The organism is Sporolactobacillus inulinus (assembly GCF_006539285.1).
Lineage (GTDB): Bacteria > Bacillota > Bacilli > Bacillales > Sporolactobacillaceae > Sporolactobacillus > Sporolactobacillus inulinus.
This window is the reverse complement of the sequence record NZ_BJMS01000030.1, coordinates 1-44,130: the sequence shown is the minus strand read 5'-3', so window position 1 is coordinate 44,130 and position 44,130 is coordinate 1. Positions and strand designations below refer to the sequence as shown.

Annotated in this window: 45 protein-coding genes, 1 riboswitch and 1 other annotated feature; of the genes, 30 read left to right on the top strand and 15 right to left on the bottom strand. The window is 44.7% G+C overall.

Annotated features, from left to right (window positions below):
• Positions 1–84 precede the first annotated feature (84 nt).
• On the bottom strand, positions 85–2,646 hold the full coding sequence (locus SIN01_RS06035) for an EAL domain-containing protein (protein ID WP_010023276.1): 2,562 nt from the start codon (positions 2,644–2,646) through the stop codon (positions 85–87).
• Positions 2,647–2,967: 321 nt separating this feature from the next.
• Here SIN01_RS06035 and SIN01_RS06030 point away from each other — a divergent pair, with 321 nt between their 5' ends.
• Positions 2,968–3,378 (top strand): CBS domain-containing protein, encoded by a 411-nt coding sequence (locus tag SIN01_RS06030; RefSeq protein ID WP_010023277.1) that lies wholly within the window; start codon positions 2,968–2,970, stop codon positions 3,376–3,378.
• A 96-nt stretch (positions 3,379–3,474) separates the two neighbouring features.
• Here the strand turns inward: SIN01_RS06030 and SIN01_RS06025 are convergent, their stop codons facing one another.
• From SIN01_RS06025 to SIN01_RS06005, 4 genes are all read right to left on the bottom strand, one after another.
• A complete protein-coding gene (locus SIN01_RS06025; protein ID WP_010023278.1) occupies positions 3,475–4,392 on the bottom strand; it encodes a lysylphosphatidylglycerol synthase domain-containing protein in 918 nt (305 codons plus the stop codon).
• Positions 4,393–4,432: 40 nt separating this feature from the next.
• Positions 4,433–5,569: an MGDG synthase family glycosyltransferase gene (locus tag SIN01_RS06020; protein WP_010023279.1), complete on the bottom strand. Its 1,137-nt coding sequence runs from the start codon at positions 5,567–5,569 to the stop codon at positions 4,433–4,435.
• Positions 5,570–5,583: 14 nt separating this feature from the next.
• Positions 5,584–6,102: a glycosyl-4,4'-diaponeurosporenoate acyltransferase CrtO family protein gene (locus SIN01_RS06015; RefSeq protein ID WP_047035081.1), complete on the bottom strand. Its 519-nt coding sequence runs from the start codon at positions 6,100–6,102 to the stop codon at positions 5,584–5,586.
• Between the two features lie 631 nt (positions 6,103–6,733).
• Positions 6,734–7,672, bottom strand: a complete 939-nt coding sequence (locus tag SIN01_RS06005) for an aldo/keto reductase (protein ID WP_010024935.1) — start codon at positions 7,670–7,672, stop codon at positions 6,734–6,736.
• 223 nt (positions 7,673–7,895) lie between these two features.
• Between SIN01_RS06005 and SIN01_RS06000 the strand changes: the two genes are divergently transcribed.
• The 17 genes from SIN01_RS06000 (at position 7,896) to SIN01_RS05930 (ending at position 21,127) form a co-directional block, all read left to right on the top strand.
• Entirely contained in the window at positions 7,896–8,360 is a 465-nt protein-coding gene (locus SIN01_RS06000; RefSeq protein WP_010024934.1) for an ASCH domain-containing protein, read from the top strand.
• Between the two features lie 55 nt (positions 8,361–8,415).
• Complete coding sequence (locus tag SIN01_RS05995; protein ID WP_010024933.1) at positions 8,416–8,928, top strand: GNAT family N-acetyltransferase; 513 nt, start codon at positions 8,416–8,418, stop codon at positions 8,926–8,928.
• 315 nt (positions 8,929–9,243) lie between these two features.
• The gene (locus tag SIN01_RS05990) at positions 9,244–9,696 is read left to right on the top strand and encodes an HIT family protein (protein WP_010024932.1); all 453 of its coding nucleotides are present in this window, start codon (positions 9,244–9,246) and stop codon (positions 9,694–9,696) included.
• 569 nt (positions 9,697–10,265) lie between these two features.
• Positions 10,266–10,742 (top strand): PTS sugar transporter subunit IIB, encoded by a 477-nt coding sequence (locus tag SIN01_RS05985; protein WP_010024931.1) that lies wholly within the window; start codon positions 10,266–10,268, stop codon positions 10,740–10,742.
• A gap of 69 nt (positions 10,743–10,811) precedes the next feature.
• Positions 10,812–11,615 carry a PTS mannose/fructose/sorbose/N-acetylgalactosamine transporter subunit IIC gene (locus SIN01_RS05980; RefSeq protein ID WP_010024930.1) on the top strand — a complete coding sequence of 268 codons (804 nt, stop codon included), beginning with the start codon at positions 10,812–10,814 and terminating at the stop codon, positions 11,613–11,615.
• Positions 11,608–12,423 (top strand): PTS system mannose/fructose/sorbose family transporter subunit IID, encoded by an 816-nt coding sequence (locus SIN01_RS05975; protein ID WP_010024929.1) that lies wholly within the window; start codon positions 11,608–11,610, stop codon positions 12,421–12,423. Before SIN01_RS05980 ends, SIN01_RS05975 begins: the two co-directional genes overlap by 8 nt.
• 48 nt (positions 12,424–12,471) lie before the next feature.
• Positions 12,472–12,645 (top strand): PTS sugar transporter subunit IIA domain-containing protein, encoded by a 174-nt coding sequence (locus tag SIN01_RS15385; RefSeq protein WP_010024928.1) that lies wholly within the window; start codon positions 12,472–12,474, stop codon positions 12,643–12,645.
• On the top strand, positions 12,632–12,892 hold the full coding sequence (locus SIN01_RS15550; protein ID WP_272947202.1) for a PTS sugar transporter subunit IIA: 261 nt from the start codon (positions 12,632–12,634) through the stop codon (positions 12,890–12,892). Before SIN01_RS15385 ends, SIN01_RS15550 begins: the two co-directional genes overlap by 14 nt.
• Positions 12,885–14,582: a glycoside hydrolase family 13 protein gene (locus SIN01_RS05965; protein WP_047035083.1), complete on the top strand. Its 1,698-nt coding sequence runs from the start codon at positions 12,885–12,887 to the stop codon at positions 14,580–14,582. Before SIN01_RS15550 ends, SIN01_RS05965 begins: the two co-directional genes overlap by 8 nt.
• A 134-nt stretch (positions 14,583–14,716) precedes the next feature.
• On the top strand, positions 14,717–15,325 hold the full coding sequence (locus SIN01_RS05960; RefSeq protein WP_010025451.1) for a MurR/RpiR family transcriptional regulator: 609 nt from the start codon (positions 14,717–14,719) through the stop codon (positions 15,323–15,325).
• Positions 15,322–15,474 carry a hypothetical protein gene (locus SIN01_RS15000; protein WP_156994758.1) on the top strand — a complete coding sequence of 51 codons (153 nt, stop codon included), beginning with the start codon at positions 15,322–15,324 and terminating at the stop codon, positions 15,472–15,474. The genes SIN01_RS05960 and SIN01_RS15000 overlap by 4 nt, the downstream gene beginning before the upstream one ends.
• Before the next feature lie 25 nt (positions 15,475–15,499).
• On the top strand, positions 15,500–15,952 hold the full coding sequence (locus SIN01_RS05955) for a GNAT family N-acetyltransferase (RefSeq protein ID WP_010025452.1): 453 nt from the start codon (positions 15,500–15,502) through the stop codon (positions 15,950–15,952).
• A gap of 33 nt (positions 15,953–15,985) precedes the next feature.
• Positions 15,986–16,249, top strand: a complete 264-nt coding sequence (locus SIN01_RS05950; protein ID WP_010025453.1) for a hypothetical protein — start codon at positions 15,986–15,988, stop codon at positions 16,247–16,249.
• 61 nt (positions 16,250–16,310) lie between these two features.
• Positions 16,311–16,551 (top strand) — a binding site (T-box leader).
• 55 nt (positions 16,552–16,606) lie between these two features.
• Positions 16,607–18,781 carry an anthranilate synthase component I gene (locus tag SIN01_RS05945; RefSeq protein ID WP_373864398.1) on the top strand — a complete coding sequence of 725 codons (2,175 nt, stop codon included), beginning with the start codon at positions 16,607–16,609 and terminating at the stop codon, positions 18,779–18,781.
• 189 nt (positions 18,782–18,970) lie between these two features.
• Positions 18,971–19,906, top strand: a complete 936-nt coding sequence (locus SIN01_RS05940; RefSeq protein WP_010025461.1) for an L-lactate dehydrogenase — start codon at positions 18,971–18,973, stop codon at positions 19,904–19,906.
• Positions 19,907–20,073: 167 nt separating this feature from the next.
• Positions 20,074–20,634: a maltose acetyltransferase domain-containing protein gene (locus tag SIN01_RS05935; RefSeq protein WP_010025462.1), complete on the top strand. Its 561-nt coding sequence runs from the start codon at positions 20,074–20,076 to the stop codon at positions 20,632–20,634.
• 244 nt (positions 20,635–20,878) lie between these two features.
• Positions 20,879–21,127 carry a hypothetical protein gene (locus tag SIN01_RS05930; protein WP_010025463.1) on the top strand — a complete coding sequence of 83 codons (249 nt, stop codon included), beginning with the start codon at positions 20,879–20,881 and terminating at the stop codon, positions 21,125–21,127.
• A gap of 120 nt (positions 21,128–21,247) precedes the next feature.
• Here the strand turns inward: SIN01_RS05930 and SIN01_RS05925 are convergent, their stop codons facing one another.
• The 4 genes from SIN01_RS05925 to SIN01_RS05910 are packed head-to-tail and all read right to left on the bottom strand — an operon-like array spanning position 21,248 to position 25,162.
• The gene (locus tag SIN01_RS05925) at positions 21,248–22,303 is read right to left on the bottom strand and encodes a sulfate/molybdate ABC transporter ATP-binding protein (protein WP_010025464.1); all 1,056 of its coding nucleotides are present in this window, start codon (positions 22,301–22,303) and stop codon (positions 21,248–21,250) included.
• Positions 22,304–22,348: 45 nt separating this feature from the next.
• Positions 22,349–23,215: a sulfate ABC transporter permease subunit CysW gene (cysW, locus tag SIN01_RS05920; RefSeq protein ID WP_010025465.1), complete on the bottom strand. Its 867-nt coding sequence runs from the start codon at positions 23,213–23,215 to the stop codon at positions 22,349–22,351.
• 23 nt (positions 23,216–23,238) lie between these two features.
• A complete protein-coding gene (gene cysT / locus SIN01_RS05915; protein WP_010025466.1) occupies positions 23,239–24,072 on the bottom strand; it encodes a sulfate ABC transporter permease subunit CysT in 834 nt (277 codons plus the stop codon).
• 49 nt (positions 24,073–24,121) lie between these two features.
• Complete coding sequence (locus SIN01_RS05910) at positions 24,122–25,162, bottom strand: sulfate ABC transporter substrate-binding protein (RefSeq protein ID WP_010025467.1); 1,041 nt, start codon at positions 25,160–25,162, stop codon at positions 24,122–24,124.
• A 605-nt stretch (positions 25,163–25,767) separates the two neighbouring features.
• Positions 25,768–25,884: riboswitch (SAM riboswitch) on the top strand.
• A 228-nt stretch (positions 25,885–26,112) separates the two neighbouring features.
• Here SIN01_RS05910 and SIN01_RS05905 point away from each other — a divergent pair.
• The 8 genes from SIN01_RS05905 (at position 26,113) to SIN01_RS05870 (ending at position 32,744) form a co-directional block, all read left to right on the top strand.
• Positions 26,113–26,850, top strand: coding sequence for a phosphoadenylyl-sulfate reductase (locus SIN01_RS05905; RefSeq protein WP_010025471.1), 738 nt, complete (start codon positions 26,113–26,115; stop codon positions 26,848–26,850).
• A gap of 89 nt (positions 26,851–26,939) precedes the next feature.
• Positions 26,940–28,094: a sulfate adenylyltransferase gene (gene sat / locus SIN01_RS05900; RefSeq protein WP_174842578.1), complete on the top strand. Its 1,155-nt coding sequence runs from the start codon at positions 26,940–26,942 to the stop codon at positions 28,092–28,094.
• Between the two features lie 16 nt (positions 28,095–28,110).
• Entirely contained in the window at positions 28,111–28,719 is a 609-nt protein-coding gene (gene cysC / locus SIN01_RS05895; protein WP_047035086.1) for an adenylyl-sulfate kinase, read from the top strand.
• Between the two features lie 25 nt (positions 28,720–28,744).
• Positions 28,745–30,373: a nitrite/sulfite reductase gene (locus tag SIN01_RS05890; protein WP_010023398.1), complete on the top strand. Its 1,629-nt coding sequence runs from the start codon at positions 28,745–28,747 to the stop codon at positions 30,371–30,373.
• 6 nt (positions 30,374–30,379) lie between these two features.
• On the top strand, positions 30,380–30,598 hold the full coding sequence (locus tag SIN01_RS05885) for a DUF3906 family protein (protein WP_010023396.1): 219 nt from the start codon (positions 30,380–30,382) through the stop codon (positions 30,596–30,598).
• A 14-nt stretch (positions 30,599–30,612) separates the two neighbouring features.
• Positions 30,613–31,389, top strand: a complete 777-nt coding sequence (gene cobA, locus SIN01_RS05880) for a uroporphyrinogen-III C-methyltransferase (protein WP_010023394.1) — start codon at positions 30,613–30,615, stop codon at positions 31,387–31,389.
• A 1-nt stretch (position 31,390) separates the two neighbouring features.
• Positions 31,391–32,140 (top strand): sirohydrochlorin chelatase, encoded by a 750-nt coding sequence (locus SIN01_RS05875; protein ID WP_010023392.1) that lies wholly within the window; start codon positions 31,391–31,393, stop codon positions 32,138–32,140.
• The gene (locus SIN01_RS05870) at positions 32,118–32,744 is read left to right on the top strand and encodes a precorrin-2 dehydrogenase/sirohydrochlorin ferrochelatase family protein (RefSeq protein WP_010023391.1); all 627 of its coding nucleotides are present in this window, start codon (positions 32,118–32,120) and stop codon (positions 32,742–32,744) included. The genes SIN01_RS05875 and SIN01_RS05870 overlap by 23 nt, the downstream gene beginning before the upstream one ends.
• A gap of 219 nt (positions 32,745–32,963) precedes the next feature.
• Here SIN01_RS05870 and SIN01_RS05865 read toward each other — a convergent pair whose 3' ends face one another.
• Positions 32,964–34,475, bottom strand: a complete 1,512-nt coding sequence (locus tag SIN01_RS05865) for an AMP-binding protein (protein ID WP_010023390.1) — start codon at positions 34,473–34,475, stop codon at positions 32,964–32,966.
• Between the two features lie 316 nt (positions 34,476–34,791).
• Here SIN01_RS05865 and SIN01_RS05860 point away from each other — a divergent pair, with 316 nt between their 5' ends.
• The 3 genes from SIN01_RS05860 (at position 34,792) to SIN01_RS05850 (ending at position 37,004) form a co-directional block, all read left to right on the top strand.
• Positions 34,792–36,060: a hypothetical protein gene (locus tag SIN01_RS05860; RefSeq protein WP_010023389.1), complete on the top strand. Its 1,269-nt coding sequence runs from the start codon at positions 34,792–34,794 to the stop codon at positions 36,058–36,060.
• 59 nt (positions 36,061–36,119) lie between these two features.
• Positions 36,120–36,311 (top strand): hypothetical protein, encoded by a 192-nt coding sequence (locus SIN01_RS05855; protein WP_010023387.1) that lies wholly within the window; start codon positions 36,120–36,122, stop codon positions 36,309–36,311.
• A 99-nt stretch (positions 36,312–36,410) separates the two neighbouring features.
• Positions 36,411–37,004 (top strand): C39 family peptidase, encoded by a 594-nt coding sequence (locus SIN01_RS05850; protein WP_010023385.1) that lies wholly within the window; start codon positions 36,411–36,413, stop codon positions 37,002–37,004.
• Positions 37,005–37,216: 212 nt separating this feature from the next.
• On the opposite strand, the gene SIN01_RS05845 is transcribed toward SIN01_RS05850, so the two are convergent.
• The 5 genes from SIN01_RS05845 to SIN01_RS05825 form a co-directional block, all read right to left on the bottom strand.
• Complete coding sequence (locus SIN01_RS05845) at positions 37,217–38,071, bottom strand: Cof-type HAD-IIB family hydrolase (protein WP_010023384.1); 855 nt, start codon at positions 38,069–38,071, stop codon at positions 37,217–37,219.
• A gap of 42 nt (positions 38,072–38,113) precedes the next feature.
• The gene (locus SIN01_RS05840) at positions 38,114–38,617 is read right to left on the bottom strand and encodes a PTS sugar transporter subunit IIA (RefSeq protein WP_010023382.1); all 504 of its coding nucleotides are present in this window, start codon (positions 38,615–38,617) and stop codon (positions 38,114–38,116) included.
• 417 nt (positions 38,618–39,034) lie between these two features.
• On the bottom strand, positions 39,035–39,532 hold the full coding sequence (locus SIN01_RS05835; RefSeq protein WP_010025523.1) for a hypothetical protein: 498 nt from the start codon (positions 39,530–39,532) through the stop codon (positions 39,035–39,037).
• Positions 39,529–40,314, bottom strand: coding sequence for a MurR/RpiR family transcriptional regulator (locus SIN01_RS05830; RefSeq protein ID WP_010025521.1), 786 nt, complete (start codon positions 40,312–40,314; stop codon positions 39,529–39,531). The genes SIN01_RS05835 and SIN01_RS05830 overlap by 4 nt, the downstream gene beginning before the upstream one ends.
• Positions 40,315–40,505: 191 nt before the next feature.
• Positions 40,506–41,867 (bottom strand): 6-phospho-alpha-glucosidase, encoded by a 1,362-nt coding sequence (locus SIN01_RS05825; protein WP_218027776.1) that lies wholly within the window; start codon positions 41,865–41,867, stop codon positions 40,506–40,508.
• Positions 41,868–42,363: 496 nt separating this feature from the next.
• Between SIN01_RS05825 and SIN01_RS05820 the strand changes: the two genes are divergently transcribed.
• The gene (locus SIN01_RS05820) at positions 42,364–43,956 is read left to right on the top strand and encodes an alpha-glucoside-specific PTS transporter subunit IIBC (RefSeq protein WP_010025519.1); all 1,593 of its coding nucleotides are present in this window, start codon (positions 42,364–42,366) and stop codon (positions 43,954–43,956) included.
• Positions 43,957–44,130 lie beyond the last annotated feature (174 nt).

The following is a 44,130-nucleotide window of genomic DNA, read 5'->3' as shown; positions in this document are numbered from 1 at the left end:
AAGCGGCGATTCAGCACCGAAAAGACACGAGTCGATCACACATGGTTGGAGATTAACGACCGGGCGTTTTTTGCCCGCTTTTTCCTATCGGGAATCCTTTGACTTTGAGAAAAAGTCGAACTTGTCCGTCGTCACGAAATCAGAAGTGGGCGTGAGCGAAGCGGTTTTGAGCATATGTGCCAAACGATTGAGCTGCTGCGAGAGGAGTGTCCGCTCCTTCTCACTCATGATAAATTCAAATCCGTACTGGAAAATTTCCGCTTTGAGTTCCTTCGCCCAAACGACTGAACCATAGAACGTAGCTGCCTTCCCGAGAATCGTTGTTTCTATTTTTAAGATCATTGAGCAATCAATCCCGAACCGCAAGTCCGATAAGAAGCGCAATCCGCCCAGCCCGATATTTTCAATCAAAATGCGCGATTGCCCTAGACGAACCTTTTGACCATGGAACTGATCTAATGTGACGGACGCATTTAACGGCCATTTAAGCGCGACTCTAAAGAACTTACGCCTATTTTTACGAGGCTTTTGTCGAGTCTGTTCGCTTATGTCAGATGAATGGCCATGCTGCTTGCGCACAAAGTTAGCAAACTGGTCGGCCGGTACTGGCCTAGAAAATAAATAACCTTGCACAACATCACATTTGATTTCTTTCAGCAACTGCAGCTGTTCTTGCGTTTCGACCCCTTCTGCGACCACGCGCATGTTCAAATGGTGAGCAAGGTCGATGATTGATTGCGTAATAAACCGAGAACTGTTATCGCCAGATGTATTCAAATCATCAATAAACGATTTATCAATTTTCAGTGTATCGACCTTGCCTTTGAATCGTTTCAGGTAAGAGAGCGATGAGTAGCCGGTGCCAAAGTCATCAAGATTAATACCAATTCCGTTTTTTTTGAGACCATCTAAAATTGAAAGAACCGTTGCTTCATTTTCAAGAAGCGAGGTTTCTACAATCTCTACTTCCAAATTGTGCGGATCTAGTTTAATTTGATTTAAGATTTCTAGAATACGCGTAACGAGATCGTTTTCTAGAAAACGATTCGCGGTTAAATTGACGGAGATCGGGAGTTCAGGCAGTCCCGCGTCCTGCCAAAGCTTATTTTGGCGACATGCCGTCTCCTCGATCCAATGGTCGATTTGACGCATGACGCCGATTTCTTCTGCCAGCGGGATGAATTCGGTTGGCGAAATAAGCCCCCATTCTGGGTGATTCCAGCGGATCAATGCTTCAGCGCCGACAATTTGATTGGTAAGGAGATCGACCTTGGGCTGATAATATAAGTCGAACTGATGCAAATCAAGCGAATTTCTCAAGTCTGACTCTAAGGTGAACCGCTTGTAGCTAGTGATATCCATCGTGGATGTGAAGATCCGGTAACGGTTATGTTTGTCTTTCTGTGCCCAATGAAGCGCAGAGTCGGCGTGTTTCAGTAAAGTTGTTCCATCATCGCCGTCCTCAGGAAAGATACTGATCCCAAGATTGAGTGAAACCGGGATCCGGTAATCGTTAATGAGAAACGGTTCGTCAAATGCACTGACCATGGTTTCTGCGAGGTTGATGACCGTTGGATAGAAGATATTTGGACAGAGAATGAGAAACTCATCGGCACTGATTCGGGCGATAAAATAACGCACATCAAGTAAAGCTCTCAGCTTCTTCGCAAACTGTTTCAGTAATTCATCACCGGTCGGGTGGCCTAATGTATCATTTATGTATTTGAAACGCTCCAGATCTAAATACATTACAGCTAGGTTCTGGTGCAGCGACTTGCTGACAATCAATTCCTGGTCCAGTTTTCTGCGGAAAAATCTGCTGTTAGGAAGATCGGTTAATTCGTCATGATGGATTAGATATTTGGTTAACGCTTCTGCTTTTTTGCGGTTGGTTACTTCTAGAATGCTGCCGATAAACGTTGTTTTGTCGCGATAGATAATTTTCTTAATCGAGCAATCAAAGTGATGCATCTCACCATCTCTGACCGTTCGAAATGAAAAATCAATGCCCTTCTCTCCAGTGACTAATTGTGCGATAATGGATCGGACGTTCGGTTGATCATCCGGATGCAGCATATCAAGAATGCATCCATCTCCTGCAAGCTCCGGTCCAAGAAACGCATAGAGTTGCGGATTCCCATAAATGAGTTTTTTTCCTTGAAAAATAAAGATCGCAAAAGAAGCACTGTCTGTGATGCTTTTGAAGAGTATTTCCGATTCGATAAGCGATTGCTTCAAGCGATTGGTTTGCGTCACATCGGTTGCAACCGCAAACATGCCAATGTCTCTATGCTCAGATGTAGTCGGCAGCATCGTTAAATGTACATCGAATCGACTGCCGTTCTTGTGCACGAAAACGGAATTTAGGTACTGTTTCTCGCCAAGCAGCACCCTCTGATAAGCAGTGTTGAATGGGGGAATTTGTTCCTCTGCCAGAAACTGATCCATTTTCTTTAAGATGATCTCGTTGACCGGATAGCCAAGAAACTTAGAAAAGCGTTTGTTCGGTAAAGCAATGACTCCGTTCCGATCCATATAGAAAATGAGATCAGGACTGTTGTAAAATAATGAACGATAAAATAAATCAGGGTACTGGGCGGTATCCCCATTCTGATGATCTGCACACTGCTTCTGATCGTGATGCATGGTCACTATCCTCCATAATTCGAACCTTTTTATCTAAATCTGTCATAGTAATACATATAATAGCATTACAAAAATAATAGTACAAACGGATTATTTTGACTATACCAAAAAAATCTGATATAGAAATTTTTTATCGGTAGAATCAGAGCCGTGATGAACAAGAACGTCCTTTTCTATAAAAGAAAGACGTGAGAATGATCCATTTGATACGGGCGAATACGGAACATTTGTGTTCACCTTCCATGCTATAGTCATAATGTATACGGTTTCGTCGAAGGGTTAGGTGTACGTTGAAACAGAGGGATGGAGAGTGAGTCGAGTATGAACGCTGCATTTCTGATTACTCCGAAAAACGAAGTGAAATTTGTTTATGAGGATTGGACCATTAGGCAAGCACTTGAAAAAATGGAGCATTATCGTTATACCGCAATTCCAGTATTAAATCGAAGTGGGAAGTATGTGGGGACGTTAACGGAAGGCGACATCCTCTGGAACTTGAAGCACCATGCATCGCTCGATTTTAAAGATACAGAACATATGCCGTTAAGTGATGTGCCGCGTCATCGGGATAGTTCGGCGATATCCATTAATGTCGCCATTGAAGGTATGATCGAAAAGTCGCTGACACAAAATTTTGTTCCGATCGTGGACGACAGCGGTGTCTTCATCGGCATTATTCGACGACAGGAGATTATCAGCTATTTATTAAAGCAAACGAAAGTCAGATCCTGACCGGAAAGGGCGTATCGAAGGCAATGAAAGCCGTATATTAACCATTGATCGATGGTTTTTGATCTTAAACGAAGATGCGCACATTTTTCGCAACGGTTATAGCTTCTGTTGCAGTGTCCTTTTGACTGCTTTTCCATACTTTCCGCGTAGGGCCAGAATAAAAAGGACAAAGCCTAATGGGAGCAATGCCGCATATTGAATGACGTGGAGCAAGAGTCCGGCCGACAATGCGGCGTTCTGCTGAATGCCCAGTCCGACGAGAGCAACGATGACACCATATTCGAAAAGACCGACGGCACCGGGTGAGGCGGGAATAAAACCGACGAAATTCGTCGTAGCAAAAACCGCCAGCGATAAGCGAAGCGATTGGTGCCAGCTATAACCGAATGCGGCAAGTCCCGCCCATGTCGCCACAAGAAGGAGAATATAGGAGAAAAGCACCCATAGCATCATGTTCAACAGGTTGATGGTCAGATAACGATGCATGAAGCGGCGCAGCCGTGGCACAAAACAGAGGCCGGCAAGAAGCAGTACGATCAGTGCGATACAGGCAAAGAAAAGTATCCAGAGTATATGGACGATCGCCGGGTCCGTAAATCCGGAAAAAGGAACGGCGAGCAGCGAGATCAGGATAATCGCAATCGAATCCGCAACCGCCGGGATCATGACCAGTTTCGTTCGCTGCAGTGCGCTGTAGTCGTCCGGGAAGAACGCAAAACGCAAACCATCACCAATATGGAGCGGAAGGATCATGTTTGCCGCATGACCGATGCCGACGATCTGCAAGGCGGTCAGTCGATCAATCGTCGAATCGATGCCCAGTGTATAGCCCAGTCCGCGAACGTAGTTTGAATAGATGGTGAGCGCAACGGAAACGAAGACCAGAAATCCATTAATGTTCGCATGGAACAGAGGACTCAGGTCTAAACCACCAAGTGTTTTGAATGAATAATAGATCACAAGAATTGTAATGATGATCCCGACTATAAGTTTAAGTTTTGTTTTTTTGCTCATACACCTGCACCCTGGAATCGGTTTTGAACGGCGCAATCGATTAGGCGATCGGCCGATCTTGAGACGAGTTTTTCACTTTGGTGATCTGAATGATCCGCTCAGTGATCACGCGAGCAGACTCGGGCTTCCGGAAATGATACTGGTTCTCGGCGATTTGTCGCAGCTTTTCACCGCCATGCGCTGACAATTCTGCGATCATCTTCGGCAGATCCTTTACATCTCTGCAATAAAGTCCTAATTGATGAGTGACGACAAACCGAGGATTCTTCGCCTCTTGCCCACGAAGCGCACCGGTCACGATGACGGGTTTGCAAAGGTTGACTGCTTCCATTAAAACATTGGGACTGGCCCGAATGATCAGAAGATCTGCCTCCATCATCCGCGCTTTCACTTCCGAAGTAAACCCGTAAATCGTGACTTGACTGCCAATGTAGGGAGCTAGGGTTTGTTCAAGTGTTTTCTTTAAACCTGTATTGTGTCCGGCAATAATGGTTAGGCGAATCATTTTATTGTGAACCAATGTTCGAGCAATTTTCAACACCTGAGCCGATCCCTGACTCCCGCTTATTAATAAAATTGAAATGAAATGCTTGTTTGCAAGGCCAAGTTCGGGACGTTGTAAGGTGCAGAACGCGCTGCGTACCGGGAAACCGGTCCGCACTAATTGCTCCGGTGCCATGCCGGCCTTCAGCATCTGCTGACGCGTCTCTTCAGACGGACAGATCACATTGGATGCCCGCTTGTCCGCCCACAAGTTTGTGACATTATCTAAATCCGCAATCAATGAAACGACCGGAATGTCCAGATGCGCTTGGTTTAGGACGCTGATCACCGAACCGACAAAAAGGTTATGCACGGACACGATGACGTCCGGACGAAAGGCGCGCACCTTTTCTAACAGCGGTTTCCGAATGCTACGCGCAATAAATGCGTTGACTAAAGCCTTAAACGGATTACTCAACTGATAGAAGAGTCCCCATAATAAGGGATATTTTAGCGCAAACGCGTCATAATTGCGGCTTGATGAACGAAGAAGCCGATTGCCGAGTTCAAACCCGTCAATCACCATGTAATGACTATCTGGTGAAAGAAGCGTTAGCTGTTCGCTCAAGGCTTCGGTAATGCTTTTATGCCCGCAGCCTGTATGTTCCGAAGAAAGAAACAGGATTCTAGCCACAGAATAATTCCCCTTTAGATGTCTTTATGAAGTAGTTCTAGCTCTTTGATACTATTTTCGCTCAGACCGTTCCGTTTATTAACCAAAATGTTTAAAATTCTGGGACGGTTATAGCGTTGGATGATGATGTAGGGAAGATTGCACAGAACAGCAATGAAAAACATCAGTGCGGACATGCCTGTATGCGCCCATTGCATATAGAGCAGCATACTGATCATGATGCACCAATGGACAAGTTCGGCACGACACGTCTCTTGTGCAAAGCGATATAAATAACCAGAACCGGAATGCTCCATTTGCTTTTTGGAAAAAAGAAAGGAAAGAAAATCACTGAGCTCCGGCAAGAGGCTCTTCCATCTTCTCACGCCAAACCAATGCTGATAGAAAGCGCCGTCTTTTTCCCAACGTCTTGTTCGGAACAGCCAACCATCGATATGAAAGATGGATAGCGGAAGTTTGATCGAAATCAGCGTATTCATTACCGAGAGGATCATGAAAATAAATAAATTATTGATCAATAGAAGCAATCTCATAATTATCCATCTCTTTTCTAGCCGAGGATACCTCCATACATAATCTATGCAAAAATGACCGCTTGATGAAAATCAGCGGATAAATAATCGAAGGACATTCATTAATAACTATAGATTAAACGATTGATAGAATCAATATAAACGGTTTGAGACAAGGGACAGGTAGAAAAGCATCGTCACCATTGCTCGGGAAATTAAACTTTTGAAAGTGACTGATAAAAACGCAAAAGTGGTCGATAAACTTTTGAAAGTGACTGATAAAAACGCAAAAGTGGTTGATAAACTTTTGAAAGTGACTGATAAAAACGCAAAAGTGGTCGATAGCCATAGCTGTCTTGTGTTTTTCTGTCTACGCGAAAAAAAACTATTGAGGTGGTAAAACCACTGACATCTTCAGTACTTGGGACAACTTGGGCTATTCAGCATTCATTCTGGCCCGCAGCATGATAAAATGTTTGCCAATGGCGATCAAGGTCCTCTCGTTTTGATTGGATGATATACCTAATCATTTGTTTGCCGAGCATCAAATGTGATCAATACGCCTTTATCAAAACGCTCGAGTCCGAGTATTGACTAAGTGGCAGGTCAGCAAAACAAAAAAGCGCTTCACAGCGCTTCTTTTTGATCGTGTTCATCGGTTTGTGAAGGTTCGGTCGATGAGATCATACTCTTCTTTTGAGAGCTTTACATCAAGCGCGTGGACAATGCCTGGAATTTGACCGGCATTACGCGCACCTGGAATCACTGCAGTCAAATCAGGATTTGCCAAGTACCATGCCAGCACAACCTGAAGGACGTCAACATGGTGTTTCTGCGCAATTGGACGAATAGTGTCTATGTTCTTGATTGTTTTTTGGAACGCTTCGCCATTGAACTTCGCATCTTTACTGCGCGGATCGCTTTCTGCAAAGGTCGTATCCTTGTTAAACTTGCCTGTGAGCAATCCGGATTCAAGTGGGAAGTACGGAACAAAAGAAATACCCGCATCACGCAAGTAAGGAAATAGTTTCTCTTCCTCATCACGGTGAATCAAACTGTAGTAATTTTCAATCACATCAACATAGCCATCCTGATTGGCTTCCTGTGTCTGTTCAAATGAAAAGTTGGAGATCCCGATGGCACGAATTTTACCCGCTTCTCGTAATTCTTGAAGTGCGCCGACCGCTTCACTTTTTGGCGTCTCTTTGTCAGGGAAGTGTATATAAAAAATATCGATATAATCGGTCTTCAGTCGTTTCAGTGCGTCATCCACCGATTGTTTCAGAAACTGGGGATTATTATTCAGCACCATCTCACCGCTTGAGAAGTCATGGGCGGCTTTATCGGCAATGATCACTTGCTCTCTTGGAAAATTAGCAATGACTTCACCAATCAGTTCTTCAGAGCGTCCTTTTCCATAGATAAAAGCTGTATCAAGCAATTGAATCCCCGATTTAAGCGCAGCATGAACGGTTTCCAGTCCATCCGATTCTGATAAATTGGAAAACAAGTTATGACCTCCGACCTTGTTTGTACCCAGACCAAGAGGAACCGTTTCAACCTGACTTTTTCCAATTTTCACTTTGCTCATCAAGATACCTCCTTTTATTATAGGAAAGCTAACGTTGTCACTAATGTATCATAACGCTTGATCAAAATCCGTTTTCATGCTCAATGATCGATACGTTAACCGCCCCCAACATCTATTGGTCGCGCTCCTCCTTGGATTTTTATTTGCCGTCATTGTACAATCAATTTAATAGGTGGCAGCGGATATTAAATTCAGAAATCAACTCGATAAAAGGAGTACGTCAATGGCAAACGATGAAGCGATTATAAAGTTCTGGAACGAGTATAAAACAAAGCAAGGCCTAACGCATGACAACTACCAGGCTTGGGCGTTCGGCAATACCCCTGAAATGGCTGATGATTTGGCAGAGTTGGTTGTTCGGGGAATCAAAACGGCGACAACCTCCGCCTATGAACTCTATGAAAAAGAGGAACCGCTTCCGCAAGTCGGAGAGTACAACATCATTCTTAATGGTAATGGTGAGCCGGAAGCGATTACCAAGACCGTTGTCACGGAAATTGTTCCCTATAACTTGGTCACATGGGAACACGCTTATCACGAAGGCGAAGGAGACCGTTCCCTTACTTATTGGCGACGCGTCCACGAGGCCTTTTTTAAGCAGGAATATGCAGAAGCAGGGCGGTCATTTCACAACGAGATTCCGTGCTTTTGCGAAGTTTTTGAGGTGGTTTATCGAAAGCAAGTTTGAGCGATTTGCGGCTAACCGCAGATTCTGCATCAAAGTCTACCATTGAGGTGATCGTATGGTTCAATTAGTAGAGCCGACTCCGGAACTAGAAGATGCGTTTAACGACTATTTGTCGGAATGGGTAGCTTCCGGGGAAGAAATCATTCCGAGTGCTTCCGCGAAAGGAGCGATCAGCTACCAACAATTTTTAGCGGAGCTTGAGGAAGGAAAAACCGCTGCGGTGCGCAAGCGTGGCTGGGTTCCGGCAACCTTGTATTTTTTAGCGGACGCGAACGGACGTCTGTACGGGGCGGTGCATTTGCGCCATGAATTGAACGAAGCTTTACTCGATCTTGGCGGTCACATTGGGTATGGTGTTCGGCCTTCGGAACGTTGCAAGGGCTTTGCGACTAAGATGCTGGCGCTTGCACTCGATAAGGCGCGGGCGCTTCATCTGAAACGCGTGCTCCTCACATGTGACAAGAACAATAGAGGTTCCGCAAAAACAATCATTCATAATGGCGGTATTCTTGAAAATGAGCTGCGGCATGGGGACCGAATCACGCAGCGGTATTGGATTGAGCTATAGAGCACACTCCTTCCCATTTTTTGGAAAACGAAAAAGACAGGTTCCCCTGTCACTGATCCTTTTTATCTAGCTTTTGGGCAATCACTTTGAGCACATCGTTTCATTCTTTATGTATTTTTAAAAATTGAAGCATGTACCAGATGATGAAGACAGGAATTGCGATGTAAATCAAAATAAAAATGGGTAAGACAGCTGTTGCGGTTTGCATCATGTGAATTCTCTTTTTTCCTCATTATAGCAAAAGGGATACGTTATTCGATCCTTTTTGACCGGAATATCGTGGTGCAACAAGAAAAAAAGGAGGTGTTACGCATCATGAACTGGAAGGAAAACAGAATCGAATCAGCGAAAAACGGAACCAATCCGATGGTTCTTGCAGAATTGAAAAGCGGCTACGCGGTAATTGGTGATACACAATTTTTGCCGGGCTATTGCGTTCTGCTTCCGAAAAGAGAAGTGTTTAGCCTTAATGATTTAGCCGTTCCGGAACGTTCACAGTTTTTAACTGATATGAGTTTAATTGGTGACGCAATCCTCAAGGTTTGTCACCCGCTCCGCGTTAATTACGACCTATTGGGCAATGCTGATGCGTTCTTACACGCACACATTTTTCCCCGCTACGAGTGGGAAAGCGAAGAACGACGAAAAAAGCCGGTGTGGCTCTATGATTCGTCGAACTGGTTTGATGATGACAAGCAATTCAGTGAAGAAAAGCATGGAAAAATGAAAAAAGAACTCGCTAGTTATCTGTCTGATTGTACGTTTTAACAGGGATAAACAACGATAAACATTAATGCTAAGCACTAATGATGCGGCATTCCATACCTTGATATTATTTTTGTTAAATTTCGTAACCTTGGTATAAATCGTTTGCATTTCAGGCCGATACCCAGGTAATCAAAACTCGATTTATACAGCATGGCGATGATATAAATAGGAAAGCCGATATAGTGCCTTTCTGCTAAATTAGCGAAAAGCAACTCTATGCACGAACATAGAAATAAATTTTTATAAAATTTTAGCTACAATAATTACGAAAGATGCCTCAGAAAAACGGATCTTCTCACTCTCCATCGTTTTAGTGATTTTTCGTTCTCCTCCTCTATTCGTTTCATCTCTATCTGAAGCTTTTGAATGATTCCTCATTATTGGCTGATCGTTAATCATTATAGAGTTGAATCAATGAAATCTCGGGAAATTTCCCTATGATTGGACACCTTTTCTCGATGTTCCTATCCATTTCCCGACATGTTTGGAATCTATTGTTTGCGCTTTCACGTAATGCTATGCTCTATTCGTAGTTAAAAAGAAAACGCATTCAATAGGGGGTCTGTACGATGGGACTAGTACTTGCACGAATTGATCAACGTTTAATTCACGGAATTGTAGTGACCCAATGGGCAGCGCATACAAAAGCAAAGCGATTGATGGTCGTCGATGATGAAGTAAGTAAAGATGAGACTCAAAAAGCAGCGATGCGCATGAGTAAGCCTTCAGGAACAGGGATGTCAATCATTGATACGGAAACGGCAATTGCCAACTTTAATAAGGGAAAGTATGACAGCCATAATGTTTTCTTAGTTGTTCGTGAGCCGGAAACATTATTAAAACTTGCTGATGGCGGCGTTCACATTCCGAAGGTAAACGTAGGAATCATTTTTGACGGTGAGGGAAAAAAGACGGTTAAGAAAATGGTTTCTGTCGATGAAAAGGAAGTTGCTGATTTAAAAGCGCTAAAAGAAAAAGGAATTCCAGTTACATTCCACTTTGTACCGGGAGAAGTAGAAGAGCCACTAGAAACTTATATTAAATAAATAATCGATAGAAAGTGGAGTTTACACATGATGTCCGCAATGACTCATGACTAGGAAGAGGAGAAAAAAATGGAGATTATTCAAGGAATACTCATCATTGCCTTGGCATTCTGGATGGTTCTTGACCAACAGGGATTTGTCATTACCACATGGTACCCGGCGATTATTGGAATGATTGCAGGTATTATTATGGGCGATGTGACTACAGCAATGATTATAGCCGGAACCTTTCAATTGATGGCTTTGGGAGTAGCCAACATTGGCGGATCATCGGTACCAAACTATGGTCTTGCAACACTTGTCGGCGTTTATGTTGCGCTTCGAACAACCCATGATATTGAAAATGCGAAAGCGATTGCCTTGGCAGTCGGTGTTCCTGTCGGAATGTTGGGCATTCAATTAGATGTTCTCGGTAAATTGTTGAATTCGTATGTTTCTCATGCCGCTCAAAAAGCGTTAAATCAAGGAAAGTTTAAGAAAATGGAACGCATTTTTTGGATAGGTCCGCTCATCTTTGGTATGACTACAGCACTTCCTACAGCACTTTGTGTGTTATTTGGCGATCGGCTTGTGCGTTTGATCCTAGATTTTGTGCCAAAGTGGTTTACAGACGGACTATCCATTGCAGGGTCAATGCTTCCAGTGGTCGGAATTGCACTATTACTACAATTTATGCCCGTCAAAAAATACTTAACGATGCTTATAATTGGCTTTGTTATTTCTGCATATCTTAAATTACCAATTCTGGGTATTGCACTCTTAGGATTTGCCTTTGCTTATTATTACTTCACGCAAAATATGAAAAAGACACCGGCGGTAGCCGGAGTTGGCGATACGGGTGATGCCGGTGAAGGAGATGATTTTGATGAATAGCGTGGAGAAGAACGATGTGGTAACGAAAAAAGACATTCGAAAAGCATCCATTCGTTATATGTTTATGGCGTGTAATACATTTAACTATGAAAATCAGCAAGCACCTGCCGTTGTGTATGGGCTAAGTAAAGTGTTACGGAAAATCCATAAAAAGGATGAAGATTATAAAGCCTCGTTAAATAATCATTTTAATTATTTCAATACAACAACATGGATGGCGAACTTGCTATTAGGTGCTTCTATAGCAATGGAAGAAAAAGATGGGATTAAGTCAAAAAATGCCGTTCAAGCATTCAAAACGGGGATGATGGGACCATTAGCTGGTGTTGGTGATACACTCGTTTGGGTACTTTATCCGACGATTATGGGATCGATTTCTGGCTATATGGCACTGCAAGGCAATCCAACGGGTGCCATCATTTGGTTGTTGTTAAATGTTATTTTCTTCTTTTTTCGTATGAAATTATTCGACATGGGACATAGCTCTGGATTGAAATTGATTACTGCCCTCGGCGATCGGTTGAACATTTTTACCGAGTCCGCTTCCATCATGGGACTAACCGTAGTCGGCGCATTAATTCCCTCAGTCGTGAAAATGAACATTCCGATTGAATTTAAAACCGGAAAAGTGACCTTGCCCATTCAAACAGAAATCTTAGATAAAATTATGCCGGCGTTACTCCCGGCAGTGTTAACTTATGTCGTCTACAAATTAATCGCTTCAAAGAAACTGAGTATCACACAAATTATTTTTCTAGTGATCGGATTGGCGTTGGTTTGTTCATTCTTTGGAATATTAGGCGTTTAAAGCGAGGCAAGTTGTCGTTTTTCATTTAAAGAAAGGAAAAGAAATACAATGCGAAAAATTATCATTGCGAGTCATCACAAAATGGCAACAGGAATAAAAGACACGTTGAACTACATTACGGGTGAACGCAACAACGTTTCTGCACTCTCTGCATATTTGACGAATACACCGATTCAGGAAGAAATTGACGCCTTGTTAAAAGGGGTGGATCAAGAAAGATGAAGTTGTCGTCTTCACAGACTTATTAGGAGGATCGGTCAATCAATCCTTTGCCAAATATACAGCACGTCCGCATTTCCATGTGATTACCGGAATCAATCTACCCATTGTCTTGACCATAGCATTGAAGCCAGATGACACGTATCTAACAGCGGAACAAATTCGCTCGTCGCTAGATGAGGCGAAGGAACAATTGATTTATGTGAATGACTTTATAACAAATAGGCCTGAAGATGAAGACGATGAGTAAGGAGAAAATGATGGAAAAAGACTGGTGGAAAAAAAGCGTCGTTTATCAAGTCTATCCACAAAGCTTCAAAGATACAACGGGGAGCGGAGTAGGCGACTTAAATGGAATTCATGAAAAACTGCCTTATTTGGCTGAATTAGGCATTGATGTGATTTGGTTGAATCCGATTTATCAATCGCCGATGGTCGATAATGGCTATGACATTTCCGATTACTTCAAAATTAATCCTAAATATGGAACCATGGACGATTTCAAACGCCTTTTAAATAAAGCACATTCTTTCGGTATCAAAATTATCATGGACTTGGTCGTGAATCATACAAGCGATCAGCATGAATGGTTTCGAAAATCATGCGAATCGCGTGATAACGCGTATTCTGATTTCTATATTTGGAAAGATCCGAAAGCTGATGGAAGTCCGCCAACGAATTGGGGCTCCACTTTTGGTGGTCCGGCTTGGGAGTATGTGGAAAGTCGCGGGCAATACTATCTCCATTTATTTGCGAAAGAACAGCCGGATTTAAACTGGGAAAATCCAAGCGTTCGTAAAAAAATTTATGCCATGATGAATTTTTGGTTTGAACTTGGAATTGATGGATTCCGAATGGATGTCATTAGTTTAATAAGCAAACGTCAGGATTGGCCGGATGCTCCGGATGATGCCGTTTATAGTAAATCCTATTATATTGGCGCATCGAATGGTCCGCGTGTCCATGAATTTCTTCATGAGATGAATCAAGAAGTATTAAGTAAACACAAGATTATGACTGTTGGCGAAACAGCAAATACGACGAGTGACCAGGCGATTTTATACACGGATCCTGAGCGTAACGAATTAAATATGGTCTTTCATTTTGACCACATGCACTTAGACTACGGACCCTATGGGAAATTTTCAGATGTGCGTTTTAAGATGAGTGATTTGCGAGATGTTATGACCGAATGGCAGCGCAAGCTGGAAGGTCATGGGTGGAATTCACTTTATTGGAGTAACCATGACCAGCCACGCGCGGTGACTCGTTTTGGGAATGATAGGGACTATCGGGTGGAGTCTGCGAAAATGCTTGGAACCCTTCTCCATATGATGAAAGGGACGCCCTATATTTATCAAGGAGAAGAGTTGGGCATGCGCAATGTTCGCTTTGCTTCGCTAGATCACTATAAGGATATTGAAACCATAGGAGTGAAGAAGGACTTTGAAGCGCGGGGGCTTTCGCAAGCGTATATCAAAAAATCCATTTTTTTGAAATCTCGGGATAACGCGCGTACACCGATGCCCTGGAACGGAAAAGAAAAGTTTGGATTTACTACTGGGACACCATGGATTGATTTTAGTCCGGATAATGCACGCATTAATGTGGCGCATTGTCTGAAAGATAAAGACTCGGTCTATTATCATTATAAGGAGCTCATTCGCCTCCGCAAAACGTTGCCGGTTGTGATTGACGGGACCTATGAATTGATTAATCCAACCGATTCCGACGTCTATGGCTACATGCGTGTTCTTCAAAAGCAAAAGTTAGTGGTCATCTGTTCCTTCTCGGATAATAAGGTAAACTATCATTTGCCTGAAGAATTAAAGCATGCTTCTGGAAAATTGTTACTCTCAAATTACCATGATAGCAAAGAAGTATTGGCGGATTTAGAACTCCGTCCCTATGAAGCGGTTATCTATCTTATTGAAGAATAAACGATACATGTGGCGAGTAAGAGACGGTCTCGGCTCTTACTCGCCTTTTTTGCGGTATACTGAAAAGGAGCAGAGCAAAACGTGTCGTGTCGATAATAGACCTTGAAACGATCGATTTTATAAGGTGGAAGCGTATGGATTTTGAATTAAGTATAAAGATGAATTATGATCGACTGACCGATTCAGAAAAAGAAATGGCAAAGTTCATGATGAGGCGACCGCAGGATGTGGTTAATATGAGTATTGTTGAATTGGGAGCAGCAATGCTCAGTTCAAAAAGCTCCGTACTTCGCTTTGCAAAAAAATTGGGGTATCGCGGATTTTCAGAATTAAAATATGTCATTCGTGAGTCCATGAAGGTCCCCGCGTTAGAACCCTCTGACTTGACTCAGTTATTAAAACAGGATTTGGATTGGATCATGCGCTATGTGGAACAAACCAATTTCCAGCCTTTTTTGCAGAAATTGAAAGATGCACGCATGGTTTTCTTATATGCTACCGGCTTTTCGCAGAATAACTTCACCAAAGAATTCTCTAAGGACCTGATGCTCGCAAAACGTGCCAATATGCTGATCTCCGGAGAGTCCAATTTGTTAATGAGCAGTTCGATTATAAGGAAAGATGACTTGATTATTTTTACTTCATTGAGTGGAGAGACGCCCGGTATAAAAGACGCAGTGCGAATGTTGAAAATGAGGAATATACCGATTGCCACGTTTACTAAGTTTGGTAGTAATTTTTGAGTGAAAATGCTAATTATTCCTTTTTCTTTGAAGCGACGCCGCTACCGGATCATCAGTACAAGCAACAAATTCATTCACTGATTGGTTTAGAATTGATCCTTGATGTGGTTTCTCGAAAATACCGCGAGTTTATTCTCTTTGATGAGTGACAAAGGAAATGGAGAGGTATAAATCGTGATTGTGAAATTAGAACGAAATGACCAAGTTCCGATGGATCTCTTGTTGCTTGCTGATCCTTCCCAGAAAATGATTGAACGTTACCTGGATCGATCGACATGCTTGGCGATGGTTAAAGAAAACGAAATAGTCGGCGTTTGCGTGTTGATTGAGACGCGTCCGCTTACAATGGAGATTGTCAATATCGCCGTGCGTGAGAAAGAACAGGGCAAAGGAAATGGCAAAAAGCTGATTGAGCATGCAACAGACTACGCAAAAACAAAAGGCTTTCGCAGATTGGAAGTCTGCACTGGAAATTCAAGCATTTTACAGCTTGGTTTCTACCAAAAATGCGGCTTTTCGATGACCGGCATTGATAAAGGTTATTTTATTGATCATTATGCCGAGCCTATTTTTGAAAATGGCATCCAGTGCCGCGATAGGATTCGTTTTGCTAAACGCTTGTCGTGAGAGGCGAAAACATGGGGAAATGAGGGATACCCAATGGATGAGTACTTTTTTTATACCCAATTACAAGGTTGGGAATGGGAAGATGAGGATAAAGGGCTTGTTAACTTAACCTTCAGAACAGACTTGACTGAAACGCATTCAGAAACCTTTAATCTCCGATTGGATCTGAATAACCATCGATTGACTTGTCCGGATAAAGAAATTCGTGAGAAAAAGTATGTTGCACTCTTGCTTCAGCATGATGATGACTATATAAGAAATCTAGTCGACAAAATCAACAGGAAACGGAGCAAATGATCATTTTTTCAGTTGACTTTCCTGCGTATTCGCAATAGAATGAAAAGCAATCAAATTGATGATTTATGCGATGATGAAGAGGAGTAGCCAGAGCGAACGCTTCAGAGAGCTGATGGTAGGTGTGAATCAGTGCGGACGTTCTGGTGAATGGGCTTTTGAGCATCCGGGCTGAACGCATAGTAGGCATCGGCGGAAACTCTTACCGATAAAAGAGAGAATGTATCGAGCGGTGATCCGCTTTCCGTACATGAGCGCGTTTTTTAACGAACAAAGGTGGCACCACGGGGTCTCTCGTCCTTATTAGGATGAGCGGCCCCTTTTATTTTTTAGAAGAGTGCAGATGAGAACAGTAGAGGAGTGACGAGATTGAGTATTTTATCTCATTTTGAAGCTAAGACAGGTGCCATGACGTATACGACGAAAGCAGGCGTGAAAATTACCCGCCATGCGCGAGCGCTTGATGAAGCACGTACAATGGATGATTTGCTTCGGCAACTTGACCATCAAAAAGGTGCTGTCTTCTCAAGCAGCTATGAATATCCGGGCAGATATACACGCTGGGATATTGGCTTTGTGAATCCGGGAATCGAAATTCGCTCCTATCCCAATGAATTTGTTGTCTCTGCCCTGAACCAAAGAGGCAGACTGCTGCTTGCGGCTATTGATGAGCAGTTAACTAAGAACAGCCAAATTGTAGTGATTGAGCGGTCCGCCAAATCAATCATCGGTACGATCGAATCGGACCATGAACTGTTCCGTGAAGAAGAGCGAACGCGGCAACCTTCGATTTTTACGGTGTTGCGGTCCATTCAGGAACTGTTTGCATCATCTGAAGATCATTTTCTCGGTCTGTATGGCGCCTTTGGTTACGATCTTGTTTTTCGATTGGAACCGATGCCGCTGCATCAGGAACGTGAGGAACGGAAACCGGACTTGGTGCTCTCTATTCCCGATGAGATCAGTATTGTCGATCATCAGCGTGAATGTGCGTATTGCCTGTCCTACGATTTTGAGATTGCAGGGCAGTCGACCGCGGGACTGCCAAGAGATGGCGCGTTCTATGAGTACCCAAAACGTGAAGACATTCCTGAGGATAAGAAGTACAAAAAAGGCAGATATGCGCAACTGGTTGAGAAAGCCTTAACAGCGTTCAAACGGGGCGATTTATTTGAAGTGGTTCCTTCGCATACCTTTTATGAACCATGCACGGGCAGTCCGTCGGAAATCTTTCAAAACTTGCGTACGATTAATCCAAGTCCCTATGGATTTATGATCAACTTAGGAACGGAACACCTTGTTGGCTGTTCACCGGAAATGTATGTCCGAGTTGACGGCAAGCGGGTTGAAACATGTCCCATCTCTGGAACGATCAGGCGCGGAAAAAATGCGATTGAAGATGCAGATCGTATTCGGCAACTGCTGAACTCGGAAAAGGACGAAGCGGAATTGACGATGTGCACGGATGTGGACCGTAACGACAAGTCAAGAATTTGCCTGCCGGGCACGGTTAAAGTGATTGGCCGCCGCCAGCTGGAAACGTATTCGCATCTGATTCACACGGTTGATCATGTGGTGGGCAGCCTCAAGCCCGAACGTGATGCTCTTGATGCGTTCATCACGCATATGTGGGCGGTCACGATTACCGGTGCGCCGAAACGCAATGCAATTAAATGGATTGAACAGCACGAAGCGTCGCCGCGCGGCTGGTACGGCGGTGCCGTCGGTTATCTGACCTTTGACGGCAATCTGAATACCGGGCTGACCTTGCGTACAATGAAAATTAAAGCAGGCATCGCTGAAATCCGTGCTGGTGCCACGCTGCTGATTGACTCCGTACCGCAGGATGAAGAGGATGAGACGTTAACAAAAGCAGCAGCTTTGAGGCAAGCGGTCGAAGGCACAAAAGCAGTATCGCGCAATCCGCATCATAAAAAGGACGCGGTCGGTCGCGGGAAGAAGATTTTGATTGTCGATCACGAAGATTCATTCGTCCACACACTGGGCAACTATTTTAAACAAACCGGCGCCTGCGTCGTGACTGCCAGAACAGCATTAGCAAAACAACTGCTCAATGATTCAGCGGATTTTGATCTCGTTGTCCTGTCGCCAGGACCCGGGACGCCGAACGACTTTGCCATCCACGAGACGATTGACCGTTGCATCGAAAAAGAACTGCCGCTTTTCGGCGTTTGCCTCGGCCTGCAGGGCATCGTCGAATACTTTGGCGGGAAATTAGGTTACGCAAAAGAGCCAATGCATGGCAAAGCATCCACGATCACCGTTACAGAGCACGGCAAGCTCTTCAATGAAATCACGGATTGCTTTACCGCCAGTCGCTATCATTCCCTCTATGCGGAGCAAGTGCCCAACTGTTTGACCGTTACTGCCCGATCTGAGGATGGCATGGTCATGGCCTTGGAACATAAAAAATTACCGATTGTCGCGGTACAATTTCACCCGGAATCGATTCTGACCGCACGGCATAATATCGGACTGAAGATCATTGAAAATGTAATAGAGAGCATCAGCTGAACTAAGACCTTTCACAGCGAATCGATACATTACCGAGCCTATTTTTCTTATTAAACTTAAATTGAGGCAGCTTCTTTTTCGAGTTTTCTAGAATGACTAAAAAAACAGCAAATCTTCGGGTTCAGAAAACTCAATCTATGTTATGATAATGATAGGATGTTAAATTTTACTATAAAGAAGGCTAGAGAAATGAGAAAGTATGCGATTATTGGTCTTGGACATGTCGGCGCAGCAGTTGCATTCCAGCTTGTATCGAGGGGGATTGCCGATGAGCTGATCCTCATTGATACGAACGAAGGACTGGCGCGCGCGGAACAACTTGATTTGCAGGATATGCAGGGGCGGATCGACACGCGAACGATCATTAAAATCAATGATTACAGCGAACTTGCCGATACGGACATTTTGTTCATTACTGCCGGTAATATTCTTGCATACAAAGAGAAGCAAGCACAAGGAAACCGCTGGGCAGAATTCGAGTATACGAAGGACATCGTGCAAGATATTGCGCCAAAAGTTAAGGCGTCCGGTTTCCATGGTGTAGCCATCGATACGATGAACCCTTGCGATGCGATTACGCAGTATTTCCAGGAAAATACCGGACTCAGCCGTCAGCAGGTTTTTGCAACCGGAACGTTCCTTGACACGGCGCGGATGCAAAAAGTGGTTTCCGATCAATTCGATTGTGATCCGAAAAACGTTTCCGGCTATGTATATGGCGAACATGGCGAATCGCAATTCACCGCGTGGTCAACGGTTCGCGTGAATGGATTGGACATTACGGAACTTGCGAAAGAACGGAACCTAAACCTGGATGATTTGGAAGAAGCAGCACGTCGCGGCGGTTGGGAAGTCTATAAAGGCAAGGGCTATACAAGCTGGGCAATTTCGACCTGCGCCGTTAAACTTAGTCAGGCCGTGCTTTCCGATGCTCATGCTGCCTGCATTTGCTCCTGCTACAGTGAGAAGTACGGCACTTATGTTGGTCAGCCGGCAATCATCGGCAAAAATGGGATTGAAGAAGTCCTCACACTGCCGCTGACTACTGAAGAAGAAGCGAAATTTAAACACTCTGCAGATACAATTAAAGAGAAATTCCAAACGTTTGAAAAACAAACCAACTGATCAGCGAAAAAGCGAACGATCATTTACTCGACGATTTGAGTTCGGTACACCCGGACTCGAATCGCCGAATTTTTTTATCTTCTAAACGGTACGGCATGCCATTTATGCGTTGTTCCTATAGAATAGAAGCGGACGGCCAAGAAAAAACATTTAGAAGGAGCAAAACCATGACATCTGAAAAACAAAAAATGATTGCCGGAGCGCTTTACAACGCGATGGATCAGGAATTAAAAACGGATCGCTTAAATGCTAGAAAGTTAACACGTCTATTTAATCACACGACCGAAACCGATCAAAAAAAGAGAACGTCATTATTAAAACGGCTCTTCGGTTCGACTGGAGAAAAACTATACATCGAACCGACCTTTCGCTGCGATTATGGGTACAACATTCATGTTGGTGAACATTTTTACGCCAATTTTGATTGTTTGTTCTTAGACATTTGTCCGATTCATATCGGCGACCACTGCATGTTCGGCCCTGGCGTGCATATTTATACGGCAGCCCATCCGCTTAATGCGGCGCTGCGTATTTCTGGTGTGGAATTTGGAAAGCCGGTGACGATTGGCAATAACGTGTGGATTGGCGGACGAGCAGTGATTAATCCTGGTGTCACGATTGGCAATAATGTGGTGATTGGTTCAGGTTCGGTTGTCACCAAAGATGTGCCGGACAATGTCGCTATCGGCGGCAATCCGGCAAGAATCATCAAGACGATTGAGGAATAGGGAGGCAGTTCCATGCATCTTCCGTTTATTCGGCACATGGAACCCGACGATGATCCGGTGATCCCGCGCCGGTTTATCGTTGGATAGGGAAGATCGCGGCGGACGGTTGGAGAGGGGGATACACCAAGCGAAAGCTGCCACAAATCAGCCCAGCTGATCCTCTCATCCCCTAATTGCTAGTCTCAGAAGTGGAGGCTGGTGTTATGCGCGCATTCGGTGGCATATAGTTATATACCGAAGTGAGATGAGCCGTCAATCAAATATTTGTAAGCGATTTCCTTGTATCGGCTATCATAAATTCAATAGTAAACTTTATGTATCAATTAAGAAGAAGCAGGGCGGCTATCCGAATGGCTATGACTCGTTTAAACTCATTTTGAATAACATCAAGGCAGTATCGGTGACCGGAAGCGGGAAAAAGCTGCTGCTTGAGATCAATGATGAGCAAACGGTTCTGCTCACAGGCGAAGGCGAACTGGAGATCGAGTTATAATCGACCATTAGAGAGCAGTCGTTTCGTGTTCGTGCTTTGATCAGAGACTGGGCATATTATCAATCATTTCAGAAAAAAGACCTGGACGGCTTTCCTTCCAGGTTTTTCTATCTTTGAAATTCACACAGCAAATATTTGCACTTTTTTTGGCTTGATATGGATGGTTTGATCTTTTTTCAAGTTTAACAGGGAAAACTCTTCCCAGTTAATCTCGATATTAAGCACGTTATGGCTGTCTGAGCGTTCGACTTCGAGATGAACAGTTGGTCCAACGGCATGAATATGTTTGATCTGCACAGGAATGGAATATTTTCCGGAACGATCTTTTTCAATGACGAAATGGTAAGGCCGGACAAATCCAAGACCGGCGGATTCGATGTTGGAATCAATTGGCGCTTCGGTTTCAAAGGAGCCATCGATAAAGGTACCGTTAATGATCTTTCCCTCGAACTTATTGGCACTACCGATAAAGTCATAGACAAAGGGATTCGCAGGGTGATTGTAAACTTGTTCTGGTGTTCCAACCTGCTCGATTTTTCCGTTCTGAATGATGACAACACGATCGGCAACTTCAAAGGCTTCTTCCTGGTCGTGGGTTACGAAAATACTTGTTACTTTGACGGATTCATGAAGTTCCCTGAGCCAGTACCGCAGTTCTTTTCTCACTTTGGCGTCCAGTGCGCCGAACGGTTCATCAAGCAACAAAATTTTTGGCTCGATAGCCAAAGCACGGGCAAGCGCAACCCGCTGCCGTTGCCCACCGGACAACTGAGACGGATAGCGTTTGCCAAAGGGTTCGAGGCGGACTAAGCGGAGTAATTTATCAACCTTTGCCTTGATTTCTGCTCGGGAAGGTCTGATTTTCCTCGGCCGCACTCTCAGACCATAGGCAATGTTGTTAAACACCGTCATGTTCTGAAAAAGCGCATAATGCTGGAAAACAAATCCGACTTGGCGCTCTTTAATATGAGCATTGGTCAGATCCTGTCCGTGAAAAACGATTTGACCATTGTCCGGCTGTTCCAGTCCGGCCACAATGCGAAGCAATGAAGTTTTTCCTGATCCTGATGGACCCAGTAAAGCCACGAGTTCACCGGTCGGTATCGTTAAGTTGATATCGTTAAGAATTTGAAAGGAGTCAAATGCTTTGGATACGTGATTAATTTCAATACTCAAAATGAATACCTCCTTAAAAAAAGTAGACCATTGCGGCGCAAAATTTCAGCGGGTCTGCTTTTTAATGAAATTTTCAAGAACCACTTTAATGACCATGGTCAGAATAGCCAGGAGCGACATGATCGATGCAATGGCGAAGGCGGCGACAAATTGGTATTCATTATACAGGTTTTCAATTTGCAGAGGCATTGTATTCGTCATTCCACGTATGTGGCCGGAAACAACAGAGACGGCACCAAATTCGCCGATTGCCCGAGCATTGCATAAAATAATTCCGTAGAAAAGTGCCCATTTGATATTCGGCAAAGTCACATGAATAAACGTTTGCCACGCGCTGGCGCCGAGCAAGATCGACGCTTCCTCTGAAACGGTTCCTTGGCTCTGCATTAATGGGATCAGTTCCCTGGAGATAAAGGGAAAGGTCACGAACAGGGTGGCCAGAACGATCCCAGGGACGTTAAAAACAATGTTGATATTATGGCTGATCAGCCACCGGCCAAGTGAACTGTGCTGTCCAAATAAAAGAATGAAAATCAAACCGCCAATCACAGGTGAAACAGAAAAAGGAAGATCGATCAGCGTAATAAGAAGATTTTTTCCTCTAAAAGAATATTTTGTGATTACCCAAGCAAAAAGAATCCCGAAAACCGCATTGATTGGGACGACGATCAGTGTGACGAAGAGTGTCAGCCGGATTGCAGATAAAGCATCCGCTTCAACAATTGACGACAAATAGACACTGACCCCTTGCTTGAATGCTTCAAAAAAAATCGAAACAAGCGGGATGATCAGAAAACCGAAGAAAAAGAGCAGGACAACGGTAATGAGCGACCAGCGGACAACGTTCTCTTTCAGTGAATGACGGGCAGCAAACGCTTGACGAGGTAGATTCGGTTGAACCGTGCTTTCCATAAAACAGCAACTCCTCTTCCGAGTTAATGGCTCGCATAACGTATGCGCGACCACCACTGGATTAAATTAATCAGCAGGATCAGCGCGAACGAGATGACAAGCATCACAACGGCAATAGCTGTCGCAGCCGGGTAGTCGAACTGTTCCAGTTTTGTCATAATCATCAGCGGTGCGATTTCCGTTTTAAACGGCATATTTCCGGCAATGAAGACGACGGAACCGTATTCGCCAAGCGAACGTGCAAATGCAAGCGAAAACCCGGACAGTGCAGCAGGCAGCAATTGTGGGAAAATAACTCTTCTAAATGTCTGAAACGAAGTCGCGCCGAGAGAGGCCGAGGCTTCTTCGACTTCGTGTTCAAAATTCTGCAGAACCGGCTGAACCATTCGCACGACAAACGGCAGCCCGACAAAGATAAGTGCGAGCGTAATGCCAATTGGCGTAAACGAAACATCAAACGGCAGCCATTTGCCGATCCATCCCTTCTCAGAATAGAGCGTTGTGAGGGTAATGCCGGCTACCGCAGTTGGAAGAGCGAACGGCAAATCAACAAGCCCATCGACGATCCGCTTCAATGGGAAGGTATATCGGCTGAGCACCCAAGCAAACAGGAGCCCGAATACCAGATTCACGAGGGCAGCTGAGAACGCGGTTAGAAAACTCAACTTGTACGAAGCGATCACTCTTGGATCGGTAACGTCATTCCAAAAAGCGGTCCAGCCGAGCCGAGCTGAATAAATAAAGACCAGTGATAGCGGGATCAGCACGAGCAGAGACAGGTAGAGCGTCGACAAGCCCATTGTCAATCCAAAGCCGGGAATGGATTGTTTCTTTTTTGAATGTTGAATGCGTGTCAAATTTCTCAACTCCATTGCGCACGGATTAATAGAAGCGAATGTACAGTGATTATTTCGAATAAATTTGGTCGAATGTACCGCCGTCGGCAAAGTGTGTTTTCTGAGCTTTCGTCCAGCCGCCGAAGTGATCTTCAACCGTTACAAGGTTAAGTTTTGGGAATTGATCACTATATTTAGCCAAAATTTTCTGGTTCCTTGGTCGATAATAATTCTTCGCAATAATATTCTGAGCTTCATCGCTGTACAGATATTTCAAGTATTCAGTAGCAACCTTTGTTGTTCCATTGCTTTTCGCATTCTTGTCAACAACTGCTACCGGCGGTTCTGCAAGAATACTTAAGGACGGTGTAACTCTATCAAACTTGTCCTTGCCAAGTTCATTGATGCTCAAAAACGCTTCGTTTTCCCAGGCGATCAGCACATCACCGACACCGCGTTCCGTGAATGTTGTGGTTGCGCCGCGTGCCCCGGAGTCAAGCACTTTTACGTTGGAATAGAGTTTTTTAACGAATGCTTTGCTTTTCGCTTGGTCATTATTATATTTCTTGTCCGCATAAGCCCAAGCGGCCAAGTAGTTCCAGCGGGCGCCACCGGAGGTTTTAGGATTCGGGGTTACAATAGAGACTCCTTTTCGTGTCAGATCATCCCAATCTTTGATGTGTTTCGGATTGCCTTTGCGCACAAGGAAGACAATGGTTGATGTATAGGGTGTGGAGTTATCCGGCAGTCGTTTTTGCCAGTTTTTATTCAGGTTGTCCGTGCTATCGGCGATTGCATCGATGTCACCAGAAAGGGCCAGTGTGACGACATCTGCTTTTAAACCGTCAATAACCGAGCGGGCCTGTTTGCCTGAACCGCCATGGGATTGCTGAATGGTCACGTTCTGATTTGTTTTCTTCTTCCAGTATTTAGCGAATGCAGTGTTATAGTGTTGGTAAAGTTCGCGAGTCGGATCATAAGAAACGTTAAGCAATTTTACCGACTTTTTCGTATCGTTGCCGGATCCTTGTGAAGCGTTGCTTGATCCGCAGGCACTGAGCACACTGATAATCATCAATGCAGCAAGAAACAACAAGCTGTTTTTTTTCATTTTAACTTCCCCCTTAATGGCATTGCATTTTTCTTTTTAAGTGATGGTGTCAAGAAAGCAAATGATCAGAAGCAAAGGAAACAGGGTTGAAAAAAAGCTGCAATTAAGGACGCTTATCAACGATCAGGCGGAAGAATCGATAGGGTCTGCGGCAGCCATTGGGCAGTCGATAAGGGTTCACCTCAATTCTTTCTCCATAATTTTCACGAAAAATCCCCATTCTCTGAAAACAATAAAGCGGACTACGTCTACGTACCAAGAATCCGGAGATCCCATGTCTATAAGCGAGAACCTGTTCGATTGAGCGTCTTTACTTTTGCTTATAAAAAATGGTTTCCGGATATCTATGGAATATCCGCCGTTCACGATAAGCGTCACTTAAATTGGATTAATCCTATCACTATAGTTGGTATTAGACAAGGGATAAATTTACTAAAAACAGAATTATATTTTGAAATTCGATTAACAAGAGCTTGCTTTTCTATCATTCAGCAACACTAGGATTAACCGATTAATCTATAAAGAATTTTAATTAATTTGTAAACTATAAATAAAGGATCATTGACATCCCTTGCGATTCATTCTAAAATCAAACACAACTAAATGATCTATCCAGAGTGATGGAGGGACTGGCCCGATGACATCCGGCAACCTGCACAGATTCGTTTTCTCTGTAAGGTGCTAATTCCAGCAAAATGGTCAACCATTTTGAAAGATAGGAAAAACGACGCAACCTTTTTTCCTACAAAATGGAAGAAGGGTTATTTTTTTAGGAGGAGGTTAAAACGAGTGGCATTTGTCATTACATCGGCTGGTATTGGTGAAAAAGTAGGGAAATACCCAGACGCCTGCCCTGTGAAAACAATGCTGGAGGATGCGATGCCGGATGGCGAGTGCAAATGGTGACTATTTAATCGGTATTTTTTTCCTAAACGTAGGCTGCGAAATTGATGAAAGAGGTGAGTGCAACGTCGAATACAGTAACTTACAGTCAATGGGGCAATGCGAAACTCCCTGAATTCAGTGATCGAATAGCGTTGCTTGAGTCCAGAAAAGTACTCGGGTGGGCCTTCCAGGAGTATGGGGATAAAGTCGTTTATTCCTGCAGTTTCGGTGTTGAAGGAATGGTGCTGATTGATCTGATTTACTCAATGAACAAAACGGCTTCGGTTATTTTTCTCGACACTGATTTTCACTTCAAGGAAACCTATGAGCTGATCGATCGCGTGGAAAAGCGTTATCCGCAACTGAAGATCATCAAAGAAAAACCTGCGCTTACTCCTGAACAACAAGCTGAAGAATATGGCGCGGAGCTTTGGAAGCGGCGACCCGATCTCTGTTGCCGGATCCGCAAAATCGATCCGCTTGCGGGGCGATTAAAACACTATAACGCATGGATTTCCGGGCTAAGGCATGAGCAGTCGCCACTAAGACGATCCGTTTCATTTGTAAACAAAGATGAACGCTTTCAATCGGTGAAAATTTGTCCGCTTATCCATTGGAAATGGACGGAAATATGGGATTATGTGCGCAAACATGATTTACCGTATAATCCGCTGCATGATCAAAACTATCCTAGTATCGGCTGCGCCTATTGTACGCGACCGGTGAAAGCCGGCGAAGATCAGCGCGCTGGCAGGTGGAGCGCGTTTGATAAAACGGAATGCGGGCTTCATTTAAAAGACTAAAATTCCGAGTATAATCAGATGAATAATACGATTAATGCCATTTGAAAACTTGAAAGAGATGCAATTTTAGAAACGGAAATGAGGGGAAAATCATGACAAGCATACCGCATGGCGGCACACTGGTGAATCGGCAAAACTTTGGGGGAGCCGTTGATGAACTGGATAAAGAACTTCAGATTGACCAAGTCGCATTGAGTGATCTGGAATTGATTGCAAGTGGCATTTACAGCCCGCTCACCGGTTTTCTTAATGAGGAGAACTATCGTTCAGTTGTCGAAACGATGCGGCTGACAACTGGGCTTGCTTGGACAATTCCGGTGACATTGCCGGTAACCGAGGACGCAGCTGAACGGGTAAGCATTGGCGAAAAAGTTAAACTGACCTACCAAGGTGAGGTATACGGTACGATTGAGATCACCGAAAAATATCATCCGGATAAGGAAAATGAAGCAAGAAAGGTGTACTTAACAAATGATACCGCACATCCGGGTGTGAAACGGTTGTATGAACGCGGCGACGTGTATCTGTCTGGTCCGATTGAACTGATTAAGCGCTCGAAACGACCTGCTGAGTTTGCGAACGATTTCTTGGATCCTGCAGAAACGCGGCGTTTGTTTGATCGAAAAGGCTGGAAGACCATTGTTGGCTTTCAGACGCGTAATCCGATCCATCGCGCTCACGAGCATATTCAAAAGACAGCGCTTGAGACGGTTGATGGGCTGTTTATCAATCCCTTGGTCGGCGAAACAAAAAAAGATGATATTCCTGCGGATATTCGTTTGCGAAGCTACCATGCCTTGATCGACAACTATTACGTGAAGGAGCGAACGGCACTAGCCGTATTCCCGGCTGCGATGCGCTATGCAGGGCCGCGTGAAGCTGTTTTCCATGCGATTTGCCGGAAAAATTTCGGGTGTACGCATTTTATTGTCGGCAGAGATCATGCCGGGGTTAAGGATTATTATGGACCCTATGACGCGCAGAAGATTTTTTCTAACTTTTCGCGTGATGAACTGGATATTCAAACCCTTTTCTTTGAAAACAGCTATTTCTGCAAAAAATGCGGAAGCATGGCGTCAAACAAAACCTGCCCGCACGATCCATCTAACCATGTATCCCTTTCCGGAACGAAAGTAAGAGCTTTGCTTAGGGATGGCATCCGGCCACCTGAAACGTTCAGCAGACCGGAAGTTGCTCAGATTTTGATTGACGGATTAAGAGAAAAGGCAGATCTTGCGAAGTAAGGGGGATGTAGGGCGCATGGCGGATGCAGAGCATATCATTTGGCACCAAACAACCGTAACGAAAACGGACAGAGAAAGAAGAAGCGAGCACGGAGGCGCCGTTGTTTGGTTTACCGGCTTGTCCGGCTCAGGAAAATCGACGCTTGCCAATCGTGTTGAACATGAACTTTTTAAGCGCGGAATCCATACCTATCTCCTTGACGGAGACAATATCCGAACCGGGCTGAATAGTGATCTGGGCTTCTCCGCAGCGGATCGAAAAGAAAATATTCGCAGAATCAGTGAAGTAGCCGGCTTGTTTGTCGACAGCAATGCGATTGTGCTGACTGCCTTTATCTCGCCTTTTCAGGCAGATCGCGAAGCGGCACGACAGCGCGTCGCGGATGATGAATTTTTTGAGATCTATGTAAAGTGCCCACTTGAGGTATGCGAAAAGCGTGATCCGAAAGGTTTGTACAAGAAAGCGCTCGCCGGTCAAATTACAGCATTTACCGGTATCACATCGCCCTATGAAGAACCTCCGGCGCCTGATCTGATCATTGACACATCAGAACAGAGCCTGGAGGAGGGCACGCAGAACGTCATTGATCTATTAGAAAAAAACCGGGTGATCGGCAACAAATGATCCGGTAATGAGGAGGAAGGCGCCGATGGCTTATGAAAAGGTTTGGGCGAATAATGAGAAACTCAACAAAAATGAAATCAATAAGTTAAAGAAAGACGGCTTGTCCATCTTTGATGATATTCCGAAGTATGCGAAAGAAGGATTCGCGTCCATTCCGAAAGATCAGTACATGTATTTTAAATATGCTGGGTTGACGGTACAGAAACCACAGGATAAAGGATTGTTCATGCTTCGTGTGAAAGTACCAACGGGAATTATGAACAATGATCAGGCAGTTGTTCTATCTGAAATCGGCAACGCATTCGGACGCGGTTTTTTGGATCTCACCACGCGTCAGGCAATCCAATATCATTGGGTCCCTCTTGAGAAGCTCCCGGAAGTTTTTGACCGTCTGCATGCAGTCGGTCTGACAACAAGTGAAGCAGAAGGCGATGCACCGCGCAACATTGTCGGTAATCCGCTTGCCGGTATCGATTCGGATGAATTGTTTGACACACGTCCGGTCGTAAAAGACCTCTTTGACTTTTTCCAGGATAATCCGGATTATTCCAATCTGCCACGTAAGTACAAAATATCAGTGAACACAAATATTTATAACGCGGGACATGCTCAAATCAATGATCTTGCTTTTATTCCGGCGACCAAAGTGATCGATGGACAATCGGTTAAAGGTTTTCATGTGCTGGTTGGCGGGGGCCTTGCGGCGAAGCCTTATCTTGCCCGGCAGCTGAATGTGTTTGTTCGTCCTCAAGAAGTGGTGAAGATCGCTGCAGCGGTTACTAATCTGTATCGCGACTATGGTTATCGAAAAAGTCGCGCACGCGCACGGCTTAAATATTTGATTGCCGACTGGGGCATTGAGACGTTCGAGAAGAAAGTTTTGGAGCAGACCGGACCACTTGAAACGACTGGTCATGATGAATTTAAAGGATGGAATGCAGGTTTCTTCTACGGCGTGCATCCGCAGAAGCAAAAAGGATTCAGCTATGTCGGTGTCAGTGTACCGGTTGGACGTATCGCAGCGAATGATTTTTATGCGTTTGCTCAGCTTGCAAAAACCTATGGCAGCGGCGAATTGAGAACCGCTAATTCTCAGAATCTGATTATCCCCAATATTCCGGATGACCAAGTTGAAAGCTTGCTCGCAAACGCTATTTTCAAACGTTTTCCGATTCGACCGTCACATTTTATCGGATACGCAGTTGCCTGCACCGGCAATGAATTTTGCAATCTGGCCCTGACGAACACGAAAGATCGCATGAGAGAAATCGCAGAATTTCTTGATCGGGAGATTGATATTGATGTTCCGGTTCGTATTCATATGGTTGGCTGTACGAATTCTTGCGCGCAGCGTCAAATCGCCGAAATCGGTTTGCAAGGACTGAAGCTGCGCACGAAGGATAAAAAGCTGATTGATGCCTATGAACTGTTTGTCGGTGGGACACTTGAAGGTGAGGGCAAATTTAACGAACGGTTAAAAGGGAGGATTCCTAACGATCTATTACCGGATGTTCTGAAAGACTTCCTGATTTATTTCCGAGACAACAAGGAGCTTGGTGAGAGCTTCTATGCATTCAGCAACCGTGTCGGTATACCGTTTCTGCAAGAATTACTTGATAAAATTCTAAAATCGCGCACACAGGAAGTCGGGTGAAGGGCCATGGAGTTGTTTCGCTTTATTGTGACGGCCGGTACATCGGAGATTCCAGTCGTCGCTGTAGCAGAAAATGAAGAAGCAGCCTTCCGAGTTGTCGACCGGGAATTGGATCATACCCTTTTAAAATTACCGCAGATCGATCATATTGCTCTGATGCAAAAAAAGAGTATTTCAAAAAAAGGGTCAGGCTTTGCAATTCTGCCAAGGGAACGATTTGAGTAAGGGAGGAAGAACGGATGGGAAAAGTATATTTAGTCGGTGCCGGTCCGGGTGATCCGGATTTGATCACTGTCAAAGGTCTTCGGCTTATTCAAACTGCTGATGTGATTGTCTATGACCGACTGGTGAATGACGTTTTGGTCAATGAAGCAAAACCGACTGCCAAACGCATTTATTGCGGAAAAATGCCGCATTCGCATCCACTAAAACAAGGAGCAATCAACCATATCTTAGTCAACCAGGCTAAGAAAAATAAGCGCGTTGTTCGATTGAAAGGCGGCGATCCGTTTGTTTTCGGACGAGGCGGTGAAGAAGCGGTATTTCTTGCAAAAGAAGGGATTGCTTTTGAAGTGGTGCCGGGTATTACCGCAGGAATTGCTGCACCGGCCTATGCAGGCATTCCAGCAACCCATCGCGACTACTCCAGTTCACTGGCCTTTGTAACCGGGCATGCGAAAGCGGGTGGACAGGAAAAAATCGACTGGGCAAAGCTGGCTACCGGCGTCGATACGTTGGCAATCTACATGGGTGTCGGCAATATCGCCCATATTACGAATGAACTAATTATAAACGGACGGCATCCGTCAACACCGGTCGCATTGATTGAATGGGGAACAACAGAACACCAGCGTACCGTCACGAGTACATTGAGCCATGCCGCTGATGAAGCAGCGAAACAAAAAATACAGAGCCCGTCAATGATCCTTGTTGGCGAAGTGGTCAGGCTCAGGGATCAATTAAAAGGGTTCGAAGCGATGGAGCCGTCCGCAGATCCCGTCAAGGAGGCTTTATAAGATGCTTGCTGTGCTGTACGTTAGCCATGGAACACGCATTCATGAAGGCGTAAAGCAGGCGAATCAGTTTCTTTCGTCATGCATGAAACAAGTCGATGCACCGATTCAACGGGTCTGCTATCTCGAGATTGTTCAGCCCGGGATTTTGGACGGCATCCGCCAATGCATCGCAGCCGGCGCAGAAGTGGTCCTGGTTCAGCCGCTCTTGTTATTGACGGCAGGTCACGCTAAGCGAGATATTCCCAGAGTCATCAAACAAGCAGAGCACCTTTATCCCGATGTGCGATTTATCTATGGCCGGCCATTCGGTGTCGATGAAAGGATCGTGTCGCTCTTAATTGAACGGCTGCATGAGCAGCAAGACCCTCTGCCTCAGGGTTCGGCAATTCTGCTTGTCGGCAGGGGCTCCAGTGATCCCGATACAAAACGCAATTTTGCCCAGATTCGTCATCTGCTGCATCAGAAAGGCATGGAGTCGGTGACTCTCTGTTATATGGCCGCTGCCAAACCAACCTTTGACGAAGGACTCGACCAAGTCATTCGTGAGCAGTGGCGGCATGTCTATGTCATTCCTTATCTGCTTTTCAGCGGTGTTTTAATGAAAACGATCTATCGGTCAATTGATGTAAAAAACAAGGCTGGTGCATCGATCACTCTGTGTCGGCCGCTCGGTTATCACCCGAATCTGATTCAATTAATGAAAAAAAGGGTTGAGGAGTCGCTTCACCATGTATTATCCGATTATGCTTGACATTAGGGGAAGAAAAGCAGTTGTGGCGGGAGGCGGTCAGGTCGCCTGCCGAAAAATTAAAGCCTTGATCGATGCGGGCGCTACGGTTACGGTCATCAGTGTTCACGGATCTGAGCAGTTGAAAAAGTGGTCGGAAACAGGACAAATTCACTGGTTGAGGCGCGCATGGAAACGAAATGATGCCGAAGCAGCCTTTATAGTCTTTGCGGCAACCGATGATCGTGAAGTGAACAAGCAAATTGCTGAACAGACCAGATCAAGTCAACTTGTCAACAACATTGATCGGTATGAAGAAGGAAATTTTGTACTTCCGGCGGTATTTCACAGAGGAAGATTGACACTTGCCGTATCAACAGGCGGAGCGAGTCCGCTGCTCGCTCGACGAATTCGGGATGAAGCGGCTGGGCGGCTGAATGATCAAACCGAAGACTATCTCGAGTTTCTGTTTCAGATGCGTCAGGAAATTAAACGAAAGGTTACCCGTCCGGCTGATAAGACCCTCTGTCTGCGCAACCTGCTTGACCGCAAATATAGAGAGAAGCAAATCCGGGAACAAACCTTGCATCATATCGATACATTTATCAAGGAAAGCCTATTCCAATAAAAAGTGTTGTAAAGCAATACGAAAACATATCCTATACCCGCATTATCCATGCAGAGACTCGGCGACGATGCTCTGTTTTTTATAGAAAAAAAGTATAGGAGTTTGGCTGACTTCAAACGTTAACTTGCCTAAAATGAAAACCAATGTCTTGAAACCAAAAAAAGAGCCCTGACTTGCAAGAGTGATTGTCTTGTAAGTGAGGACCGCTCTGTCGATCGTTTAATTGTTTTGTTTTGCCCAATTTTCCATCTTCCAGTAGTTGGCTTTTCCACTGCCGAGGAGCGGGATTTCATCAACGGTTTCAATGCTCGAAGGCATGTAGAGCATCGACATCTTCTTGCTTTTGATGAACTTTTTGAACTCGCGTGTGGAGACCTTGGCCTTGGTGGTGAATAGAATGATTTGTTCGCCTTTTCGTTTATCCGGGATACTGACGGCGTAAAAGTCGGAACTCCCGTAGCATCCCATTGCCAGTTCCTCCACCTTATTAAGTGAAATCATCTCGCCGGCAATTTTTGCAAAGCGCTTCAGACGGGCAATGATGTGGATAAATCCATCGTCATCAATATGCGCGATATCGCCGGTATTGTACCATTCGCCGCATGGCACGAAACCTTTGCCGTGAATCAGATACCCTTTCATCACGTTCGGCCCTTTCAGCATCAGGTTGCCGCCTTCCTCGACGCCTTCCACTTTGGCAATCTTTGCTTCCATGAGCGGAACCAGTGTGCCAACCGTGCCTTCTTTGACATGTTCCGGTGTGTTGAGCGAGATAATCGGCGATGTTTCGGTTGCTCCATAACCTTCCAGAATCGTGATACCAAACTTTTTCTTATATGTTTCGCGGACATCTTCTTTCAACATTTCCGCACCGGCGACAACAATACGCAGCGTTTTAAACTGTTTCTTGGTGGCGAATTTGGCGTAATTGGCGAAGAATGTGTTGGTCGCAACAAATAAGGTGCTCTTATCTTTGTAGATCGCCTTCGGAATGTCGCGAAAATTCAGTGGTGACGGATAGAGGAACGCTTTCATATTAAGAATAAACGGTAGAACCGCGCCGACGGTCATGCCGAACGAGTGAAACAGCGGCAGCGGGTTGAAAATCCGATCATCCTCACTGAGTTCAATATGTTCCTTGACTTGCATAATGTTTGCATAAATATTGCGATGGGTCAGGACGACGCCCTTTGGTTTTGATTCGGTGCCTGAGGTAAACAAGATGACCTCCGACATCTCTCGTTTCTTCAGTCCGGCAACGCGTGCCTCGACCAAACCGGAGATTTTATGCATTGTCGAAATCCCAGCCTTCAAATCCTCAAGATAGATAATCTTAACTTCTTTTTCCATCTCTTCAAGAACATAACCGAGATCAGCCTTTTTGATGAATTCGCGTGAAGTCATCACGGTTTTCAAGGAAGCCGTTTGAATGCAGTCAATGATGTTCCGCGCGCCCATTGTAAAATTCAACAGGCACGGCTGCTGCTCATTTTTGAAGAGCGCGAACAGAACAATCGCCTGAGGCACAACATTTGGAAGGAAAAGACCGATGCGTTTCTCATCATCAACGACTTCACGAATCTTCTTGCTCATAATGTTGGCGGCAATCAGAAACTTCTTATAGGTAAATTTATTTTGCGTATCCTCAATGATCACTTTCTTCGGATGCAGCTTCGCTTGCTTTACCATCTCATCAAACAGGTTCACATTATCAGGTATTTGCAACGTCAAAAACAGTCACTCCCAGATCAATAACAATTTAGTCTTCATTCATCTATTCCCTTTTTCAGAAATATGAAGCAGGAACGCGCCGTCTTTCATGCGTCTTAGAAACGATGAATAACACAAAATGAATAAACTATGGCTCATTCTTTTTTATAGCGTGATTCCAATCAAAAAGCAAGAACGAGAACCGCTACCATTTTACTACGTCTAGTGTTTACAAATAGTTTCAAAGATAAACAATCACCCGTTACCTGAGGACCATCCCAGCATGCCTTGTGTATGGTATCATGAATAAAAAGTGTTTCGCTGAAGGGGTGAGGGGATGGATACACGAACCAGGGCGCTCATTGATTTTGTGCAAGAAAAGTTCGGACTGGATCAGTATGTGTTAAAAACGCATCAATTTTACCGGCAAGTTACTCTTTTTAATGAGACGGTCTACAGTCTGTCAATGGAGTGGCTGCCCAATCATGCAGCGGGTTCTGATGAGGACTTAAACCCTGCCGGAACAGCGGTTGCCGAGATAGACGTCACGACAAGAAAAATCAAGAGCATCATCTTTGTCGAGGATCACTCTTTCGCAAATGGAATCGGCTTTGACAGCCGAGATCATAAAGCGATCATTAACTGGGTTGAAAAAGAAACTGGGCTTACTTACGGACGTCACTTTCAATTGGAAAAGGAAGAGAAAGGGCATCTCTATTTCTATGAATGCATCGATGGCATCAAGCTGTTTCCACCAGGTGATCTAGAAATTCAATGGGATGCGGCGGGACGTTTACTCACATTCACGAACAATACGAGGCACCCGGATAAGACTCAAATAAAGAAGGAGGTCTATGCGCTTAATCTTGAAAAACTGGGGAATCTAGCAAAAAAACAGCTATCCTTCTTCAACGCACCAATGGTCGAGCATGAAAAAATGGTGCCGCTTTATGCAGTTGAAGAAACGTTTGTTTCCAATACGGAGCAGGAGATTATTCCTTATCAGAGCGTGCTGCTCGAGAAACCATACATTGCACGCAATCAAGTGATGTTCTGGGAAGCACCGTATGCAGGAAAGGCGTTCGAAGAAAAAGAAATTCAGCTCACCGAAACGATTACAAGCGAGCAAGCATTCTCCGGGGAACCGAGTCCGGATGCGCAGCGAATGACATTGTCCGAACAAGAACGTTGCGTCACATCCGTACAGGCGTTTTTAAGTCAGAAGTATCCCGATGATTCTGGGAAATGGACGCTAAAACAGATCTATCGGGATAAAGGATACATTCACGCAGTGCTCAGACGCACGCAGCAATCCGGTTTCATCCTTCAAAGAAAACTAGTCATCTTTTTAGACCGATTGAGCCTTTCTGTCTGCAATTTTATCGACAATAAGCTCATGATTGATTCAATTATGGGATTTCAACCATCTGCAGGGAGGACGCTTACAAAAGAGCAAGCCTATGAGAAGCTTGCACCGCTGCTGGAGCTTGAGCCCTATTACGTCTGCGATCGGAACGCACATCAATTTATGCTTTGCGGAAAATTAGACTGCCGGTGTGGTGTGGATGCATCAAACGGCAAAGTCTTCACACTAGATGCGCTTTAAATTGAATCACGTCATCTTTTAATTGAATTTTGAAAAACAAACACGAGGGGACAAGACTTTTGGACACAATAAAAACGGCACTGAAAGCACTTATTTTTTATTTGATACTGCTTACAATCGGCGATCTTCTGTTTGGTTTTCGAACGCATATTGCCTATTACAATCTATTTAGGCCGGTAAACTGGCTTTTGTTCGCCGCGCTGCTCTATTTCTTTTTGTTTCCAGTAAAAGGGAAAGATTCTACAGAATAATTTAGCGTTGCACGAAGCGTTTCGATCGAGACGCGATGAATCGATCATTTCAATGAAATTCTCAAAGAATCGATAGGTACAGATAAGGAAGTGACCATTATGAATCAATTGGATGTACCCTTAATCAAACAAAGACCGGAACTACCGACCGGTTGCGAGGCGGTTGCCTTAACCATGGCACTGCACTACTACGGCATTAACGTGGATAAAGAAAAAATTGTGGCACAAATGCCGCGGGATGCGACCCCATTAACGCGAGATGAGAAGGGAACGATCAAGACTTGGGGCGATCCGGAAGCTGGTTTTGTCGGCGATCCGTACGGTGATGGCATAACCATCAATCCGAATCCTTTGAAGCAGGTGCTCGACCAATACCGGAGCGGTGGGGTGGCACTCTATGGGGCAGACTTCAGCGTAATCGAAGACTATGTGAACCGCGGTAAGCCGGTGCTTGTCTGGTTTACGATTTCACACGAAATGCCGATTCTCAGATATTGGTACACACCCGCAGGCAAAAGTATCTTCGCACCGAGACCGTTGCACTGCATTGTTGTCACCGGATCTGATGGCCATTCTGTTTATTTCAATGACTGTGAATCCACAGAACGGAGCGGCAAAGATGTTACCGTGGAACGAAAGAAATTTATTAAAATATATGATGCTATGGGTCGCAGAGCACTTGTGGTGAACTAAACCGGATTATCATGATCACGTATTCTCGAAAGTGATCCGATTATTGCACGAACCGGCCTGAATGTGGTAACGGGATGATTAACAGAGCTGCAAAATTCGATAGCTGTGCCAAATCCGGTCTGTGTAAAATTCTTGGGTCATTGAAAAATTCAATTAATAAAATGGAAAACGACCATTCACTGAGTTTGCGAGTGGCCGTTTTCCATTTTGCTTTAATACAATTCCAGCTGATTCTTCAGACTATAGGCGACGCCGTGATGATTGCAATCGAGCGTGACAAAAGAGCTGATTTCTTTGATCGAGGCAATGGCATTGCCCATGGCAACTCGTGTTGCAGCCGCATGAAACATGGGCAGATCGTTATCACTGTCTCCAATGACAATGGTATCCTTCTGATTGATCCCATAATGCTTGGCTAGCTGGTGAATGCCCTTGCCCTTGTCGCTTTTACTTGAGTTGAACTCCAACGTATAACCGAGTGAATAGGTGCACGACAAATCTGCTTGGTCAACAAACTGTTCCCTAAGCTCAGCAAGAACATGCTTATTAAAGGAAAAAAAGAGCAATTTATAAACCGCGTGACCACTGCGGATGAGCGAACGGATCTCTGAACGTGGCTGCCAGCCTGCTTGAGCAAACTGCACCTCCGCTCGTGCCCATGCCTTTTGCGCGCTTTCCTTTGACAGCCGCTTATCGCTCGCGTCCAGTTCTTCGCGGATAATCTGCTTTCCATCGAAAGGAATTAGCAAATGATGGGCGGTTGTCGCTTCATAGTAGAGGCGATGGTTTTCCGCGTACGCAATCAATTGTTCGGCAGTTTCTTGGGATAGGGGCGTCTCGCTTAGCAATTGGCCGCTGTGATCAAAAATGGTTGCCCCATTTGATGCAATCACCGGCAGGCTTACGCGTCCGCCAAGCATTGCCTGAACATCCATGACTGCCCGCCCGGTTGCAATCGCAACAAGATGATGTTCGGACGCCGCGGAAAGTGCATTCATGTTTTCGTCACTGATTCGATGATCCTTGTTCAATAGCGTTCCGTCCAGATCAATCGCGACTAGCTTCACAGTAACACTCCTCATTATTTTTCTGATGCATGGCTGAGCTTTTTACTTAAGTGTCGATGTAAAGAGTACGGATTCCCCGGCTTTGACCTGGGTTAATTCCGACCATTCAAAGGAAAATTTATCTTCAGCCGTATTCGTAATCACAATCGGAACAACGATCCCTTTTCCTTGCTTGCTGATGAAATCAAAATCGACTTTCATCACCGGTTGGCCGACCTTGACTTTATCGCCGACCTTGACCAGATTTTCAAAGCCCTCACCATTGAGCTCTACCGTGTCTAGTCCGATGTGCACAAGAATTTCTTCACCCAACTTCGAACGAATGCCAAATGCGTGTTTGGTTGACGCGAGTTGAATGACTTCGCCGTCAATCGGTGCGACGACGGTATGTGTGCGAATATCCGGAGTAACCGCCATCCCTTCACCCATCATTTTTTCAGAGAAAACCGGATCCGGAACATCCGTGACCATCTGTGACTGACCCGAAATGGGTGCATAAACCTTTTCTTCTTTAACCGTTTGCTTTTGAAATAATTTACCAAACATATCAATCACTCCTTATAAAGTAAAAAATGTATCTAATTTTTTGACAGAACCAAAAGGGTTGTGAATCCAACGCACCGCCGCCCAGACTCCCGAGCAGCTGAAGTGTCGAAAGCAGCACCGTGAAAATACACATCCACACATCACAGCGGGAGGATCGGACTTTGCTCAGTTTCCCTTACAAAATCTGAAAGCCTATGATGTTGAATGCTCGGGACATACACCATTCCTCCAACAAATCAATTCTTAAGACACGTAAGCGCGAGACGCCCGCGGGAACCGCGAGCCAGGGGAGACCCCGCAGGTAATGGCATGTCTGAGGAGGCTCCCGGATCGCCCGCGGCAAGCGAGCAGCTGAAGTGTCGAAAGCAGCACCGTGAAAATACAAATCCACACATCACAGCGGGAGTAAGGACTGGACTAAGCAAAAAAGGTCAGCCGGATCAAGGCGAAACTGCAAAACAGAGAAAGAAGGATCAATCCTGCTGCTGATGCTGAATAAAGGCGGTAGTGCAGCAGATTACGACGATTAAATCCATCGCTCAGACGCGCCTCTGAATGCAGCATGACAAAAGCGGACATGATAGCGATTACAATATTGCCAACCAGAAGTTGACTGATTGAAAAGAGAACCAAGAGCGCATACGTATAGTTCCTGCCCTGCGCATGGCTAAATTCTTGTGTCAGCCGGAACAGGAGGTACCCCCACAGCAGGTTCAGCATAACTGCGAGAAACATTACCGAATAGAGCGGATGGGTGAGCAAGAGTGTTTGAAAATCGGTCTTGCTTCGTACCATCGTCAAAAGAAGATAGGCAATGTAAAGGAAAGGCAGAACCAAAGTAAAAGCAGTCAGATAACCATACAACTTTTTAAACGACAGGTGAATCATCAGCAAGTTTCGGATTCTCTGCTTCATTTCATATCACCATCCTTAGTCGAGATTTGTTTGACGTAATCAAAAAAGAATGCTTCACAAAGGACTGATAATGCAGCTAAAGACGTCGGATCCTCCGAGACATGCATCGTCTTATGAATCGGGTAATCGGTTGCAAGAAAATAGAGATTGTACGGTACAAGATTTGCTAATTCATTGCGATCAAACCGTGTATTGGTAATGGAGAGTATCGGAACACGCTTTACACTGAGAAAACGAACGATTTTGATAATATCTGAGATATCGCCGCTCAGTGAAATAATAATTAAAAGATCCTCTTCATTGAGATAGGGAACAATCATTTCCAATTCACGCTTGGCTGCCAGATTGTGGATCATTTTCCCGCTGTTTAGAAAATTACGCTCCAGTTCACTGATTGCATTGCGCTGCGCCCACCCGGTTCCATAAGCGAAGATATTCTTTGCTGATTGTATTTTTTTGTAAATGGGCACTAAATCGGTTTTCTTGAATAGGTCTATAGTCTTTTGGATGTTTGTGAGTGTCGTCTCAATATAATCCATGGCGTGCTTCATGTCAGGCTCCAAATCATTTTTTAAGGAATACTTAAATTCACTGAAACCGGAGAAACCGAGTTTCTGAGCTGTGCGCAGAATAGAAGATTTTGAGATTTTACAGCTCTTCGCCAGCTCTGTAATGCTTTGTGCTGCACATTCTTTTTTATGATCAATAATGTAATGCAGCGTGGAAAGATCCGTTTCGTTCAGTTGGTCGTAATTCTTGTTGATCAGCATCTCAAGTTTCATGGTCGTGATCCTTGTCTCCTTGGAACCGTCGCTGTTGCCTGTTAAGTTCCTTATAATGAGCGGGGATCGAAGTGGACGTTAAATGTTAACGTTTTCAATGAAAGGAAAACGGTTAACATTTGTCCCTGATACGCGAATACCCTGCTAATTAGAATCATAGCAGGGTATTCGAAAATTGACAATGATCGGATTTAACTTAAACTAAGCTCGAGTTCTTTAACCTTCGCGTCTTTTTTCAATTCCGGCCAGAAGTCCTTGTTTGCTTCAACGAGGTCATCAAGGATCTTCTTCGCTACGGCTGCATCGGGAACCGTGTGTGACAGTGTGAGTGCCTGCCACAGTTTCAGATAGGAATGTTCCACCCAAGCGTCTACAGCGAGTTTCTCGACGGCAACTTGCTGTTCCAATAGGCCCTTTTGGAAACGTGGAATGTCGCCCATAGCCAAGCGTTCCGGACCATTTGCACCAACAACGCAAGGCACTTCGACCATTGCCGTTGGTTCAAAGTTGGCGACGGCACCGTTATTTTCAACAATGACCAACATCCGTTCATGCGTGTTGTAAGCAATCGCCCGTGACAAGTCAACAATGTAGTTTGAGTGATCGTCCGGTTCGAATTTCAATCCTTCAATGGACTGAGACTTGGCAATTCTGCGGCATTCACTGAAGACAAATTTTTCACGACCTTCTCGCACTTCATCGGTACGTGTATGGTTCGGGTCCATGTGTTCCGCTTCAAATTTTGTGTACAGATAATATTGAAGGTATGTGTTCGGGAAACGGTCCGGATCAAGGGCAAAGGTGTTTTTTGCCATGCCGAATGTTGCCTTCCAGCTGGGTTCTTCGTTCATCCCCGGAAGCAAGTAGCCGTGTTCGGCAATATAGTCGCGGATCTTCGGCATGAGATCATTGCCTTGTTTGTCACGCACCGCGGTCCACCAGCCAAAGTGGTTCAAGCCGAAATAGCGAACTTCCAAATCATTATAATAGTTGAGACCGGCAAGTTTCGCCATCCGTTCCTGAATACCGACCGGCATATCGCAAATGTTCAGGATTTTCGAATTTGGTTTCAGGCGGCGCGTTGCTTCGGCAACAATTGAAGCCGGATTCGAGTAGTTGAGCATCCAAGCGTTCGGTGAATACTTTTCCATGTAATTGGCGATTTCCAGCACGCCGCCAATGGAGCGAAGGCCATAAGCAATTCCGCCGGGGCCGCAGGTTTCTTGACCAATCACACCGTATTTTAATGGGATTTTTTCATCTTTATCGCGCATCGCGTATTTGCCGACACGGATTTGCGCCATAACGAAATCGACATCGGTAAACCCTTCTTCCGGATCGGTCGTAGCGACAAAGTTGATGTCCGGAGCCTTTTCGCGAAGAATGACTTCACATGCATCGGCAATCACTTTTTGACGTGCGCCGTCGTTGTCGTAAAGTTTTAACTGACGGATTGGGAAACGATCCAAATGTTTCAGCAGAGTCATAACAATTCCAGGGGTATAGGTACTTCCTCCGCCAGCAATGACGATTGAAAACTTTTTCATGGTAATCCCTCCATTGTAATGTTTCTTATTGGGTTTCTGTTTCTGATTCTCTTTCGTCTACACCCCTCATGTTACACGTTTTTGAAGCGGTTACAATACGTTTTGCATGATTAGGGAAAGCGCTTTTCTTTCTGGATAAAGTTACTTCAACTGGGAATTTTCTCACCGGTGACAACCGGTCATGTTACGTTTCGTTTATTCTCATGTATAGGTAAGACCTGAAGCACATGTTTTATCTCATTAAACACTGTGTGAAAATCATTGATGAATAAAAGTGCTCCTGCGATCGACCATTCATACACTGGGCTTTAGACGGTTATGAATGCTGCGCAGAAGTTTGTGACAATTCCCAACTCTTGGACCCTTTCTCTTTAACAATGATCTGTTCCCCATTTAACGAAACAATATTGAAAACGTTTACATTTATATTATGATTAAAGGGTTCAGAATCTTATTGATTATCGCTGTGTGGAATTCATAACCTTATTAGGAGGCGGTTCAAATGATGCAAAAAGTTCAACGGTTTGGCGGGGCAATGTTTACGCCCGTGTTGTTGTTTGCTTTTTCAGGATTAATCCTGGCACTATCAATCATGCTGACCAATCCAATGATCGTTGGCGGCATTGCGGATACAAGTACGTTTTGGTATAAATTTTGGACGATTATTCAAAATGGTGGCTGGACAGTCTTCAATCAAATGGAATTATTGTTCGTTGTCGGATTGCCGATTGGTTTAGCAAAAGAAGCCAACGGCCGGGCGGCAATGGAGTCCATCGTTGTTTATTTGACGTTCAATTATTTTGTCAGTACGATTCTCGGATTTTGGGGGAAGACGTTTGGCATCAACTTTAATGTTGATCCGACTCAGGTGCAAGGGACCGGCTTGAAAATGATTGCCGGAATCAAGACATTAGATACAAGTGTGCTTGGCGCTATTGTCCTTTCGGCAATCGTTGTCTGGCTGCACAATCGCTACTTTAATGTGAAGCTTCCGGAATGGCTCGGCGTTTTCCAAGGGTCGACATTTGTTGTGATGCTTGGTTTTTTCGTGATGCTTCCCGTTTCTTTATTGGCTTGTTGGCTGTGGCCGATGGTCCAACATGGCATTTCATCACTACAAGTATTCATGGCTTCATCCGGCGTCATTGGTGTTTTTATCTACAGTTTTCTTGAACGTGTGCTGATTCCGACAGGTCTGCATCACTTTATCTATCTTCCGTTCATGTATGGGCCGGCAGTAACTCCAGACGGTATTATTAAGGCCTGGCTTACCAATATGCAAAGTTTCGCTGAATCAACGAAACCGCTAAAAGAGTTGTTCCCAGCCGGCGGGTTTGCACTGTTTGGTAATGATAAGATTTGGCCGCCGATTGGCATCGCCGCTGCATTCTATGTCACTGCGAAACCGGAGAAAAGAAAAAAAGTGCTCGCTCTGCTTATTCCTGCGGTGCTAACGGCGATTATGGCAGGAATTACCGAACCGTTTGAATTTACGTTCTTGTTTGCGGCTCCGGTGCTGTTCATCGTTCACGCATTGCTGTGCGGAATCATGGATGCGGCGATGTATTTCTTCGGTGTAGTTGGCAGCATGGACAGCGGGCTCATTGATATGGCAACAAAGAACTGGATTCCGTTGTTTGCCAATCACTGGACGACTTATGTAACTCAATGGATCATTGGCTTGATCTTCATCGTCATCTACTTTTTCTTGTTCCGCTTCCTTATTGTTAAGTTCAATTTTGCGACACCGGGTCGTGAGGCCGATGATGAGGAAACGCAGCTTTACACCAAAGCGGATTATAAGAATAAAAAAGCAGGCGACAAAGCAGCAGGTACCAATCGATACATGGAATCCGCTGCCGTCTATCTTGACGCGCTTGGCGGTTTCGACAACATTCAAGACGTCACGAACTGTGCAACGCGGCTTCGTGTAACCGTTAAAGATGAGGCTCTCGTTCAGCCGGATGCGGCATTCAAAGCGGGTGGCGCGCACGGTGTTGTTCGACATGGAAAAGCGTTCCAAGTTATTGTTGGCCTTTCTGTGCCACAGGTTCGCGAAGAATTTGAGAAGCTCATGAAAAAAGGCATTCAATAATCAATCAATGAGTGGGCTAAAACCGTTCATTCTTGTGCAACATCTTGTCGCAACGATAGCGGCAAGATGTTTTTCTTTTACACTGGTAAGATAGTATAGAATTTGCCATGTATTTAAACCAATAAAACAGTGTCATGGCTGAGCATCAACGCGCAGATGCTCGGGCCGCCCGCG

Excerpts from the sequence above, each read along its gene's own strand:
- SIN01_RS05885 (WP_010023396.1), top strand. The coding sequence starts at position 30,380 with ATGGAGTTGTTTCGCTTTATTGTGACGGCCGGTACATCGGAGATTCCA.
- SIN01_RS05870 (WP_010023391.1), top strand. The coding sequence starts at position 32,118 with ATGTATTATCCGATTATGCTTGACATTAGGGGAAGAAAAGCAGTTGTG.
- SIN01_RS05910 (WP_010025467.1), bottom strand. The coding sequence starts at position 25,162 with ATGAAAAAAAACAGCTTGTTGTTTCTTGCTGCATTGATGATTATCAGT.
- SIN01_RS05990 (WP_010024932.1), top strand. The coding sequence starts at position 9,244 with ATGAACTGGAAGGAAAACAGAATCGAATCAGCGAAAAACGGAACCAAT.
- SIN01_RS05890 (WP_010023398.1), top strand. The coding sequence starts at position 28,745 with ATGGCTTATGAAAAGGTTTGGGCGAATAATGAGAAACTCAACAAAAAT.
- cobA (WP_010023394.1), top strand. The coding sequence starts at position 30,613 with ATGGGAAAAGTATATTTAGTCGGTGCCGGTCCGGGTGATCCGGATTTG.
- SIN01_RS05820 (WP_010025519.1), top strand. The coding sequence starts at position 42,364 with ATGATGCAAAAAGTTCAACGGTTTGGCGGGGCAATGTTTACGCCCGTG.
- SIN01_RS06035 (WP_010023276.1), bottom strand. The coding sequence starts at position 2,646 with ATGCATCACGATCAGAAGCAGTGTGCAGATCATCAGAATGGGGATACC.
- SIN01_RS05830 (WP_010025521.1), bottom strand. The coding sequence starts at position 40,314 with ATGAAACTTGAGATGCTGATCAACAAGAATTACGACCAACTGAACGAA.
- SIN01_RS06000 (WP_010024934.1), top strand. The coding sequence starts at position 7,896 with ATGGCAAACGATGAAGCGATTATAAAGTTCTGGAACGAGTATAAAACA.
- SIN01_RS05930 (WP_010025463.1), top strand. The coding sequence starts at position 20,879 with ATGAGCCGTCAATCAAATATTTGTAAGCGATTTCCTTGTATCGGCTAT.
- SIN01_RS05935 (WP_010025462.1), top strand. The coding sequence starts at position 20,074 with ATGACATCTGAAAAACAAAAAATGATTGCCGGAGCGCTTTACAACGCG.
- SIN01_RS06015 (WP_047035081.1), bottom strand. The coding sequence starts at position 6,102 with ATGAGATTGCTTCTATTGATCAATAATTTATTTATTTTCATGATCCTC.
- SIN01_RS15385 (WP_010024928.1), top strand. The coding sequence starts at position 12,472 with ATGCGAAAAATTATCATTGCGAGTCATCACAAAATGGCAACAGGAATA.
- SIN01_RS05995 (WP_010024933.1), top strand. The coding sequence starts at position 8,416 with ATGGTTCAATTAGTAGAGCCGACTCCGGAACTAGAAGATGCGTTTAAC.
- SIN01_RS06025 (WP_010023278.1), bottom strand. The coding sequence starts at position 4,392 with ATGAGCAAAAAAACAAAACTTAAACTTATAGTCGGGATCATCATTACA.
- SIN01_RS06030 (WP_010023277.1), top strand. The coding sequence starts at position 2,968 with ATGAACGCTGCATTTCTGATTACTCCGAAAAACGAAGTGAAATTTGTT.
- cysC (WP_047035086.1), top strand. The coding sequence starts at position 28,111 with ATGGCGGATGCAGAGCATATCATTTGGCACCAAACAACCGTAACGAAA.
- SIN01_RS05850 (WP_010023385.1), top strand. The coding sequence starts at position 36,411 with ATGAATCAATTGGATGTACCCTTAATCAAACAAAGACCGGAACTACCG.
- SIN01_RS05840 (WP_010023382.1), bottom strand. The coding sequence starts at position 38,617 with ATGTTTGGTAAATTATTTCAAAAGCAAACGGTTAAAGAAGAAAAGGTT.
- SIN01_RS05960 (WP_010025451.1), top strand. The coding sequence starts at position 14,717 with ATGGATTTTGAATTAAGTATAAAGATGAATTATGATCGACTGACCGAT.
- SIN01_RS05875 (WP_010023392.1), top strand. The coding sequence starts at position 31,391 with ATGCTTGCTGTGCTGTACGTTAGCCATGGAACACGCATTCATGAAGGC.
- SIN01_RS05860 (WP_010023389.1), top strand. The coding sequence starts at position 34,792 with ATGGATACACGAACCAGGGCGCTCATTGATTTTGTGCAAGAAAAGTTC.
- SIN01_RS05905 (WP_010025471.1), top strand. The coding sequence starts at position 26,113 with ATGAAAGAGGTGAGTGCAACGTCGAATACAGTAACTTACAGTCAATGG.
- SIN01_RS05835 (WP_010025523.1), bottom strand. The coding sequence starts at position 39,532 with ATGAAGCAGAGAATCCGAAACTTGCTGATGATTCACCTGTCGTTTAAA.
- SIN01_RS05950 (WP_010025453.1), top strand. The coding sequence starts at position 15,986 with ATGGATGAGTACTTTTTTTATACCCAATTACAAGGTTGGGAATGGGAA.
- cysW (WP_010025465.1), bottom strand. The coding sequence starts at position 23,215 with ATGGAAAGCACGGTTCAACCGAATCTACCTCGTCAAGCGTTTGCTGCC.
- SIN01_RS05965 (WP_047035083.1), top strand. The coding sequence starts at position 12,885 with ATGAGTAAGGAGAAAATGATGGAAAAAGACTGGTGGAAAAAAAGCGTC.
- SIN01_RS06005 (WP_010024935.1), bottom strand. The coding sequence starts at position 7,672 with ATGAGCAAAGTGAAAATTGGAAAAAGTCAGGTTGAAACGGTTCCTCTT.
- SIN01_RS05940 (WP_010025461.1), top strand. The coding sequence starts at position 18,971 with ATGAGAAAGTATGCGATTATTGGTCTTGGACATGTCGGCGCAGCAGTT.
- SIN01_RS05985 (WP_010024931.1), top strand. The coding sequence starts at position 10,266 with ATGGGACTAGTACTTGCACGAATTGATCAACGTTTAATTCACGGAATT.
- SIN01_RS05975 (WP_010024929.1), top strand. The coding sequence starts at position 11,608 with ATGAATAGCGTGGAGAAGAACGATGTGGTAACGAAAAAAGACATTCGA.
- SIN01_RS05980 (WP_010024930.1), top strand. The coding sequence starts at position 10,812 with ATGGAGATTATTCAAGGAATACTCATCATTGCCTTGGCATTCTGGATG.